The 56,728-nt window shown below is 69.0% G+C and carries 51 protein-coding genes and 3 pseudogenes (1 of these 54 cut by a window edge); 24 read left to right on the forward strand and 30 right to left on the reverse strand.

The window, feature by feature from the left end; translation table 11 throughout:
• Nucleotides 1-513: 513 nt before the first annotated feature.
• Entirely contained in the window at nt 514-1,575 is a 1,062-nt protein-coding gene (locus BY998_RS17795; protein WP_110352949.1) for a tyrosine-type recombinase/integrase, read from the reverse strand.
• Nucleotides 1,576-1,760: 185 nt separating this feature from the next.
• Here BY998_RS17795 and BY998_RS17800 point away from each other — a divergent pair, with 185 nt between their 5' ends.
• Nucleotides 1,761-2,009: an AbrB/MazE/SpoVT family DNA-binding domain-containing protein gene (locus tag BY998_RS17800; protein ID WP_110353009.1), complete on the forward strand. Its 249-nt coding sequence runs from the start codon at nt 1,761-1,763 to the stop codon at nt 2,007-2,009.
• Nucleotides 2,010-2,013: 4 nt separating this feature from the next.
• Nucleotides 2,014-2,406, forward strand: a complete 393-nt coding sequence (locus tag BY998_RS17805) for a type II toxin-antitoxin system VapC family toxin (RefSeq protein WP_110352950.1) — start codon at nt 2,014-2,016, stop codon at nt 2,404-2,406.
• 340 nt (nt 2,407-2,746) lie between these two features.
• Here the strand turns inward: BY998_RS17805 and BY998_RS17815 are convergent, their stop codons facing one another.
• Both BY998_RS17815 and BY998_RS17820 read right to left on the reverse strand, forming a co-directional pair.
• Entirely contained in the window at nt 2,747-3,640 is an 894-nt protein-coding gene (locus BY998_RS17815) for a LysR family transcriptional regulator (protein WP_110352952.1), read from the reverse strand.
• The gene (locus BY998_RS17820) at nt 3,641-4,501 is read right to left on the reverse strand and encodes a LysR family transcriptional regulator (RefSeq protein ID WP_280952920.1); all 861 of its coding nucleotides are present in this window, start codon (nt 4,499-4,501) and stop codon (nt 3,641-3,643) included.
• A gap of 5 nt (nt 4,502-4,506) precedes the next feature.
• On the opposite strand from BY998_RS17820, the pseudogene BY998_RS17825 reads away from it, so the two are divergent.
• Nucleotides 4,507-7,134, forward strand: a pseudogene (locus BY998_RS17825) (efflux RND transporter permease subunit); the annotation flags it as partial.
• Between the two features lie 488 nt (nt 7,135-7,622).
• Here BY998_RS17825 and repC (BY998_RS17835) read toward each other — a convergent pair.
• From repC (BY998_RS17835) to repA, 3 genes are all read right to left on the reverse strand, one after another.
• Nucleotides 7,623-8,903, reverse strand: coding sequence for a plasmid replication protein RepC (repC, locus tag BY998_RS17835; RefSeq protein ID WP_348629224.1), 1,281 nt, complete (start codon nt 8,901-8,903; stop codon nt 7,623-7,625).
• A gap of 191 nt (nt 8,904-9,094) precedes the next feature.
• Entirely contained in the window at nt 9,095-10,144 is a 1,050-nt protein-coding gene (repB, locus tag BY998_RS17840) for a plasmid partitioning protein RepB (protein ID WP_348629225.1), read from the reverse strand.
• Nucleotides 10,129-11,289, reverse strand: coding sequence for a plasmid partitioning protein RepA (repA, locus tag BY998_RS17845; protein ID WP_181425553.1), 1,161 nt, complete (start codon nt 11,287-11,289; stop codon nt 10,129-10,131). Before repA ends, repB begins: the two co-directional genes overlap by 16 nt.
• 785 nt (nt 11,290-12,074) lie before the next feature.
• On the opposite strand from repA, the gene serA reads away from it, so the two are divergent.
• Both serA and BY998_RS17855 read left to right on the forward strand, forming a co-directional pair.
• A complete protein-coding gene (gene serA / locus BY998_RS17850) occupies nt 12,075-13,325 on the forward strand; it encodes a phosphoglycerate dehydrogenase (protein WP_110352955.1) in 1,251 nt (416 codons plus the stop codon).
• 17 nt (nt 13,326-13,342) lie between these two features.
• The gene (locus BY998_RS17855) at nt 13,343-14,740 is read left to right on the forward strand and encodes an FAD-binding oxidoreductase (protein ID WP_110352956.1); all 1,398 of its coding nucleotides are present in this window, start codon (nt 13,343-13,345) and stop codon (nt 14,738-14,740) included.
• A gap of 494 nt (nt 14,741-15,234) precedes the next feature.
• Here BY998_RS17855 and BY998_RS17860 read toward each other — a convergent pair.
• From BY998_RS17860 to BY998_RS17870, 3 genes and pseudogenes are all read right to left on the reverse strand, one after another.
• Nucleotides 15,235-15,387: pseudogene (locus tag BY998_RS17860) on the reverse strand (integrase core domain-containing protein); the annotation flags it as partial.
• Between the two features lie 38 nt (nt 15,388-15,425).
• A complete protein-coding gene (dinB, locus tag BY998_RS17865; RefSeq protein ID WP_245421635.1) occupies nt 15,426-16,493 on the reverse strand; it encodes a DNA polymerase IV in 1,068 nt (355 codons plus the stop codon).
• A gap of 229 nt (nt 16,494-16,722) precedes the next feature.
• On the reverse strand, nt 16,723-17,019 hold the full coding sequence (locus BY998_RS17870; protein ID WP_146221796.1) for a hypothetical protein: 297 nt from the start codon (nt 17,017-17,019) through the stop codon (nt 16,723-16,725).
• A 122-nt stretch (nt 17,020-17,141) separates the two neighbouring features.
• Between BY998_RS17870 and BY998_RS17875 the strand changes: the two are divergent.
• Nucleotides 17,142-18,474, forward strand: a pseudogene (locus BY998_RS17875) (amino acid permease).
• A gap of 89 nt (nt 18,475-18,563) precedes the next feature.
• Here BY998_RS17875 and BY998_RS17880 read toward each other — a convergent pair.
• Both BY998_RS17880 and BY998_RS17885 read right to left on the reverse strand, forming a co-directional pair.
• Nucleotides 18,564-19,286, reverse strand: a complete 723-nt coding sequence (locus tag BY998_RS17880; protein WP_245421636.1) for an SAM-dependent methyltransferase — start codon at nt 19,284-19,286, stop codon at nt 18,564-18,566.
• A gap of 142 nt (nt 19,287-19,428) precedes the next feature.
• Entirely contained in the window at nt 19,429-20,082 is a 654-nt protein-coding gene (locus tag BY998_RS17885; RefSeq protein ID WP_110352959.1) for a methyltransferase domain-containing protein, read from the reverse strand.
• 366 nt (nt 20,083-20,448) lie between these two features.
• On the opposite strand from BY998_RS17885, the gene BY998_RS17890 reads away from it, so the two are divergent.
• On the forward strand, nt 20,449-22,233 hold the full coding sequence (locus BY998_RS17890; RefSeq protein WP_348629226.1) for an ABC transporter ATP-binding protein: 1,785 nt from the start codon (nt 20,449-20,451) through the stop codon (nt 22,231-22,233).
• Nucleotides 22,234-22,476: 243 nt separating this feature from the next.
• On the opposite strand, the gene BY998_RS24465 is transcribed toward BY998_RS17890, so the two are convergent.
• Together BY998_RS24465 and BY998_RS17895 are read right to left on the reverse strand one after the other, a co-directional pair.
• Nucleotides 22,477-22,620 (reverse strand): hypothetical protein, encoded by a 144-nt coding sequence (locus BY998_RS24465; protein WP_181425554.1) that lies wholly within the window; start codon nt 22,618-22,620, stop codon nt 22,477-22,479.
• A 403-nt stretch (nt 22,621-23,023) separates the two neighbouring features.
• Nucleotides 23,024-23,536: a DUF892 family protein gene (locus BY998_RS17895; protein WP_110352961.1), complete on the reverse strand. Its 513-nt coding sequence runs from the start codon at nt 23,534-23,536 to the stop codon at nt 23,024-23,026.
• Nucleotides 23,537-23,791: 255 nt separating this feature from the next.
• On the opposite strand from BY998_RS17895, the gene BY998_RS17900 reads away from it, so the two are divergent.
• From BY998_RS17900 to BY998_RS17915, 4 genes are all read left to right on the forward strand, one after another.
• The gene (locus BY998_RS17900; protein ID WP_110352962.1) at nt 23,792-24,094 is read left to right on the forward strand and encodes a hypothetical protein; all 303 of its coding nucleotides are present in this window, start codon (nt 23,792-23,794) and stop codon (nt 24,092-24,094) included.
• Between the two features lie 25 nt (nt 24,095-24,119).
• Nucleotides 24,120-25,187: a phosphoesterase gene (locus BY998_RS17905; RefSeq protein WP_110352963.1), complete on the forward strand. Its 1,068-nt coding sequence runs from the start codon at nt 24,120-24,122 to the stop codon at nt 25,185-25,187.
• On the forward strand, nt 25,184-25,870 hold the full coding sequence (locus BY998_RS17910; RefSeq protein ID WP_245421637.1) for an SDR family NAD(P)-dependent oxidoreductase: 687 nt from the start codon (nt 25,184-25,186) through the stop codon (nt 25,868-25,870). The genes BY998_RS17905 and BY998_RS17910 overlap by 4 nt, the downstream gene beginning before the upstream one ends.
• An 86-nt stretch (nt 25,871-25,956) precedes the next feature.
• On the forward strand, nt 25,957-26,211 hold the full coding sequence (locus BY998_RS17915; protein ID WP_181425555.1) for a hypothetical protein: 255 nt from the start codon (nt 25,957-25,959) through the stop codon (nt 26,209-26,211).
• 10 nt (nt 26,212-26,221) lie between these two features.
• Here BY998_RS17915 and BY998_RS17920 read toward each other — a convergent pair whose 3' ends face one another.
• Both BY998_RS17920 and BY998_RS17925 read right to left on the reverse strand, forming a co-directional pair.
• Nucleotides 26,222-26,878: a hypothetical protein gene (locus tag BY998_RS17920; RefSeq protein WP_110352964.1), complete on the reverse strand. Its 657-nt coding sequence runs from the start codon at nt 26,876-26,878 to the stop codon at nt 26,222-26,224.
• A complete protein-coding gene (locus BY998_RS17925) occupies nt 26,866-27,510 on the reverse strand; it encodes a hypothetical protein (protein ID WP_110352965.1) in 645 nt (214 codons plus the stop codon). Before BY998_RS17925 ends, BY998_RS17920 begins: the two co-directional genes overlap by 13 nt.
• A 68-nt stretch (nt 27,511-27,578) precedes the next feature.
• On the opposite strand from BY998_RS17925, the gene BY998_RS17930 reads away from it, so the two are divergent.
• Nucleotides 27,579-28,604, forward strand: a complete 1,026-nt coding sequence (locus tag BY998_RS17930; RefSeq protein WP_245421638.1) for a hypothetical protein — start codon at nt 27,579-27,581, stop codon at nt 28,602-28,604.
• Nucleotides 28,605-28,674: 70 nt separating this feature from the next.
• Here the strand turns inward: BY998_RS17930 and BY998_RS17935 are convergent, their stop codons facing one another.
• A complete protein-coding gene (locus tag BY998_RS17935) occupies nt 28,675-29,847 on the reverse strand; it encodes a glycosyltransferase family 4 protein (RefSeq protein ID WP_110352966.1) in 1,173 nt (390 codons plus the stop codon).
• Nucleotides 29,847-30,887, reverse strand: a complete 1,041-nt coding sequence (locus BY998_RS17940) for a glycosyltransferase family 4 protein (RefSeq protein ID WP_110352967.1) — start codon at nt 30,885-30,887, stop codon at nt 29,847-29,849. Before BY998_RS17940 ends, BY998_RS17935 begins: the two co-directional genes overlap by 1 nt.
• Before the next feature lie 58 nt (nt 30,888-30,945).
• On the opposite strand from BY998_RS17940, the gene BY998_RS17945 reads away from it, so the two are divergent.
• From BY998_RS17945 to BY998_RS17990, 10 genes are all read left to right on the forward strand, one after another.
• Nucleotides 30,946-33,012 carry an HAD-IIB family hydrolase gene (locus BY998_RS17945; RefSeq protein ID WP_110352968.1) on the forward strand — a complete coding sequence of 689 codons (2,067 nt, stop codon included), beginning with the start codon at nt 30,946-30,948 and terminating at the stop codon, nt 33,010-33,012.
• Nucleotides 33,009-33,872: a galactosyltransferase-related protein gene (locus BY998_RS17950; RefSeq protein WP_245421640.1), complete on the forward strand. Its 864-nt coding sequence runs from the start codon at nt 33,009-33,011 to the stop codon at nt 33,870-33,872. The genes BY998_RS17945 and BY998_RS17950 overlap by 4 nt, the downstream gene beginning before the upstream one ends.
• A 13-nt stretch (nt 33,873-33,885) precedes the next feature.
• On the forward strand, nt 33,886-35,031 hold the full coding sequence (locus BY998_RS17955; protein WP_110352969.1) for a glycosyltransferase: 1,146 nt from the start codon (nt 33,886-33,888) through the stop codon (nt 35,029-35,031).
• A 31-nt stretch (nt 35,032-35,062) separates the two neighbouring features.
• Nucleotides 35,063-35,986 (forward strand): galactosyltransferase-related protein, encoded by a 924-nt coding sequence (locus BY998_RS17960; protein WP_110352970.1) that lies wholly within the window; start codon nt 35,063-35,065, stop codon nt 35,984-35,986.
• Entirely contained in the window at nt 35,983-37,038 is a 1,056-nt protein-coding gene (locus BY998_RS17965) for a glycosyltransferase (protein WP_110352971.1), read from the forward strand. The genes BY998_RS17960 and BY998_RS17965 overlap by 4 nt, the downstream gene beginning before the upstream one ends.
• A gap of 38 nt (nt 37,039-37,076) precedes the next feature.
• Nucleotides 37,077-37,778, forward strand: coding sequence for a class I SAM-dependent methyltransferase (locus tag BY998_RS17970; protein WP_110352972.1), 702 nt, complete (start codon nt 37,077-37,079; stop codon nt 37,776-37,778).
• 118 nt (nt 37,779-37,896) lie between these two features.
• On the forward strand, nt 37,897-38,697 hold the full coding sequence (locus tag BY998_RS17975) for a DJ-1/PfpI family protein (RefSeq protein WP_181425556.1): 801 nt from the start codon (nt 37,897-37,899) through the stop codon (nt 38,695-38,697).
• Nucleotides 38,698-39,267: 570 nt separating this feature from the next.
• Complete coding sequence (locus tag BY998_RS17980; RefSeq protein WP_110352974.1) at nt 39,268-39,759, forward strand: hypothetical protein; 492 nt, start codon at nt 39,268-39,270, stop codon at nt 39,757-39,759.
• 193 nt (nt 39,760-39,952) lie between these two features.
• Nucleotides 39,953-40,153 carry a hypothetical protein gene (locus BY998_RS17985; protein ID WP_110352975.1) on the forward strand — a complete coding sequence of 67 codons (201 nt, stop codon included), beginning with the start codon at nt 39,953-39,955 and terminating at the stop codon, nt 40,151-40,153.
• 257 nt (nt 40,154-40,410) lie between these two features.
• Nucleotides 40,411-41,583 carry a YncE family protein gene (locus BY998_RS17990; RefSeq protein WP_245421641.1) on the forward strand — a complete coding sequence of 391 codons (1,173 nt, stop codon included), beginning with the start codon at nt 40,411-40,413 and terminating at the stop codon, nt 41,581-41,583.
• 34 nt (nt 41,584-41,617) lie between these two features.
• Here the strand turns inward: BY998_RS17990 and soxA are convergent, their stop codons facing one another.
• From soxA to BY998_RS18040, 10 genes are all read right to left on the reverse strand, one after another.
• Nucleotides 41,618-42,409 (reverse strand): sulfur oxidation c-type cytochrome SoxA, encoded by a 792-nt coding sequence (gene soxA / locus BY998_RS17995; protein ID WP_110352976.1) that lies wholly within the window; start codon nt 42,407-42,409, stop codon nt 41,618-41,620.
• 8 nt (nt 42,410-42,417) lie between these two features.
• Nucleotides 42,418-42,738: a thiosulfate oxidation carrier complex protein SoxZ gene (locus BY998_RS18000; RefSeq protein WP_110352977.1), complete on the reverse strand. Its 321-nt coding sequence runs from the start codon at nt 42,736-42,738 to the stop codon at nt 42,418-42,420.
• Between the two features lie 5 nt (nt 42,739-42,743).
• Nucleotides 42,744-43,211 (reverse strand): SoxY-related AACIE arm protein, encoded by a 468-nt coding sequence (locus tag BY998_RS18005; RefSeq protein WP_110352978.1) that lies wholly within the window; start codon nt 43,209-43,211, stop codon nt 42,744-42,746.
• A gap of 10 nt (nt 43,212-43,221) precedes the next feature.
• Complete coding sequence (gene soxX, locus BY998_RS18010; protein ID WP_245421644.1) at nt 43,222-43,656, reverse strand: sulfur oxidation c-type cytochrome SoxX; 435 nt, start codon at nt 43,654-43,656, stop codon at nt 43,222-43,224.
• 35 nt (nt 43,657-43,691) lie between these two features.
• Nucleotides 43,692-44,954: an NAD(P)/FAD-dependent oxidoreductase gene (locus BY998_RS18015; RefSeq protein ID WP_110352980.1), complete on the reverse strand. Its 1,263-nt coding sequence runs from the start codon at nt 44,952-44,954 to the stop codon at nt 43,692-43,694.
• On the reverse strand, nt 44,954-45,247 hold the full coding sequence (locus tag BY998_RS18020; RefSeq protein ID WP_110352981.1) for a cytochrome C: 294 nt from the start codon (nt 45,245-45,247) through the stop codon (nt 44,954-44,956). Before BY998_RS18020 ends, BY998_RS18015 begins: the two co-directional genes overlap by 1 nt.
• The gene (locus BY998_RS18025) at nt 45,244-47,433 is read right to left on the reverse strand and encodes a molybdopterin cofactor-binding domain-containing protein (RefSeq protein ID WP_110352982.1); all 2,190 of its coding nucleotides are present in this window, start codon (nt 47,431-47,433) and stop codon (nt 45,244-45,246) included. Before BY998_RS18025 ends, BY998_RS18020 begins: the two co-directional genes overlap by 4 nt.
• An 11-nt stretch (nt 47,434-47,444) precedes the next feature.
• Nucleotides 47,445-47,906 carry a (2Fe-2S)-binding protein gene (locus tag BY998_RS18030; protein ID WP_110352983.1) on the reverse strand — a complete coding sequence of 154 codons (462 nt, stop codon included), beginning with the start codon at nt 47,904-47,906 and terminating at the stop codon, nt 47,445-47,447.
• Between the two features lie 457 nt (nt 47,907-48,363).
• On the reverse strand, nt 48,364-49,497 hold the full coding sequence (repC, locus tag BY998_RS18035; RefSeq protein ID WP_110352984.1) for a replication initiation protein RepC: 1,134 nt from the start codon (nt 49,495-49,497) through the stop codon (nt 48,364-48,366).
• 177 nt (nt 49,498-49,674) lie between these two features.
• Nucleotides 49,675-49,905, reverse strand: coding sequence for a hypothetical protein (locus tag BY998_RS18040; RefSeq protein ID WP_110352985.1), 231 nt, complete (start codon nt 49,903-49,905; stop codon nt 49,675-49,677).
• A gap of 93 nt (nt 49,906-49,998) precedes the next feature.
• Here BY998_RS18040 and BY998_RS24815 point away from each other — a divergent pair, with 93 nt between their 5' ends.
• Nucleotides 49,999-50,328 (forward strand): type II toxin-antitoxin system VapC family toxin, encoded by a 330-nt coding sequence (locus tag BY998_RS24815; RefSeq protein ID WP_245421642.1) that lies wholly within the window; start codon nt 49,999-50,001, stop codon nt 50,326-50,328.
• A 281-nt stretch (nt 50,329-50,609) separates the two neighbouring features.
• A complete protein-coding gene (locus BY998_RS18050; protein ID WP_110352986.1) occupies nt 50,610-53,324 on the forward strand; it encodes an excinuclease ABC subunit UvrA in 2,715 nt (904 codons plus the stop codon).
• 150 nt (nt 53,325-53,474) lie between these two features.
• On the opposite strand, the gene atzF is transcribed toward BY998_RS18050, so the two are convergent.
• The 3 genes in view from atzF to BY998_RS18065 are tightly spaced (at most 20 nt apart) and all read right to left on the reverse strand, a layout consistent with a single transcriptional unit that may run on beyond the window.
• Nucleotides 53,475-55,325, reverse strand: a complete 1,851-nt coding sequence (gene atzF, locus BY998_RS18055) for an allophanate hydrolase (protein WP_110352987.1) — start codon at nt 55,323-55,325, stop codon at nt 53,475-53,477.
• 20 nt (nt 55,326-55,345) lie between these two features.
• A complete protein-coding gene (locus BY998_RS18060; protein ID WP_110352988.1) occupies nt 55,346-56,176 on the reverse strand; it encodes an alpha/beta hydrolase in 831 nt (276 codons plus the stop codon).
• Nucleotides 56,176-56,728, reverse strand: partial view of an ABC transporter ATP-binding protein gene (locus BY998_RS18065; protein WP_110352989.1) — the 3' portion only. Its footprint extends 227 nt past the window's final position; only the last 553 of its 780 coding nucleotides appear in the window; its start codon lies beyond the right edge, outside the window — the gene reads right to left on this strand; it ends in the stop codon at nt 56,176-56,178. Before BY998_RS18065 ends, BY998_RS18060 begins: the two co-directional genes overlap by 1 nt.

The raw sequence follows: 56,728 nt of genomic DNA on the forward strand, positions 1-56,728 counted from the left end.
GGTCTCTCGGGTTCGAGGTTGGTCGTCGCAACCCGACCCTACCCGGCAACCGCCGATGACCACCCCTCAGCTACACCACCATCCGGGACACGACCTGGTTGTTAAATTCAAGGGTTGTTGACCTCTCTTACGAACTGACTGGCCAACTATCGCAACGGCCGCGCTGTGGTGGCGATTCCGCAATGAGGTTACTGGCAATACTTCTTCAGCCTGGAGGGCGCAAACATATCTTCGTCAGCTAAAATTTATACTAGTCAAATTGAAAACTTAGAATGGAGACTACCCGTCGAAATCGATTAACAACAGACGAGCGCTTGGCTCTTATCAGTCGATTTTCGGCGCATTGCTCGCGTCCGACGTCACGTCCAGGACCCGCATCTCGCGCTCTATCGGGGGCGCCCTGTGGAAGGCGATGGAGGTGCGCACATCGAACGCGCGGGACTAGGCTCTACCAAGTGGGAAGTTGAATTAGGGATGTAGTGATCGCGCGCGAATCATCATCAACCGTCGTTCTCATGCGCGGTTTTGCAATGTCGCCAACTTTCGAGCCGCGCCGCGCTGAGCTCTGAGACGCTCACCATAGCGGGCGGGCATCGCTGGCGTCTTCCACGAGCCGGCCTGCATCACCTCAAGCAACTCGAACCCCGCCGCGAACATGTCCTGCGTCGCTCCGACCCGGGTCGAATGCCCGGAGGGCAGCCGCGTCAACTTTAGCCCGGCGGCGGTGGCAAGATCACGAAACACTCGCGCTACCTCCCCTCCCCCGAGCGCCGTGGCCCCGATTTGCCCGCCCTTGGTCAGCGGCCGGAACAGCGGCCCGCTCTCCAGCCGCGCGGCCCCGAGCCAGGCGTCGATATGCTCCATGGTATCGGGCGCGAGGTACTTGATCGCCCCCTCCCCCTCTTGGTCGGCTTTCGAGCGCCGCACCAGCACGGTGCCGGAGCCGTCGGCACCCTTGTGCAGATCCCCTATATATAAAGAGACGAGTTCCGAGCGGCGCAGCAGCGTGTCGTAGGCCACCGCGACCAGCGCCGCGTTGCGCAGCGCGATCAGCGGCACCTCGCGTTTCGCCTCCGTGACGCGCCGATGCAGCCGCCCGGCCGTCTTCACCTCCAGCATGCGCTCAATGCTGCCCCGATTGAGCGGCTCGGCCTGCTTCTGGCGCCGGCCCTTGCTTCGGTTCATCCGCTTCACGGCCAATCGCACGATCTCGTCGGCGCAGGGGTTCTGTAGACCGGCGGCGCGGTGCAGTGCGGCGATCGACGAGCGGTACCGTTCGACCGTGGCGCGCGCCTTCGTCTCGGCTTGCGCGTCGATGAAAGCGGCCACCGTCTCGGGCGTCGCCGGCAGCATCGCCCTCCCCGCTTGCCCACACCAGGCGGCGAAGATGCGGCTGTCGGCGGCGAGCGCGCGGACCGTGTTGTCGGCGAACGCGCCGCGCGCGGCGCGGGCGTGCTCCTCCAAGCGCTTAATTAGGAGGTCGAGACCGGGCGGCAGCGCGGCGGCGAACGGAACCGGCGGCGCGAATGGATCGCGAGCCGGCTCGGATGCTGAATCGATAGCGTCAAGCTCCATGGCAGGAGCTTAGCCGTCTAAACCCTAACGATCCACAAATTTCCTGCGATAGCTTCTATTATCGTCGCCAATCTGGAAGGCGGTGCGGGGTGACGGTTTTCGGCCGCCCGTACCAAACTGCCTTATTGGTAATATCATGTGGTTTGGGTATGGTTTGGAAAACTCGGACGGTAATGGGGAAGATCATGGAGTCACGTTCCAGCAAGATTGTCGATGGCGGCAAGGTCGTCATTCCTGCCAAGTTCCGGCGTGAGCTCGGCATCGAGGTGGGTGATACCGTTGTCATGGAAGTGGTCGACGGCGAGCTTCGGATTCGGTCACGCGATGCGGCCATTGCAGAAATTCAGAAACTCGCCCGCAGCTTTGTTCCGGAGGGCGTGAGTGTGGTCGATGAGCTGATTTCCGACCGGCGCGCAGAAGCCGCCAAGGAGTGACGCCATGGCCGTGAGATACGCCCTGGACGCTTCAGCCCTCTTATGCCTGATCAATCAGGAGGAGGGTCAGGAGCGCGTGCGTGCGGCGCTGGCCGAGTCGGTCATTTCGGCCGTCAACTACTCAGAGGTGATCGCCAAGCTTGTGGAGCGCGGAGGTGCGGTTGCTGCGGTCAGCCGGGCGCTGGAGCATCTGCACCTCACGATGGTCGACTTCGATCGCGCGTCGGCCATTGAGACCGGTGCGCTCCGGCCGGCCACGCGCTCGGCCGGGCTCTCGTTCGGGGACCGGTCCTGCCTCGCGCTGGCGAAGGCACACGGCCTGATAGCCCTGACGGCGGATCAGGCTTGGGCGCGTCTGGACGATGATCTTGGTGTCACGGTCGAGCTCGTGCGCTGAACCAGGAGCCGGCGCTGCTTGATCGGCGAATGCCGCCAATCAACAATGAGAAGCAAGGGAGCTTTGGCGGACGAGCCTTCGGCGGCGGCAACGCCACGCCGATGACCTATCGCAGCCCGGCCAGAAGCCGCCGGTTCGTGGTGGTGGCCGCCGGTTGCAGCCTGCTGCCCACCCGCGGCCTCGGCCCCAAGCTCGTCGCCATCGCTCCCTCACGCTGATCGCCGGCTCGCAGCGGCGGGAGGTGGCAGGCTTCCGCTCGCCACCGGTCTCCGCACCGGGTTCGCCGCCTTCGCCTTCCCGAGCGGATCCCGCATCCGTCACCATAGCCGAACTGACCCGGTCAAACCCGGTAGCGCAATGCCTCGACCAGCAGAGAAAGGGCCGGCGAGCTCTGCCGGTGGCACGGATAGTAGAGGTGATACCCCGGCCGCGGTGGGCTCCACTCGGCCAGAACATGGACGAGATCCCGGCTCTCGAGGTGTGCCTGGACCCGGTCCTCGGGCAGGAAGGCGATGCCGAACCCGTCGAGGGTCGCGCGCAGGATCAGCCCGAGGGTATTAAACACGACCTGGCCCCCGACACGCACCTGGATCTCGCGCCCGTCACGCCCGAACTTCCAGGCGTCGAGGCCGCTGTGGTCGGGCAGGCGCAGGTTGATGCAGCGATGGCCCGCGAGATCCTCCGGCCGCTGCGGCTCGGGATAACGGGCGAAGTAGCCGGGCGCGCCGACGGCAGCCATGCGCAGGGCCGGGCCGATGGGAACCGTGAGCATCTCCTTGGCAACGAGGCCGCCCAGTTGCACGCCCGCGTCGAAGCGCGCGGCAAGCCCGTTGGTCGGGCCGTTCTGCACGACGACTTCCACCGCGATATCCGGATGGTTCGGCAGGACGCCGCACAGGATCGGCCACAACACGGTGTCGGCCGCGTGCTCGTCGGCGACGATCCGCACGCTTCCGGCCGGCTTGTCGCGCATCTCCTCCACGCTCGCGAGGCCCGCCTCGATCCGCTCCAGCCGGAGTTCCACAGCCTTGAGGAGCCGTTCGCCGGCTTCGGTCGGCGACACGCTGCGGGTGGTGCGCGCCAGCAACCGGACACCCAGACGAGTCTCGAGGCGACGAACGGTCTGACTCAACGCGGGCTGCGAGACGCCGAGTTGCGCGGCGGCCCGGGTGAAGTTGCCGGTGCGCGCGACGGCCACGAAGGCGACCATGGCGTTCAGGCTCTCACGCAGCATCTAGAAGCCTTGCTCGTGATGACGAAGGGCGTCGAGCAGGATCGTGAAGGCTGATGTCGGCTGGCGCCGGCTCGGATAGTACAGGTGATAGCCGGGGAACGGCTCGCACCACTCCTCGAGCACCCGCACCAGCCGCCCGTCCGCCAGATCCGCGAGGACCTCCTGCTCGGGCAGGTAGGCCAGACCGCGGCCTGCCAGGGTCGCATGCCGGATGATGTGCAGGCTGGTCAGTGCGAGTTGCCCCCCGACCTGCACCGCGACCTCCTCGCCGTTCCGTTCAAACTCCCATGGGAAAAGGTCGCCGCGAGAGGCGCGGGCGAGGTTGATGCATTGATGGCCGACCAAGTCCTCCGGCCGCTGCGGCGCTGACCGTTCGGCAAAGTAGGCAGGCGGCCCGACGACGGCCATGCGCATCGGTGGCGCGATGCAGACCGCGATCATGTCCCTTTCGACATACTCGCCGACGCGGATGCCCGCATCGAAACGCTCGGCTACGATGTCGGTGCGGGCGTCGGAGGTGACCACCTCGACGTGGATGTCGGGGTAGTCCGGCAACAATCGTTGCAGGACCGGCCACAGCACCGTTTCGACCGCATGCACGGGCGCGGTGATCCGGACCTTTCCGGCCGGCCGGTGTCGCAACTCGGCCAAGGCAAGGAGTTCCGCGTCGAGTTCATCGAACTGCGGACCAACCGCATTCAGCAGCCGCTCGCCGGCCGCCGTTGTCGACAAGTTGCGGGTTGAACGGTTCAGCAGGCGCAGGCCGAGCCGTGCCTCGAGGTTGTTCACCGCGTGGCTCAGCGCTGACTGCGTCATGTTCAGCCGCTTGGCAGCGCGGGTGAAGCTGCCTTCCTGCGCCACGGTTCTGGCTCGATCCGCAGCGGGTCGCCGAGCACGGCCTGTCGGCGGGCGACGTGGTGCGTGAAATCCAGGCGCAGAACGTGGAAGCCGCCGCCGGCGTCATCGGCGCCTCGCCCGCGGTGCCAGGACTCGACTTGCAACTCTCGCTCAATGCCGAGGGGCGCCTGACGAGCGAGGAGCAGTTCGGCGACATCGTCGTCAAGACCGGCGAGAACGGCGAAATCACCCGGTTGCGCGACATCGCCCGGATCGAACTCGGCGCCTCGGACTATGCGCTGCGCTCGCTCCTCGACAACAAGTCGGCGGTGGCGATCCCGATCTCGCAATCGCCCGGCTCGAACGCGATCCGCATCTCCGACGAGGTCCGCCGGACCATGGCCGAGATCAAGCGCACCATGCCGGAGGGGATCGATTATCAGATCGTCTACGACCCGACGCAGTTCGTGCGTGCCTCGATCGAGGCGGTGATCCACACCCTGCTCGAAGCCATCGCCCTCGTCGTCCTCGTGGTGATCCTGTTCCTGCAGACGTGGCGGGCCTCGATCATCCCGCTGCTGGCCGTGCCGGTCTCCATCGTCGGCACCTTCGCGGTGATGCACGCCTTCGGTTTCTCCATCAACGCGCTGAGCCTGTTCGGGCTCGTGCTCGCCATCGGCATCGTCGTGGACGACGCCATCGTCGTGGTCGAGAACGTCGAGCGAAACATCGAGGCCGGGCTGTCGCCGCGGGACGCCAGCTATCAGGCGATGCGCGAGGTCTCAGGGCCGATCATCGCCATCGCGCTGGTGCTGGTGGCGGTGTTCGTGCCGCTCGCCTTCATCAGCGGGCTGACCGGCCAGTTCTACAAGCAGTTCGCGCTGACCATCGCGATCTCGACAGTGATCTCGGCGATCAACTCGCTGACCCTCTCGCCTGCCCTCTCGGCGCTGCTCCTGCGCGGGCATCACGCCCCGAAGGACCGGCTGACCCGCGTCCTCGACACCCTGCTCGGCTGGTTCTTCCGCCGCTTCAACCGCGCCTTCGGCCGGGCCTCGGACGGCTACGGACGCGGCGTGCGCGGGGTCATCTCGCGTAAAGGCGCCATGATGGTGCTCTACCTCGCACTCGTCGGCGTGACCGTGGTGCTGTTCCAGCGGATTCCCGGCGGCTTCGTGCCGGGCCAGGACAAGCAGTACCTCGTCGGCTTCGCGCAACTGCCCGACGGCGCCACCCTCGACCGGACCGAGGAGGTGATCCGCCGGATGAGCGAGATCGCCCTGAAGGAGCCCGGCGTCGAGAGCGCGGTCGCCTTCCCCGGCCTCTCGATCAACGGCTTCACCAACTCGTCGAATTCGGGGATCGTGTTCTCGACGCTGAAGCCCTTCGAGGAACGGAAAGGTAAGGGGCTCGACGGCGCGTCGATCGCAATGTCGCTCAACAAGAAGTACGCGGGCATCCCCGAGGCCTTCATCGCGATGTTCCCGCCCCCGCCCGTCAACGGGCTCGGCACCATCGGCGGCTTCAAGCTGCAGATCGAGGACCGCGCCGGCCTCGGCTACGAGGCTTTGAACGACGCGACCAAGGCATTCATGGCCAAGGCGGCGCAGGCGCCGGAGCTGGCCGGGCTGTTCTCCAGCTTCCAGATGAACGTGCCGCAGCTCTTCGCCGACATCGACCGCACCAAGGCGCGCCAGCTGCGCATCCCGGTCACCGACGTGTTCGACACGCTGCAGATCTATCTCGGCTCGCTCTACGTCAACGACTTCAACCGGTTCGGCCGCACCTACTCGGTGCGCGTCCAGGCCGACGCGCCGTTCCGCGCCCGCCAGGACGACATCGGCCAGCTGAAGGTGCGTGCCGGATCGGGCGAGATGGTGCCGCTCGCAGCCCTCTTGCAGGTACGCCAGACCGCGGGCCCGGAGCGGGCCATGCGCTACAACGGCTTCCTGTCCGCCGACATCAACGCGGGCGCCGCCCCCGGCTTCTCATCGGGCCAAGCGCAGGCGGCCGCCGCGCGCATCGCCGCCGAGACGCTGCCGCACGGCTTCGCCTTCGAGTGGACGGATCTGACCTATCAGGAGTTCATCGCCGGCAATTCCGGCGTGTGGGTTTTCCCGCTGGCACTGCTGCTCGTCTTCCTCGTGCTGGCCGCGCAATACGAGAGCCTCGCCCTGCCGCTCGCGATCCTGCTGATCGTGCCGATGGGTCTGCTCGCGGCGATGTTCGGGGTCTGGCTGTCGGCAGGCGACAACAACGTCTTTACCCAGATCGGCCTGATCGTGCTGGTCGGCCTCTCGGCCAAGAACGCGATCCTGATCGTGGAATTCGCCCGCGAGCTGGAATTCACCGGCCGCTCGCCCGTCCAGGCCGCGATCGAGGCGAGCCGCCTACGGCTTCGCCCGATCCTGATGACCTCCATGGCCTTCATCATGGGCGTGCTGCCGCTCGTCACCGCCACTGGGGCGGGTGCGGAAATGCGCAGTGCCATGGGAGTCGCGGTGTTCTCCGGCATGATCGGGGTGACCGCTTTCGGCTTGTTCCTGACGCCGATCTTCTACGTGCTGCTGCGCCGCCTCTCGGGCAACCGGCCGCTCAAGAAGCATGGCGCAAACGAATCGGTTTCTGGCCGCGACAACATCGGGCAAGCCGCATGACCCATCGTGCTCCGTGTTCTGAGCTATGCATGTCAAAATCCAGCTGTTGAACGCAGCGCTTCGCGGGAGCCATCCGCTCGGCGCCCGCAGCCCACTCAAGGCTGCCGAAGTTGTCCGTGAAGACGATGTCGCCAGTCATGAACTCAGGCGCCAAGACCCAATCGATGTAAGCCGCGTGCAGCCGTGCTACCGTTCCGGGTGCCGTGAGTGCTGCCATCCAACGGATCGAGGTCGTAAAACCGCTCCCACACCGTGCTGCTGCCTGCCGGCGCAAGGTCATCGAAGCAACCTCCACCACCCACTCACGCGGATCCTGGCTCTAGGTCGATCCACGCATCCCTCTGCGTCCAGAGCAAGTAGTGAGTCGTTCCGACACGGGCACGTGAACCTCACTCATGGAGGCGACCGAGCCACGATCTGCTTGAACTTCGTCCGAGCTCCGGCTGAGCGTGGCATCCGTGTGGCCCAGACCAGCCTCTCGCGCTTCTTCAAGCACCACGGCATCTCGCGAAAGCATGAAGCTTGGCGCGGTTCAGAGCTTGCAGGACGGGGCCAAGACTGAACTCCCCTCGCCTCTTTCGCTCCACCAGGGCGCGCAGGTAGCCGCCCGGTGACGTGATCTGCTCGGCGCGCTGCAAAATCGCAGCGACCGTCACCGCCGCCGCCTCTTCGCCCATCACCTCGCGGGCCTCGTCCCAGGCATGCGCGCTGATCCCAAGCATGGATCGGACGAGACTGACGGTATCGACGAGTTCCCGCCAAGAGCCGATATTGCCCCGGGCGTATTCCCGGATGTCGGGGCAAGCGTCGAGCACGAGACCGAGCGGGTAGGTGGTGCGGGTCGGTAAATCCTCGGTGATGCTCCCCTGCCCTGCCCTAGCGATCATTGCCGGCACGCGGCTTACCGGCTCGGGCACTGCAATTGCCTTCCCTGCATTACCGGAGGCTTGTTCGGAACTAAAGGGTTCGGGATTTGAACTTTGATAGTGCCGCTCATTTTGATCGGCACTGCCGCTCGAATTCATGTCTTTCTGATGCGCGAGCAAGAGCTTGCCCGCATCTGCCGCCAATGCCGAGAGGGCCTCTGCAACCCAATCCAGATCCGCGCGAGTGGGCCTAAGGGGCACGGCGCCCAGGATCACGCCGTAGCGGCCTCTCAGCGGTTCTGCGACACTCGACGCGCCCTCCCCCGCCTCCAAGGCCTGAATCAGCTTCACGCAGTCCCGGCGCAGCAGCGTCACGCGCTCGCGGGCCACGCGCAGGGCCACTGCCTCGGCGCGCATCGTCTCGGCGATCCGGGCGAACTCGGCCGCACGCGCAACAAGCGGGGCGAGGTCGAAGCCGTAGGCCTGCGCGACCCGGCCGCTCGGCCCGCGCCGGCAGTAGCGCTTCCCGTTCGGGCTGTCGCGGCGGATGACGATACCGGCTTCGACCAGGTAAGCGAGATGGCGTCGGATCGTCGCTTCAGCCATGCCGCGCGTCCGCAGCGAAAGCGCCCGGTTCGACGGGAAAACGACGAGGTCAGGCCCCTCCCCGATCTGCAGGGCCGTCTCGGGCAAGAAGGATGCGAGCGCGTCGAGCACGGCAAGGCTCGGCGCCGAGAGGCCGAGCGGCGAGCGCGCTTCGGTGATGTCGCGGAGCACGGTCCATTTCCGGACGGTGGTCTCGCGCGGGCAGCCGTCCGCGTTCGCCTGTGCACGCACCTGCGCAGGCGTCAGCGATCGCCGCCCGAAGGGCGTCGTGATGTGGAGCATGCTCTGGTCGAGCACCGGGCCAAGATCAGGCGTTCGCCGTCACGCAATCATGCGCGGTCGGCGGCTTTCAGCCTTGCGATGTGCCGGGAGATGTGATTCTCTGAATCTGCCAGGACTACAGAGAGGGTCTGCCGGGCTTCGGTTCGGTGGGCCCTTTCTTTTTGCGGTGTCCTCGTTTCCTTCCTGTTGGCGGCGGATCGGCGGGGTTAGTCCTTGCTCGCCCGGTAGGCGGCAAGGATTTCGGGAAGCCGGTCGAGGACGTAGTCCGCCAGACCCGGCTCAACGGTTTCGTCGAAGGACAGAGCGACACGATCGGCCGAGCGCTCCACGCGTGCGATCTTGCGGCCCTCGGCATCCTTCCACATCTTCGCCCTCGGCTTGCGCTCAGGCTTCTGCGCCACGGCGGCGTAGACGGCAGCGAAACGCTCGTCCGTGCCTTTCGCTTGGAACGCAGGATCGCCCACCAGCGCGGTGAGCACGCGTCGATCGGCACTCTGCACCCGCTCTGCGAGATCGCGCCAGCGCGGGCGCCCTGCGGCCGGGGCAGGGCCGATCGCGGCCAGCACGTCCTCGGGCACGGTCTTCGCCACTGAGATCAGCGAAGAGAGATCCCCCTTCCCGACGCCCATGGCGGACGTGATCGTCTCACGCGGGAAGCCGTGCTGCTCCAGTCGGAGCGCGAAAAAGGCTCGTTCGATGAAGCTGAGATCGCGCCGCTCAAGGTTCTCCTTGCCCTGCGCGACGACGAGTTCAGCATCGGTCAGCGGTCGGATCACGGCGCGCACGGGACGCTCCAGAATCCGCGCGGCGCGCGTACGCCGACGCCCATATGCGATCTGGTAGCGACCCTCTGCGGTCGGGTGCGGGCGCACGAGAACAGGCACCTGCTGCCCGCTCTCGCGCACACTCTCTACCAACATCGTGAGGCTCGGATCGTTGGCGTCCGCCACCCGGTCCGCGATGAACGAGTCATCGATCAGAGCGGTGTCGAGTTCCACGACCGAAACGCCCGTCTGTAGTGCCGCCGCGGCATCGGCTTGTGCTGCGAGTCCGCGCAGCGTGCTGCTCATTGCGCCGATCGCGCCGCTGCGCTGCCGCTCTACCGGTGGGGCCGGGGACTGGTTTGCAGCTGCAAACTCCGCCTTTGGGGCAGTGGGGTTTGCAGCTGCAAACTCCCCCTCCCCCGCTGACTTCGGATCGGGCCGCCGCCCGAAGAGCGCGTCGAGGTTCGTCTTTCGGCTCATGCCCGGCCCCATGCGCCACGGATCAGACCGTCGATCTCGCCATTGACGGCCTCCAGCGCCTCGATCGCCCGGTCGTAGGTCGAGCGGGTCATGCCCTCCCGGGCAATTTCGTAGAGGGTCTGTTTCGACAGGCCCGCATCCGAGACCGCTGACGACTTCACCATGGGGGCGGTGAGCACCGCGTCCTCGAAAAGGGTGCGCAGCATCCCGACGATGCGGGTCTGCGGACCGTCCTGGGGCTCGTACCGGGTGACGAGGTAGCGCAGCCAGTCGTACTGCAGCTGGCCCCCGTGCTCCGCTACGACGCCAAGCAGATCCTCGGTCATGGCGAGGAACTGATTCATGGAGGCGACGTCGAGCATTTGCGGATGCACGGTGATGAGCAAGCCCGTGGCCGCGCAAAGTGCCGAGAGCGTGAGATAGCCGAGTTGCGGCGGGCAATCGATCACGACGGCATCGTAGCGGTCTGAGACCGATTCGATCGCCTGGGCGACCCGGTCGAAGAACAGCGGCTCGCCCGGCCGGCGCCGGCCTAGCGCGCGCGGCGTCTCGTGCTCGAACTCCATCAGTTCGAGGTTCGCCGGCACGAGGTCGAGGCCTGTGAAGTAGGTGGGCCGGATGATGTCCGCGAGCTGGCAGCGCGCGCCGTCGTAGCGGATCGCGCCGTAGAGCGTCTCGTTCTCGCCAACCTCCAGTTCGGGCTGGACTCCGAACAGCGCCGAGAGGCTGGCCTGCGGATCGAGATCGAGCGCGAGCACGCGGTAGCCGCGCAGCACCAAGCCCTGGGCTGTGTGGGCGGTCGTCGTGGTCTTGCCGGAGCCGCCCTTGAAGTTGGCAATGGCGACGACTTGGAGGTGATCACCCTCGCCCCTGTGCGGCAGGTAGCGGCGACCGCCTCTGGTGTTCTCGTCGAGGTAGGCACGCAACCCGTGGATGTCCGCGAGGCTGTAGGAGCGACGCCCGTTGGGTGAGACTTCCGGCTGAGGTCCAAGCCCCTCGGCCGCGAGTTGCTGGACGCGGGAGACCGTCACGCCGATGATGCGCGCGACCTCGGTCGAGGTGAAACGGCGCAGGGTCTTGGCCGAGCTCGGCGGGAATAGGCCCGACGAGATCGCCTGAAGCTGCTCGCGCAGGACCGCCGCGTGCGCTCCGATCATTGTAGCAGGTGCAACCGGTGCAGGGCGCTCAGCGTGCTGGGCCACGTTGTGATGGTTCATCCTCTCGGGCCTTGCTTGCAGAAAAATCGTCAGAATGACTAACAAACTGCAACTGATCCCGTTCAAGACCGATTCGCAAGCGTAAGTCGAGTCTGGCGCAAGCTTGGCGCAAGCGTGGTTCGGATTGCTGGTGGAGGTATCCGCCGCAGGGGAGGGGACTTGCGTGCAACCCCGATCGACGGAGCTTCGCACAATGGGCCCTGCGGATCATGGCGGCTTTTACAGATCGGCGCCGGCCTGAATCACCGGCAGAGTCCGACCACGGCAGTGGTTCGGGCCTGCAGGCTCGGTGAAGTGCGGTCGCGCCGCCGACCCCGCCTCGTATCTTAGGGCCGTCGCCATGTTGGGCGTCGAGCCGGCGGCCGGCGCCGCGCCAGCGTGCTGGCCGCAGTGCAGCGGAGGAGGGCAGGGGGCCGGGTTCGTTGTCCAGCGAGGAGCCACCCTCACAGCAGCAGGAGAGGCACTCGAGACCCCGGCGTTGGGCTCAGCCGAGCCAAGGCGAAGTCATCCCCGGTCGGATAAACACATCTGCTGAGGCCACAGGACCGGGGTTCGTTCACGGGGCGCAAGGACTGGGAGGCGCGCCCTGGCCAACCGGCTCGGCTCTCCGAGTGAACGGCGTCACGAATCGCGCCGATCGTCGCCAAAGATGGGACGCCAACGATTGCCGCATCGCAACATTCGTATATGGCGGGCGCTCCACGATAACAGGCGCAGGTGAAACCATGCCGGGCACGGACAGCTTCACGCTCCAGGACCAGGTCAACATCGTCCTGGCCGAAAACATCGCGCCTTCGGCGGTGGAGGTTCTCGCCCGGGCCGGTATCCACGACGTACGGCGCCTGCCGCGCGCCGTGGGTTCGGCGGATGCCGAAGCGCTGGCCGGCGTGCACGTCCTCGGCATCCGCTCGCGCACCCAGGTCACAACCGGCCTGCTGGACGCCGCCCCCGCCCTCGTGGCGGTCGGCTGCTTCAGCGTCGGCACCAACCAAGTCGATCTCAACGCGGCACGCGCCCGCGGCATCCCGGTCTTCAATGCGCCCTTCTCCAACACCCGCAGCGTCGCCGAGTTGACCATCGGCGAGATCGTGATGCTGCTGCGCCGCATCACACCCCGCTCCGCCTCGGCGCATGAGGGCGGCTGGGACAAGTCAGCAGAAAATTCCTACGAGGTCCGCGGCAAGACGTTGGGCATCGTCGGCTACGGCAATATCGGCGCGCAGCTCTCGAACCTCGCCGAGGCGATGGGCATGCGGGTGATCTTCTTCGATCTCACCGACCGGCTGCGCCACGGCAACACCGAGCCCGCCGACAGCCTCGACGCGCTGCTGGCTGCCAGCGACGTGGTGAGCCTGCATGTGCCGGAGACCCCACTGACCCACGGGCTCATGAACGCCGAGCGCATCGGTAAGATGAAGCCCGGCGCCTACCTCATCAACAACAGCCGCGGCACCGTGGTCGATCTCGACGCGCTCGCCGCCGCCCTGAAGGAGGGACGACTGAGGGGTGCCGCGGTCGATGTGTTCCCCGTCGAGCCGCGCTCCAACGACGAGCGCTTCGTCTCCCCGCTCCAGGGTATCCCGAACGTGATCCTCACGCCGCATATCGGCGGCTCGACCGAGGAGGCGCAGGACCGGATCGGCTCCGAGGTGGCGCGCAAGCTCGTGGACTACGTCGAGACCGGCTCGACGCTGGGCGCCGTCAACTTCCCGCAGGTGCAGATCCCGCCGCGCCTCGGCGGCGTGCGCTTCCTGCACGTGCATCGGAACGTTCCTGGCGTACTCGGCCACGTCAATCAGGCCTTCGCCCGGCGCGGCGTCAACATCGCCTCGCAGTACCTTCAGACCGAGGGCGAGTTGGGCTACGTGGTGGTGGAGGCCGACGCCGCCCCCGCCGACCGCGCCGGCATCCTCGCCGAGTTGGACGCCATCGACGGGACGGTGCGCACCCGCCTGATCCAGGCCCGGATCGCCTGAAGGATCCTTTGCAAGCCATGAGCGCGACCGGCCTGCCGTCCGACCTCCTCGCCCGGCTCGAGGCCCAGCTGGGCCCGGGCGGCCTGCTGACGGAGGAGGCCGATTGCGCTTCCTTCGGCATCGACTGGCGCCGCCTCTTCCCCGGTCGGCCCGCCGCCGTGGCGCGGCCGGCCCGCACGGAGCAGGTCGCCGCGGTGGTGAGCCTGTGCCGCGAGGCCGGCATCGCGCTGGTGCCCCAGGGCGGGCATACCGGGCTCGCGGGCGGGGCCACGCCCGACGCCTCGGGCCGCCAGATCGTGCTCTCCCTGGCGCGGATGAACACAATCCGCGCGGTCGATCCGGTCGGCCTTACGATGGAGGCCGAGGCGGGCTGCGTCGTCCAGGCTGCACAGGCCGCAGCGGAGGCCGCCGGGCGGCTGTTTCCGGTGAGCTACGCCGCCGAAGGCTCCGCCATGGTCGGGGGCATGATCGCCACCAATTCCGGCGGCATCAACGTGCTGCGCTACGGGATGACCCGCAACCTCGTGCTCGGTCTCGAGGTCGTGCTTGCCGACGGCAGCGTGGTGAATGGCCTGCGCGCCCTGCGCAAGGACAATGCCGGCTACGACTGGAAGCAGCTCTTCATCGGCAGCGAGGGAACGCTCGGCATCGTCACCGCGGCGGTGCTGCGCCTCGTGCCCCGGCCGCGCCACACCGAGACCGCCCTGCTGGCCGTGTCCGACCCGGAGGCGGCCCTCCGCGTTCTGGCCGCTGCCCAGGACGGGCTCGGCGACACGATCCAGGCCTTCGAGCTGATCTCTCGCTGCTCCTTCCACCTCCTGGAGCGCTACGCCGGGATGGCAAGCCCGCTGCCCGCTTCCCCCTGGTGCATCCTGCTCGAAGCGGGATCGAGTCTGTCGGGCCTGCGCGACGCGGTCGAAGCTACGCTGGGCGAAGTGCTGGAGCGGGGCGATGCCCTCGACGGCGTGCTCGCCGAATCGAAGGCGCAGGCCGGCGGCCTCTGGTCCTTGCGCGAGCGCATCACCGAGTGCGAGGCGCACCAGGGCAGATCGGTCAAGCACGATGTCTCGGTGCCGATCCCGGCGATCCCCGCCTTCCTGGAGGCTGCCGACCGAGCCCTAGGTGAGGGCGCGCCCGGCACCGTCCCGAACGTGTTCGGCCACATGGGCGACGGCAACCTGCATTACAACGTGCTGGTCGGGCCCGAGCACGACGGCGCCGCGATCAACCGTCTGGTGCACGACGTGGTTGCGCAGTTCGAGGGAAGCATCTCCGCCGAACACGGCATCGGCCAGTATCGCGTCGACGAGCTGGCCCGCCGACGCCGGCCCGAGGAGATGGCATTGGCCCATCGCCTGAAACGAGCGCTCGACCCGGAGGGATTGCTCAACCCGGGCAAGGTCCTGCGAGGCTGATCCTGCTACGGTAACAATTCTCTGGACCGCCCACGTGATGGCGAGCCGGCCCTGCGGATCGGCGGCGCGCAGCGTTCGCCAGAGCGGGCCGTCGGAGCCATCCATCGCCAGGATCCGTATCGGATCGTGTCGCTTGCTAGGTGGGCACGAGCTGTCGAGCAGGGGAGGGGGGTGGAAATCACGCTGTGGTCGTCTTGGCTCGGCCCGCTCGCGGCTCGAAGCGACGGACCGCGAGGGGCTGCGTGCCGGCGCCCTGTGCCAAGCGCACGATCACGGCGAGATCCGCACCCGAGCGTCCCAATCTCGACTTGGTGCACGGAGCGGCCGACATTGCCGTCCTGCAGGCCGTGGCCGAAGGAGGTGTAGAACCTTTCCTGGGCACTATCAGTTGGCTAAGCCGCTGAGCCGCAAAATCAATAGGCAAAAACAGAGATTTAGGACTACGGGGTGGTACAAACGGGTGGTACATGACCTTGCCCCCTGTTTGCCCCCGTTTATAACCAGACTCCGTTCTGGTTCTGGTCCTGTTTGGACCGGGTTGCAAACGCGTTCGGGGTGAGCCCACCAAGACTCGTGTCGGGGCGACAGGTGTTGTAGTCGATCCGCCACGCCTCAATGATGGTCCGGGCCGCTGGCAGGCTGCGCCATCGTGGTCAGTGCCGTTAGGTGCAGCGATTGATCTTCGTCACAAAGAAAGATCAAGCTGCCGTGATTCGGCATCACCGGACCTCGCCTGCAGCGATGAGAGCGCCGCACCGATCAGCCGCACGCTCCGACGCAAGGGAAACGTCTCGCGCAGCAAGCCGAGGCTGACCTCCTCCAGCGTCGCCCGGTCCGCCAACGCAACCGGCAGGGAGCGCGCCCGAGTGATCTGGGCGAAGTCCGAGAATTTCAGCTTCAGCGTGACGGTGCGGGCCGCCACCGCCTTCGCCGTCGCCACCGCCCACACCTTGTCGAGGCATGGCTGCAGACGATCGGCCAACACCGCGTACTCGCTCGTGTCGTCGGTGAATGTCGTCTCCGCGCCGATTGACTTGCGCTCGCGGTGTGCGCGAACCGGCCGGTCGTCGATCGCCCGCGCTACCCGGTGATAGTACTCGCCCGCACTGCCGAACGAGGCTCGCAATTCGTCGAGGGAGCGTGCCTTGAGATCGGCACCGGTCAGGATGCCCAGGCGCCGCATCTTCGCCTCGGTCGCCGGTCCGACGCCGCGAAACTGGCCGATGGGCAGCGCTTCGACGAAGCCTGGGCCCATCGCCGGCGTGATGACGAACAGCGCGTCAGGCTTCCTGTGATCGGAGGCGACCTTCGCCAGAAACTTGTTGTAGGAGACGCCCGCTGAAGCAACCAGCCCAGTTCGGGCGAGGATCGTGGCGCGGATTTCTCTCGCGACCTCGGTTGCAGTCGGCAGACCCTTCAGGTTTTCGGTGACGTCGAGATACGCCTCGTCGAGCGCCACCGGTTCGATGATGGGCGTGTGCTCCTCTAACACGGTGCGGATGTCGGACGAGACGGTCTTGTAAGCCTCGAAGCGCGGGCGCACGAACACAAGATCGGGGCAGAGCCGGCGCGCGGTGGCCGAGGGCATGGCCGAGCGTACACCGAAGCGCCGGGCTTCGTAGCTTGCCGCCATCACAACGCCGCGCTCGCGCGAGCCGCCCACCGCCAGCGGCCGACCGCGCAAGCTCGGGTCGTCGCGCTGCTCGACGGAGGCGTAGAACGCGTCCATGTCGATGTGGATGATCTTGCGCATCGGCGTCGACCTGAACTCGCATCCCCGGCAGGCCATCCACACGCAGCGTCAACCGCCTCTTTGTTCATCTTTTGTTCTTGAACGGACAGGCACAGTCAAGAGATTGCCGAGCTTTCCCCACGGCAATCGAGCCACTCGAGATGGGGGTTGCGCCCGCTCCTGATCGACGAAGGCGTAGCGCCCCGCGACCGTGACGGTGCGTGACGCATGTTAGGCCGGTGAACGTTTCTCAGCAGTCGTTGCTGTTCTGCCCCTCGACGCGCTGACCCGGCTTGAGCGTGCCCTCGCCATCCTTGGGCACGCTGGTCGAGCCTTGGTTCAGGGCTCCGACCGTTCCGGGGGATTCGCCCTTAGCGCCGGGCGTGACCTTTTCGGTCGAGCCGCCCTGCACGTTGGAACTTGTATCGCCTGTCTTCGGGCCCTGGGTGCTGGTCGTGGTGCCAGTCGCGCAAGGCGCAGCCATGGCGCCGCCGCTGGCGACGATCATGAGCGCCGCGGCGCCGGATAGCATTGAGAGTTTCGACATAAAGGCTGCCTCCTCGTTGTACCATCGAAGCCGCCCCGGAGATCGAGAGTTCCGACGAACCTCGCTTCCTGCCAATAGGCCGCATCTCGACGCGCGGCTGGTGCGGGCCAGATGTAAATCACATGCTCGAAAACGCTGCCGCCGGAACGTCAACGAAAGTCTCGACCCTGGCGGCGACCGCGATCGTGGTATCCGACATGATCGGCGTCGGCGTTTTCACCAGCCTCGGGTTTCAGGTCACGGACATTCGATCCGGCTTCGCGTTACTTCTGCTGTGGCTCATCGGAGGTGTCGTCGCCTTGTGTGGGGCGTTCTGCTACGCGGAACTTGCCACGATGTTTCCCCGATCGAGCGGCGAGTACAACTTCCTCACACGCCTGTACGGCCCGGCGGTCGGGTTCATGGCGGGGTGGCTCTCGGCCACGGTCGGTTTTGCCGCCCCGGTGGCGCTCGCGGCGATGGCGTTCGGGCAATACGCCAAGGCGGTTCTACCCGGCGCGCCGCCGCTCTTGCTCGGGCTGGCGGTGATCTGGGTCGTCACGGTCGTCCACATGCGCGGCGCGCGCCAAAGCAGCGTTTTTCAGATCGGGTTGACGCTTCTCAAGCTCGCCCTGATCGTCGCTTTCATCACGGTCGGCTTTGCGCGGGGGGGGCGATCAACCGATCCATTTCACCCCCGTCGGGTTCGATGCCGGGCAGATCTTCGGCGCCAGCTTCGCCATCAGCCTCGTGTTCGTGATGTACGCCTACACGGGCTGGAACGCGGCGACTTACATCGTCGGCGAGATCGACGATCCGAAACGCAGCCTGCCGCGAGCGCTCTTCGTTGGGACGAGCCTTGTGGTCGTGCTCTACGTCGCGTTAAACGCTGTATTCCTCTACACCACACCCATCGCGGAACTCGCCGGACAGGTCGATGTCGCCCTGATCTCCGGCCGTCACGTCTTCGGCGAGGAGGGTGGTCGCCTCGTCGGCGCCCTGATCTGCGCCGGGCTGATTCCAACGATCAGTGCGATGATGTGGATCGGCCCGCGGGTGACGGTGGCAATGGGCGAGGACCTGCCGCTGCTGCGCCCGTTCGCTCACCGCTCTCGCATCGGCGTACCCACCCCCGCGATCCTGCTGCAAGGCGGGGTCGCCACCCTTCTGCTTCTCACCCAGAGCTTCGAGGCCGTGCTGGAGTTTATCCAGTTCAGCCTGACCCTATGCTCCTTCCTGGCCGTGCTCGGCTTGATCAAGCTGCGCATCACGCAACCCGACCTGCCGCGGCCCTGCCGAGCCTGGGGCTACCCGGTGACGCCGCTGATCTTTCTGTCCGTCACGTTGCTCATGATGGCTCATGTCGTTGCCGTCCGGCCATTCCAGTCGCTCGCAGGCTGTGGCCTGATGCTGGCTGGCCTCTTCCTCTATGTCGGAGCGACGGCGTGGGAACGGCGAAAGGAGGGGCCCAGTTAAGCTGCCGTTCCAATCCACGAGGTTTGCTGCGCTGACCCTATGGCAGCATCCCAAGTTTTAGATAAGTACTGTCGCAGGATATCGTAGGCCTAAGCCTTGGTCGCGCGCAGCACGTCGAGTCGATACTCGGCCGTTCGCGATTGCTTGAACACCCGCGCGAAATCACGGGCGCCTTCGATGAAGCCCTCGGCGGCATCGTCGCCCGAGAGCGGGTAGTGGGTGACGCCGAGCCAGTGAACCAGCACGATATCGGCCTCGGGCAGGATCGCACCTCTGACGCGCGCAACGAGGCGCGCGAGATCGGCGCGGTCGAGATAGTACGCCACCTCGGAGATCAGGATCAGATCGAACTGCCCTTCCGGCCAAGTGCCTGGGACCGCAGCCAGTTGGAACTGTGCGTTCGGGCAATCGGCGCACCGTTCGCGTGCGGCGTCCAACACGGACGGCACCACATCGAGCCCGAGCAGCGCGTCGCAGCGGGGGCAGAGCTGGTGGGTGAATACCCCGATTGAGCAGCCCACTTCGAGGGCGGACGTGTAGTGGGGTCGCGGCAGGGCCGCGAGCGTCGCCGTGTACTTGTCCCGCTCGTACGGGCTCGTGGCGAAGCGCCAGGGATCGGCCTCGGTGGCGTACATGCCCTTGAAGTATTCGGTATCGAGGCTCTTCGTTCGACGGCCCGTCGGAGCGTCGGTGGGCTTGCCGGCGTTTGTCTCCAACCCTGCGGCTCCCTCGATCCCGAACGTGATGCAGGCGGCAGCGACACCTCCGGACTGAAGTATAAGTCGACGCGACATGGGCATGCGGTCACGCACGATCACCTCGGGGTGCCAGGAGCCGTAGGGGTGGGAAACCAAAGTAGGTCGCAGCTGTTCCGAGCCGCTGCGGCGACGGACAGGTGAACCCCGGTCGCGATGGCGTGATGCGTGTTTGATCGTTCCCGAGCCGAATGGCCCGTTATTCCGGTGCGCGCCAGCCGACCGCAGCCGTCATCGGATCGCTCGGGCCACCATCCGGGATCAGGACCCGTGTTTCGGTTCGCGCAAAACCTGCGCGTCGCAGATACAGATCGAGGAGCTGCGCGTGCCCCGTCGCGTCGAGAGCAGTCCAGATCGCGACGGCCTTGGTCGGGAAGCAGCGGTTCGAGAAGCTGACGATGACCGGCGATCCGGGGCGGAGCACGCGCACAACCTCGGCCAGCACCGTCACCGGTTGCTGGAGGTATTGCACCGACACACAGATCAGCGCCGCGTCGACGCTCGCGCTCTCGATAGGGAGATGCGGGTTGGCATTCAGATCCTGCACGAAGCCTCGTGTCAGCCGTGGGTTGGCGTCGAGTTCGCGCTGGTTCAAGCCATGGCCGATCACCGCCGCGAAAGCTTTCTCCGGGGGAAGGTGGCTGACCCAACTCGACATCATGTCGAGGATGATACCGCCCGAGGGGAGGAGTTCGTCGTACAGGCGCGTCACCGCGGCGATGGCCGGCTCATCGATATGCGTGACGAAGCGCGGCACCCTGTAGAAGCGCGAATCGGGCGTGGAGTCGTGTTTCGTGAACGCCTCGGCTGGCAGCTCGGGCAGTTCGGGCGAGGAGATCCGGGTTGCAGACACGCTCAGAACCTACCGTTGAAGCAGCCGATGATGGTGCGCCAACAGATGCGCGGCCGACCTGGTTCGCGGTGGCGCGCCGAGCCTGATGCCGCAGCTTCAGTGCCGATCCAGTGAGGCTGCGGAGATCGGCCCGCACGGGGACGGTCGACGCCGTCGAGAGCGGGCAGCCGCCGGATCGCGGGCGCCATCGTGTCGCGTGTCGTCACCGCCCCGGAACGCGTGGCAATCCCGTACGAGACGTGTTCGTTGTCCTTCGACACAACAGGGAACGCCGAGCGGCGCGCAGTGCGTTTGTTTCCATCATCCACCGCCCGGCTTCGCAGCGCAGCCGCGGCACGAATCGGTCCATTCCGGCACCTCCCGGCCTTGTTCCGCCTCGCCTGGGCGACGAGCCGCACCCTGACGCTCGCCAGTATCGGTTTGCGCCTTGCCCGCGTGGCCATCCCTGCCCTGATGCTCTATGTCGCCAAGCTCGTCGTCGACACGGTCGTGGCCGGGCAAGCCGGTGCCGCCCCGTCGGCGAGTGTGTCGGACTGGCTTGCCACTCCGCTGCTGCGCCGGGTCGGCCTGCTGATCGGGGCTGAACTCGCGCTGGCGCTCGCCTCAGACCTGCTCGGGCGCGCGACTAGCCTTGTCGACGGCGTGCTGGCCGAGATGACCGGCAACGCCACCACGCTCCGGCTGATGGCACACGCCGCCACCCTCGATCTCGCCCAGTTCGAGGACCCCGCGGTGCAGGACGGGCTGGAGCGTGCCCGGCGTCAGGTCGCATGGCGCGCCAACCCGATGGGCCAGCTGCTCGGCCAACTTCAGGATGGGCTCACAGCCCTCTCACTGGTTCTGACCGTGGTCGCGTTCCTGCCCTGGCTCGTCGTCCTGCTCGTACTCGCCTTGATCCCGGCCTTCCTGAACGAACTCCACTTCAACCGCCAGGGCTACCGCCTCGCCTACCAGCGCTCGCCGGACCGGCGCGAGGGCGACTACATGCGCCAGCTCGGAGCCGGTGCCGAGAGCGCCAAGGAGATCAAGCTGTTCGGCCTGAGTGGTTACCTCGCCGAACGCTTTCGTCTGCTCGCCGACCGGGCGCTGCGCGAGAACACCCATCTCGCGCGGCGCCGGGCGGTGGCGGGCGGGCTGTTCGCCAGCCTCGGCACGCTTGCCTACTACCTCGCCTACCTCGTGATCGCGCTGCGGACGGCCACCGGCACGCTCACCCTCGGCGACCTCACCTTCCTGAGCGGCGCCTTTCTGCGCCTGCGCGGCCTCGTCGAGGGCTTGCTTCTCGGCCTGTCCCAGCTCTCCGGTCAGGCGCAGTACCTCGACGACCTGTTTGGGTTCCTCGCACTCGCGCCGCGGCTCAACACACCTGAGCATCCCGCCCCGTTCCCGACGCCGATCCGCGACGGCTTCGTGTTCGAGGCGGTAGGTTACCGCTATCCCGGTGCCGAGCGTTGGGCAGTGCGTGATCTCTCGCTCACGATTCGAGCCGGCGAGGTCCTGGCGCTGGTGGGCGAGAATGGCAGCGGCAAGACCACGATCGTCAAGCTGCTGGCGCGGCTCTACGACCCGACCGAGGGGCGCATCCTACTCGATGGGCGGGACCTGCGCGACTACGACCCCGACGTCCTGCGCACGCGCATCGGCGTGATCTTCCAGGACTTCGTCCGCTTCGATCTCACGGCGGGCGAGAACATCGCGGTCGGGCGCATCACGGCGCTGACGGATACGGTCCGCATCGAAGGCGCGGCGGGCTGCGCGCTCGCCGACACCGTGGTGGCGCGGCTGCCGGCGGGCTACGGCCAGCGGCTGGGCCGGCGCTTCGAGGACGGGGTCGACCTGTCCGGGGGCGAGTGGCAGAAGCTCGCCATCGCCCGCGCCTACATGCGCGAGTCCGAGGTGCTGGTCCTGGACGAGCCGACCGCGGCGCTCGACGCCCGCGCGGAGGCAGAGGTGTTCGACCGCCTCCGCGCTCTCGCGCTCGGGCGCACTGCGCTCCTCATCTCGCATCGCTTCTCAAGCGTGCGCCGCGCCAACCGCATCGTCGTGCTCGGAAACGGCCAGGTGCAGGAGGCCGGTACGCATGAGGAGCTGGTCTGCAACGGCGGTCGCTACGCCGAGCTGTTCGAGCTGCAGGCAGCGGCATACCGATAGGCAGCAGCCTGCCGCAGAAACTTCGCCGTTGACCGAAACCCCCTCGCTGCCGGTGAGCTCAAAGTAAGTGGATATTTGCCTCCGTAACCCCGTTCAATTCTGCGACGACACCAAAAGGTAGCCTACCTGCCATTGAATGTCCGGTTTCTGGCGGTGCGTTGAAGCCTGCTTATGGCGCACAGCCGAACCAGTTGAGCGCGAACTCCTGACCCAATCGGGACCCTCGGAGCGTCCGGTTTCGGACTACACGGCGGTGGGCAACAACTTCGACACAGCGGCGACGATCTGCTGGAATGCAATCGGCTTCTGCAAACGCGCGGCGCCGTCGACTTCCGCTGGAATGACCTCCCCTTCGTATCCCGTGGTGAAGTCGAAAGGGGTACCCATTCCTTCAGCGTCTCCGCGAGCTTGAGCGCGAACACTGCGCCGAGATTGATGTCGAGTACGGTCGCGTTGGGCCGATCTCCCAGAGTCTTGGTTTGTCGGTCCAAAAGATCCCGGTGCGACCGGTAAATGCCAAACTTGCCTCAACCGAGCTGGGCTGCCCCGAAAACCCGGAGTGCGGCATCGCCAGCCGGGCCCGTGACTTCCGGCGAAACCCAGGACTCCGGAGATGCCCGGATGGAGACACCGTCGTCATCAGTCAGATGCCAGCGGGAGCGCTCGTGGTGATCTGGACAGGTCTCGACAGTGACGGCGATGGGGCGGGATCGTCCATGGTCTGCGCTCTCGGCGTGCGGCCTCAAACTGAAGGGGCGGCCCGCGGCGGGCCGCCCCCCGGGAGCGGTCGTCAGCTGTCGGCCTTCGCTCCGCTAAGCGTCAGGTCAAGATAGGTCTTGGTGACCGGCTCGATCAGCGCGGCGATCTCCTCTGCGGCCTTCGTCTCCTCATCGACCGCGGCACGGAAGAAGGCGATCTGATCGGTCTTGCCAGCCCGCTCGGCGATCACCGCGAGCGAGCGATAGGCGGCGACCTGATCGTACTGGTAGGCGTAGCCCGCGTAGAGGTTCTTCAGCGTCTCGTCCTGCGCGGTGGCGTGGACAGCCGCGCCGATGGAGCCGGCCACGCTCGTGACGGTTTCTTTGAGCGTCGAGCGGCTCTCACCGATCGCCTCCAGCGCCGTGTCGAGGCGATCGATCTGCACTTTCGTGGTCTCGACATGGCGGCGCAGGACGGCCGCGTAGTCAGGGTAGCGTTCGAGGCCGGAGAGCTGACGCTCCATCTGCTCAAGGCCCTGCTTCTCAAGGGCGCGCGTATTGCGAAGAGCACCCGCGTAGATCGTGCCGATGTCGGTCGTGGCCATGCTGTCGTCGCTCCGAATATTTTTGCGATCCGGCGGCCAACCCAGGTGAAATACGGCTGTTTCCCACCCTTCGCTGCGACGGAAGCGCCCTGCCGAGCCTCGCCCTTCGACACCGGCCGCTCTCGTCCGACGGGATAGATACGGCGCGGCGCAGGCCGCGGCGGAGCCTCCATGCGTCAAGTGGCGCCGCAACCCAGCCGCAGGGGCGCCGGTTGCCGCCCGATATCGACAACGTCATCGTCGGAGGCACATCGCATGTCTGAGACCAGCTACAGCCGATCCGCCAAGGCCCAGAAGGCCGAAGAGGTGCAGGCCGCCGGCAGCGCCAAGGCTGGGGCCGGCCATCCGGACGTCACCGAAGGCGGCCCGGCCCCATCTCCGACCGAGGGCAAGGGGCATCCGAAGCCCGCAGCCTCCACCGCCGACACCGACGGCTCGCCCGAGACCGGCACGTCGTCGGCCACCGCCGGCAAGGCCGAGAAGCTGGCCGCCGCCGAGAACGCGTCCCTGACCAAGGATCAGCACGGCCGCGGGCGGCGCAAGGCGGAGGAGGCGTGAGCCGGGTCGTCCGGGGCGGTCTCGCGTGAGCACGCTCGCCGCGCATGGGGCCGCCTTCACTGAAGCCGTCTCCGGCTTCGGTCCGGGCGCCCCCGTCATCCTCTGTCACGACGATGCCGACGGGCTGTCGGCGGGTGCCCTCCTGTGGCGGGCGCTGGCCCGGGCCGGCCATGAACCCGGGGCGGTTCGGGTGATCGGGCGCGGCGAATCGGCGTGGTCACCGGCGATCCGCGACGAACTCGCCGCGCTCGCCCCCGCGGGCCTCGTCGTGGCCGATATCGGCGTACAGGCCGGCACCATCCTGCCGGGCGTGCCGACGGTGCTCGTCGATCACCACGTGCCGCGCTCCTGGCCCGAAGCCTCCGAGGCTACCGTGATCAGCGGCCATGCCGACGTGCCGATCCCGACCTCCAGCCTGCTGGCTCACGCCTGCGCCACAGCGCTCGGGGCGGCGGACGACATCGCATGGCTCGCCGGCATCGGCCTCGTCGGCGATCTCGGCGAGCGGGCGGCGAGCGCCGACTTCCCCGAGACTATGGGCCCGCTGCGCAAGGCGCACACCGCCAAGGCGCTGCGCGAGGCGGTCAGCCTCGTCAACGCGCCGCGCCGCTCGGCCTCGGGCGATGCTGGGCCGGCACTGCGGATGCTGCTGCGGGCGGACGGGCCCCGTGACATCGTCGCCGGCACGGATCCGGACGCGGCGGCGCTGCACGCCGCCCGGGCGGAGGTGAAGGCGGCGCTCGCGGTCGCCCGCGCCGTTCCACCGCTCTTTGCCGGTCCGGTCGCCCTGATCCGCTGCGACTCGCCCTGCCAAATCCATCCACTCGTCGCGCAATCGTGGACGCACCGCCTGCGGCGACAGGTGGTGATCGGCGCCAATGCGGGTTTCCGTGCCGGCTACGTCCACTTCGCGGCGCGCAGTCTCGGCGTCCCGGACCTGATCGGCTTCCTGGAGGAGCACGCACCGCCGCTCGGGCCGGACGATCAATTCGCACAGGGGCACCGCCGCGCCACCGGCGGTCAGGTGCGGGTCGAGACCTGGAACCGGTTTGCCGCGCAGCTCGGCTTCGGGCCGGAGGCGCAGATCTCGTGAGGCGCCGCTCACTGATCGTCGGGGCCTCGCGCGGGCTCGGTCTCGGGCTGGCGGCGCGGTTCCTGGCCCGCGGCTGGGACGTCACCGCCACGGTGCGGCGGCCCTCGCCGGCACTGGCCGACCTCGCCGCCGCCGGTCCCCTGCGGATCGAGGCCGGCATCGACATCGACGACGATGGAGCGGTCGCCGATCTCCGCGCGCGGCTGGCGCAGGCGCCGGATTTCGACCTCGTCTTCGTCGTGGCCGGCATCGCCACGCAGGCCGGCACGCCCGCCTCCCTCCTGCCGCGGGAGGTCGTCGGCGCGGTGTTCCAGACCAACGCCGTGAGCCCGATCCGCTTCGCCGAGGCGTTCCATCGCCGGGTGGCGCCGGGCGGGCTGATCGTGCTGATGACCTCGAAGCTCGGCTCGGTCTCGCTGAACCGCGGCGGCGGCTGGAGCAGCTACCGGGCGAGCAAGGCGGCGCTCAACACCCTCGCGCGCTCCTTCGCCAGCCAGCACAAGGGAGCGGATTGGGGCGTCGTGCTCATGCATCCGGGCTGGGTGCGCACCGATCTCGGCGGACGGCGCGCCACCCTCGACGTCGAGACCAGCGTGCGCGGCATGGTCGCCGTTCTGGAATCCCGCCTCGGCCAGCGCGGCTGCGTCTACCTCGACCATGGCGGGGAGACGGTGCCATGGTGAGGGGACGCGCCGATTCTGGGCTCGCTCCGGAGCGGCTGCGGCATCGGCGCCTGCGAACCCGAGCGAGATCCACAGGTTGATCGCGCATGAGCGCATCCGAGCCGACCGCAGCTTCCTTCGACACCGCCGAGGTGGTTGCTGCGCGCCGCCGCGAGCTGGCGGTCGAGCACATCCTGTTCGGCGCCCTGCGCCATCTCGCCGGCCGCCATCCCGAAATGCTGGACGAACTCGAAGCCAGCCTGCCTCATCTCTGGGATCGATCGGAGGGCACGGCGCGCGACGACGAGGCGGTGCGTGAGATCGCCCGACGATTCATCAAGAGCTTGCGAGCCGAGGCCTGACCCGCCGGCGTTAGGTGTCAGTCCAGGCCGCGTAGACCGATCCACGGGCGGTGTCGGGCTTGGATTCACCGATGAAGATCACGACCGGGCCGTGGGCGTCGCGCCGGGGATCGTAGAAATCGAGCAAGCCCGGCGCGATGGTCTGGAAGAAGCGAGGGCGCAGGCCGTCGCGGCGGAGCAGGTGGTCGATCACCACCTGATCGCCGTGCACGGCGTTCGGCACCGGGCCGCAGGAGCCCGCCGACATCCAGCCCTCGGGCTCGGCCGCGAAGCGGGCGTAAAGCCCGGCGAGGGCATCGCCGTTCCAGCGCAGCAGGGCGCTGGAGAGGCGGCCCTTGTGGAAGTAGTCCTCCATCGCCGCGAGGCCGGGCTCGGCCATGGGGGCGGCCAAGGCGTCGGCGGGGCCGGTGAAGACGGTGTCGAGATCGCACAGCAGCGTTGTGCCGTCCGTGAGGCCGGGGCGGAACGCCTCCATCTTCGCCCACCAGGCCGGCCAATCGTGGCGCAGGGGCACGCGCTCGACGCCCGGAACAGTGAGCGGAAGATCGGTAAGGCAGAGGATGCGCGTGAAGGCCGACGCGTGGCGGCGCACGCCGAGGGCGAGCCGTTCGACCCACGTCACGTCGTAGCGACCGCCGCCCTTCAGCACCGTGATCAACGTGGGCATGAGGCACTTTCGAGGGGGTGGAGGTGCAGGCGTCCGGCCGCTTCTTGTTCCGCGAACCACGCGCGCTCGGCCGCCCAGGGGTGGCCGGGCCAGCCGTCGAAGCCGAAGCCGTAGGCCTGGATCGGGGCGGCCCCGTGCGAGCGCGCGCGCAGGAGCGCCAGCGTCACAAGGAAGCCGGTGCTCGGGTTCGGACGGCTTTGCGTGCGGGGCGCGAGCAGGATGCGCGCCCGCTCATGCAGCGTCTCCGGCAGGATGTGGACCGGGCGGCCCGTCGGGCGTAGCAGGGCCAGGGCCTCGCGGGTCCAGCAGATCGGCTCGGGGCGGTTGTGCTCGTCCGGCAGCATCGGGAAGGGCAGGATGAAGGCCCGCGACGCCCGGACCACCGGGCGCCTCAGGAAATGCCGATCCTCCAGCCATTCGCGCATCTGGCCGCCGCGGTTGACCAGGGCGAGATGCGTGACGCGGGAGCCGGTGGCGGCACCGAAACCCGCGGCATTGTTGAAGCGCACGACGTACTCCGCCGCATCGATTGCCGCCGCGCCGGTCCCCGGTGCGTTGCCGACGACGGCCAGCGACGCGGTCGCCGCGGCATTGGCCGGTTCCGATCGGACGAAAGGGATGTCGGGGGGCACGGGTGTCGGGGGCTCGGTGAGATCGTGCGGGGAACCGCCAAGGTCGGGCGCCGGTTCGATGCATCCGGATGCACGCGGCGCCGCAGGGGACACCGTTCGACGTGACGACCATGCGCCGGTGCTTCGTCTGCGCGGCCGACATGCTGAGCCCGAGCGAGCGGCACCTGACCTTTTCGGACGGGCGTCGGCGCGCCTTCGCGCTCGCCTGCGGTTCCTGCGGCGTCCTGCTCGACGGGCAAGCGGACGCCGCCAGCTGCCGCGCGCATCTCAGGGACGCGCTGGCCGGGGAGACCTTCGCGTCCGACGAACAAGCGCCCTACGGGCTCGACCTCTACACGCTGCGCATCGCCGCGACTGGGCAAGGCCGCGGCATCCGCCCGCTCGACGCGGCGGATCGGGCGGCTCTGCTGCATCCGCATGCGGAGCGGGCCGCGCGGGCCGCGTTGTACGACTTCGACCGTGCGGGGACGCCGCCCGTCTCCCTCGGCCTGCTGTGCCGCCCGTTCGAACTCGACGGGGTGCTGGCCGGTCTGTCGGCGCAGGCGGGTTGGAGCGACGACGTGGCGATCCTGCTCGATGCCGCGGCGGCCCCGCCGCGGGCGGTGGCGGTCGCGGGGTTCGCCGAGGGTGCGGTGCGGGTGGCGGCCCGGCCGCTCTCGGGCGACTTCGCCGCGCAGCGCAACGCGCTGCAGCGGCTCGCCCGGTACCCGTGGATGCTGCAGCTCGATGCCGACGAGAGCCTCGCGCCCGCTGCGGGCCGGGTGCTGCCCGCGCTGGCGGCGATGGCCGAGGCCGGCGCGGTCCGCTCGATCGGGCTAGCACGGCGCAATCGCGTCGACGGCATCCTCGCCGACATCTTCCCGGACGTGCAGTACCGGCTCAACCACCGCGACGTGGCCTATGCCGGCCGGGTGCACGAACGGCCGCAACCGGCGGGCGGCTGGCGCGAGAGTTTCATCACGCTCCATGGCGCGATCGAGCATCATCTGAGCCGTGCCCATGTCGAGGCCCGGTCGCGCCGCTACGAGGCCATCGATCCCGGCCGAGGCCGCCTGGAGGAAACGGAGGCCTTGCTCCGTCCCTACCGCGACTGAAGGTGTCGGATCCCAAAGGTCGAGACCTTTGGTGGGTCCAGGGCAAAGCCTGGCGGTTCAGCAAAGACGATCATCTCCTTCTCGCTGCCTCATACAGCGCCAGGGTCTCCCGCCCGAGCCTCGCCCGGTCGAAGCGCCCGGCCGCCGCCAACGCGCGGGCGCTGTAGGCGCGGCGCAGGGCGGGATCGACGAGAAGCGGGCGCAGGGCGTCGGCCAGCGCCGGACCGGTGGCAGCGTCCGCAAGCGGTCCCGCTCCGGGCGCGCCGACGAAGACGCGGGCGCTCGCATCCTCGGCGCAGGCGACCACCGGCCGGCCGTAGGCCATGGCCTCCTGATACACGAGGCCGAAGCTCTCGTAGCGCGAGGGGGCCAGCACGGCGTGAGCCTCGGCATAGGCCTGCGCCAAAGCCGCCGCGTCGATCCGGCCGCGGGCGCGGATGCGCTGACGCGCGGCCTCGGACAGGTCCGCCGGCAGGTCGTCCGGCGATACGCCGACGAGGTCGAGCCGGAACGGCGGCAGCGCGCCCCGCGCCTGCTCCTCGGCCAGGATCGCGACCGCGGCCAGGATCGCGTCGAAGCCTTTTCGCAATTCCGCCCTGCCGACGAAGAGCAGGTGCAGAGGCGTGTCCGTGTCCGGGTAGGCGGCGGCGCGGGCACTTCGAGCAATCTCCGGCGGCAGGCTGAGGCCAATCACGGCGGAGGGCTGCCGTCCGGTGAGGTGATAGGCCTGCACGATCACCGCCTCGTGCGCGGCGGTGTTGGCGATGAGACCGGCGCTGCCCCTGGCCTGTCGCCGCTCCAGCGCGTCGGCGGCGCGGCCGTCGAGGCGGTCGCGCAGGCTCGCCTCGCCCCCGCGGGTGAAGGCGGCGGGCGTCGAGCTTCGCGTCACGAGCGGCAGGTCGCGCCGGCCGGCGAGCAGCACGGCGGGCGCGTACCAGTTCGTTGCCTCGACCACGTCGAAGGGCGCCTGCGCATGGGCGGCCAGGACCGCCCGGCGGAAGGCTGCGGGCGCCGCGAGATGCCCGAGCGCCCCCCACAGGCGCAGGCGCGCCAGCCCGCCACCGGGCGGCAGCGCAAGGCCTTCGACCGTGACGCCGCCGGCCCGCGCCCGGCCGGTGCGGTCGAGGGTGAAGACGGTCACGTCGGCGCCGGCCTCGACGAGGCTTTCGGCGATCTCGCGGGCCGCGGTCGAGAGACCGCTCGGGGCCGGCGGGTAATCCCAGGCGAGCAGCGCGACGCGCATCAGGCGGCGAGAAGACGCTGGTAGATCGCAAGGTAGTCGCGGGCCATGCGCTCGGACGTGAAGCGCGCCTCGAAGCGGCGACGCACCTGCGAGCGGTCGAGCCCGTCGATCCGGGCCAGCGCCGCGATTGCCTCGTCCTCCGAGGCGACGACGAAGCCCGTCACCCCGTCCTCGACGATCTCGGGCACCGAGCCGCTGTTCCAGGCGATCACCGGGGTGCCGTGGGCCATCGCCTCGATCATCACGAGGCCGAAGGGTTCGGGCCAGTCGATCGGGAACAGCAGCGCGCGGGCCCCGCCGAGCAGGTCGCTCTTCGCGCGATCGTCCACGGGGCCGAGATAGGTGGCGTCGGATCCCAGCAGTGGGCGCACCCTGCGCTCGAAATAATCCGGGTTGCCGACATCGATCGTGCCGCCGAGCCGGATCGGGAGCCCGGCGGCGCGGGCGACGCGGATCGCCACGTCCGGCCGCTTCTGGTCGGTCATCCGGCCGACGAAGGCGACGTGCGCGCCCGCTTCGCAGGACAGCGCGTAGCGGTCCCCCGCGAGGCCGTGATGGACGACGCCCGCCCGGTTGGCCCGCGGGATGCCGGCCTCCTGCGCGGCCGAGATCGCCGCCACCGGCAGGTCGGGAAAGCCGGCGAAGAACAGCGCACGGTCGAGTTCGTCCACGCGCCAATGCACCGTGGTGAGGCTGTGGCGCCGACGTGCCCCGAGCAGGGGCGCATGAGCGAACTCGCCGTGGGCATGGACGATGTCGAACGCGTCGAGCCGCAGGCGCAGGGCCTCCAGCTGCAGGGCGTCGAGGGCCGCGGGCACGCCCGGCGCGACCCGGCCGAACCGGTGCTCCAGGCCAGCCAGACTGGGATGATCCCCGACGCGGGGGAGGGGGGTCACGCTGTCGCAGGAAGCGAACAGCGTCACATCGACGCCGAGCTTTTGTAAGGCAACGGACAGATCGTGGACGATCCGCTCAGTGCCGCCGTGATGTCGCGGCGGAACAGGAAAGATATTCGGAGCGACCTGGGCAACGCGCAGCAATAATTCCACCTACATATGATGTGACCCCTGCAGGACGATCCGGTCCATAGACCTTCCTATGTTCGTCCTACACGTCGCCCTCCAGGGCTGCCTGCGCGGCAGCGACGTCGTCTACGGACTAACAGCCGATACCGGCGGCCATATCCGCTACCTGCTCGATCTGGTCGGCGCCTCGGCGCGGGATGAGGCCGTCACGCGGATCGTGGTGGCCACGCGCCTGTTCCACGGGGCGCCGGGCCCCGATTACGCCGTGCCCGAAGAGCGGATCGCCGACAAGGTCGCGCTGTTGCGGCTCGCCAGCGCGTCGCCGGGCTACCGCTCGAAGGAGGAGATGCACGGCGAGGTCGAGAGCTACGCCGAAAACCTCGTTGCCTGGATCGGGCGCCAGCCGCACCGCCCTGACATCGTCCACGCGCATTACGCGGAGGCCGCCGCGGTGGCGGCAATCGTGGAGGACAGGCTCGGCATCCCGTTCGTGTTCACGGCCCATTCCCTCGGCCGGGTGAAGGCGGCGATGCTCGGCGAGGCCGCGCTCCGCCCCGATCTGGCGCGCCGGATCGCCACCGAGGAGGCGGCGCTGACGCGTGCCGCCCTCGTGGTCGCCTCCTCGCGCGACGAGGCCGAGGTGCAGTACGGCGGCTACGACGCCTACGATCCCGGCCGGGTGCGCGTCCTGCCGCCGGGCAGCGACCTCGCCCGCTTCGCCACGAGCCGCCCGCATCCGCGGGTCGACGCCGCGATCGACCGTTTCCTGAGCGATCCGGGCAAGCCGGCTCTGCTCGCGCTCGCCCGGCCGGTGGCGCGCAAGAACCTCGCGGCGCTGGTGCGGGCGTACGGCGAGAGCCCGGAGCTACAGGCCCACGCCAACCTCGTGATCGTCGCGGGCACGCGCGAGGACATCGACGCGCTCGACGGCGACATGGCCGCGACCATGCGCGACCTCCTCGTCCTGATCGACCGCTACGATCTCTACGGGCGGGTGGCCTACCCCAAGACGCACCGCCCCGACGACGTGCCGGCGATCTACGCCTATGCCCGCGAGCGGGGCGGGCTGTTCGTCAACCCGGCCCTCAACGAGCCGTTCGGCCTGACCCTGCTCGAAGCCTCCGCCGCCGGCCTGCCACTGGTCGCCACCGACAGCGGCGGCCCGAACGACATCGTCGAGACCTGCGGCAACGGCCTGCTCGTCGATCCCCGCGCGCCCGCCTCGATCGCGGCGGCCTGCCTGCACATCCTCACCGACGAAGCCTTCCGCGCGGCCTGCGTCGCGGGCGGGGCGCGGGCGGCGGCCGCCTACGACTGGGACCGGCACGCCGCGCGCTACCACGCCCTGCTCGCCGCCCTGCTCGCCCGCGAGCCGCCGCTGTGCAGCCCGCGCCAGCTCCTGATCTGCGACATCGACAACACCCTGGTCGGCTGCTCGTCCGCGCTCGCGACCTTCCGGCGCTGGCGCAGCCGGCAGACCGGGCTCGCCTTCGGGGTCGCCACCGGCCGCTCGTTCCACAGCGCCATGGCGGTGTTGGAGCAGCAGGACAGCCCGCGCCCGCAGGTGATGATCACCTCGGTCGGCTCGGAGATCTACCATCTCGACGCCACCGGCGTGACCTACACGGCCGACGCCGCGTGGCGCGCGGCGGTCTCGTCTGGCTGGGACCGGGAAGGGATCGACGCGGCGCTCGGTCGGCTCGACGGGCTCGTGCCGCAGGGGCCGCTGGAGCAGCGGTCGCACAAGCTCAGCTTCTTCGGCGACGGGGAGACCGCGCAGCAGGTGCGCGAGCGCCTGCGCGCGGCGGGCCTCACCGCGAACGTGATCCACAGCCACGGCCGCTACCTCGACGTGCTGCCCGCTACGGCGTCAAAAGGCTCGGCGGTCGATCACGTCCGCAGCCTCTACGGTCTGCCCGAGCGGGCGGTGTTCGTGGCCGGCGATTCCGGCAACGACGTCGAGATGCTGCGTGATCGCGCCCAGGCGATCATCGTCGCCAACTACTCCGACGGGCTAGCCAGCCACGCGGCGCTCGCGCATTCCTACGTCGCCCGCGCCTCGCATGCCCGCGGCATCATCGAGGGCGTGCTGCATTTCCGCCGGGCGGTGGCCTATGCGGCGCCGGCCACCACCGCGTGACCGGCTCCGACGTCCCGGTGAGCGTGCTCACCCTGGTCCGCGGCCGGGCCGACCGCCTGCGCCACCTGATGCGCGGCCTCGCCCGCCAGAGCGTAGCCCCATGCGAACTTGTGATCGCCTGGATGCAGCCGGAGCGCGCGCTCAACCTACCCGATCCCGGCTTCCCCGTGCGCCATCTCCACGTGCCCGGCGAGCCGATGCCGCTCGCCGCCGCGCGCAACCGGGCCGCCGAGGCGGCGTCCGGCGATCTTTTGGTTTTTCTCGACGTGGACTGCATCCCGTCGCCGACCCTGGTCGCCGCCTATGCCGATGCAGCCCGAACTGAACGCGGCCTGTTCCTCGGCGAAGTCCTCTACCTGCCGCCCGGCGTCACCGACCCGGCGGCGCTCGACCGGCTCGGCCGCGTCCATCCGGCCCGGCCCCCGGTGCCCGAGGCAGGGCTGCGGCGTGAGTCCGATGCCGGCCAGCTCTGGGGCCTGTCCTTCGCCCTGCCACGAGAAGCGTGGCGGGCAGTCGGCGGCATGGACGAGGGTTACGTCGGCTACGGCGGCGAGGAGACCGATCTGGCCGCCCGGCTCGCAGAATCGGGGCTGCCGACCTTCTGGGTCGCGGGCGCGCGGGCCTACCACCAGCACCACCCGGTCCACGTCCCCCCGCTCCAGCACTTCTCCGCGATCCTAGCCAACGCAGCCCGCTTCCACGCACGGCACGGGCGCTGGTGCATGACCTATTGGCTCGGACAGTTTTCCGCCGCCGGCCTCATCGCCTGGGACGAGGCCGCCCCGGCGATCCGGCTGCTGCGCCATCCCGAACCGCCCGAGATCGCCGCCGCCCTGCGGCCCGACGCCCTCTTTTCCTGACGACGGCGAGACCATGAAGAAACCCATCGCGTTCTTCGTCCACCACCAGGGCCGCGGCCACGCCCACCGCACCATAGCGGTGGCCGCCGAATTCGCCCGCGACCGCCCGGTCTCGGTGCTGACCGCCGGCCCGCACCTGTTCGACGGATTCTCCCGCGACATCGAGCTCGTGACGCTGCCCAACATGATCGGCGCCGCGGTGCCGACGCCGCGCCTCTACGCCGAGCCGACGCCCCCGGTGATGCATTGCGTGCCGCTGGGCCTGTCCGAGATGCGCCGGACCATGCGGGCGATCCTCGACCATCTCGATGCCCGCGAGGTCGGGCTGTTCGTGGTCGACGTCTCTGCCGAGATCGCGCTGCTCGCCCGCATCGCCAGCGTTCCCGCGGTACAGATCCGCATGCACGGCGACCGGGGCGACATCGGCCATATCGGCGCCTACGAGGCCTGCGTCGGCATGCTCGCCCCCTTCGACGAGCGGCTGGAGCAGGACGACTACCCGGCGCATCTGCGGCAAAAGACGTTCTACAGCGGCGGGCTGTGCACCAGCGTCGATCGCGTACCCGAGCGGGCCGAGGCGCGCGCTCGGCTCGGCCTCAATCCGGACCGCGAGATCGTCGTCGCGGTGACCGGAGGCGGCGGCAGCGGCACGCCCTACGCGCCGCTGACGGTGGCGGCCCGCGCCGCGCCCGACGCCCTGTGGCTGACGCTAGGGCCGACCCACCGCGAGGGCCACGAGACCGACTTTTCGAATCTCCGCGAACTCGGCTGGGTGCCGTCCGTGACCGATTACCTCGCGGCCGCCGACATCGTGGTGGCGTCCGCGGGCGACAACACCGTGCACGAGGTCGCGCGCGTCGGCGGGCGCCTGGTCGTCATGCCCGAATGGCGCTATTTCGGTGAGCAGACCCGCAAGGCCGAGGCGCTGGTGCGTCTCGGGGCCGCGGTCCAGGCCCCGCACTGGCCCGGCGACCTCCAGGGCTGGCGCGATCTGCTGGCCCGCGCCCGCGGCCTCGACAGCGGCATCCTGCGCGGCCTCTACGCCCCGGATGCGGCGGCGCGTGCCGCCGGCTGGCTCGAAGGGCTAACCGACGAGCTGTGGCTGGACGCGCCCGCCCAGGATGCGCCCGCCCCCCTGCGCGTTGTCGCGACAAACTGAACGAACCGTCCCCGCTATCGCCGGAGCCCGCATGCCCACCGTTTCCGTCGTCACACTGGCCAAGGGGCGGCCTGCGCACCTGCGCAACGTCCTGCGCGGGCTGGAGCGCCAAACGCAAAAGCCCGCCGAGTTCGTCGTCGCGGTGATGCAGGACGCGCCCTACGACCTGCCCGAGGTCGGCTTCCCGGTGCGCCAGCTTCTCGTACCCGGCACCGAACTGCCGCTCGCCGCCGCGCGCAACCGCGGCGTCGCGGCCTCCTCCGGCGATGGGATCGCCTTCCTCGACGTGGATTGCATTCCCACACCCGGCTTCGTGGCGGAATATGCGCAAGGCCTGTCGGAGCTCGACGGCCTGCTGATGGGCGAGGTGCTGCATCTGCCCGAGCATGCGACGCTCGGCGCGTGGGACTTTCCCGACCTCGCGCGGGTCGCCGAGAAGCATTCCGACCGGCGCGGGCCGCCGGCCTCCGGCATCGAGATCTGCAACGACTACCGCTGCTTCTGGTCGCTCAACTTCGCAATTTTACGGGCGACGTTCGAGGCGGTCGGCGGTTTCGACGAGCGCTACACGGGCTACGGCGGCGAGGACACTGATTTCGGCAAGATGATCGACCGGCGCGGTATCCCGATCGCCTGGATGAAGGGGGCGCTCGCCTATCACCAGTACCACCCGCACCACATGCCGCCGATCCACCACCTCGACAGCGTGGTGCGCAACGCCGAATTGTTCGAGGCCAAGTGGGGCTACCGCACGATGGGCCACTGGCTCTACGCCTTCAAGGTGATGGGTCTGATCGACGACACGCCCGACCGGCCGATCCGCATCCTGCGCTGGCCCGACGCCGCCGACCTCGCGCTCACCGGCCAGCAGAGCCACCAGCCCTACACAAATTCGGCCTCGGTCATCCGCGCTCTCGAGGCGCGGGCCCGCGAGGCTGAGGCCGAGCCGGCGTGAGGATCGCCCTCCTCGCCCACCTGCGCCACCCGATCGCCCCGCCCTTCGCCGGCGGGCTGGAGGCCTATACATGGCACCTCGCGGATGGGCTGACGGCGCGCGGCCACGCCGTCACGCTGTTTGCCGCCGGCGACAGCGACCGGCGCTTCACCCTCGACCCGGTGATCCCGGTGCATCACGAGGCAAGCTTTCCGGGAATGGAGCATCGCGGCGACGCGGGGCTGAAGGCCCATGTCAATGCCGGCTATACGGCAGCCCTCGACCGCATTGCTGCGGGTGGCTTCGACATGCTGCACAACAATAGCCTGAGCCGCCTGCCGCTGGAGCGTCGCCGCACGGCTTGCGTCCCGACGGTGACCTCGCTGCACGTGCCGGCCTACGATGCGCTGCGCTGGTTCGTGCACGACAGCTTGCGCCCCAGCCACCACATCACCGCGACCTCGCAGGCCCACGCGCGCGGCTGGTGGCCGGACGGCGTGCCGCCCGAGGTGGCGTTACTCCACAACGGCATCGACCCCGCCGCGTGGCCGTTCCGCGAGACGGGCGACGGCAGCGCCGTCTGGTGCGGGCGGATCGCGCGGGTGAAGGGCCCGCACCACGCCATCGCGGCGGCCCGGCGGGTCGGCCTGCCGCTGACCCTGTTCGGCCCGATCGAGGAGCCGGATTACTGGCAGGCCGAGGTCGCCCCAGGTCTCGGCGGCCCGATCCGCTACGGCGGCCATTGCGACGGCGCGGCGCTCGCTCACGAACTCGGCCGCGCCTCCGTCTTCCTTTTCACGCCGTGCTGGGACGAGCCGTTCGGGCTCGTCGCCGTCGAGGCGATGGCCTGCGGCCTGCCGGTGGCCGGGTTCGCCATGGGCGCGGCCGAGGAAGTCGTCGGCGAGGCCGGATGCCTCGTGTCCTGCGGAGACGCGGCGGCCCTCGCGGAGGCGGTCGGCGCGGCGCTGGCGATCCCGCGCGCGGTGCCGCGGGCGCGCGTCCTGCGCCTGTTCACCCGCGAGCGGTGGCTCGACCACTGCGAGGCGCTCTACGCGCAGGCCCGCGCCGGCTGAGCCCCATGCCTGCCCCGCAACCACTATAGTCGAGAAAAATGACCCGTCAGGACCTCATCGCCGCCCTGTGGCACGGCCGCGACCCCTTCGCCGAACTGCCCGAGACGTTGCGCCCCCTCGACCTCCAGGGTTGGCGCAGCCAGCACCCTTATCTCGACGAGGCAGTGGAGCAGTTCCGCCCGAGTGTGGTCGTGGAGATCGGTACGTGGAAGGGCGCGAGTGCGCTTCATCTCGCCAGCGCCATGGCCGAGCGCGATGTGGCCGGCACCGTCATCGCCGTCGATACCTGGCTAGGCGCCGTCGATCACTGGGCGGACGCAAGCCTGTTCTCGGAACTCGCCACCGAGCACGGGTTCCCGAGCCTCTACCGCACCTTCCTGGCCAACGTCCTGCGCGAGGGGCAGGCCGAGCGGGTGATCCCACTGCCGCTCGATTCGGTGAACGCCGCCGCGCTGATGCGCCAGCGCGGCGTCACCGCCGACGTGATCCACCTCGATGCTGGGCACGAAGAAGCCTCGGTCGCCGCCGACCTCCGGGCATGGTGGCCCGTGCTGCGGCCCGGCGGATTGTTCATCGCCGACGACTACGACAGCCTCGGCGGCAGGTTCCCCGGGGTCACCCGTGCGGTCGATGCCTTCTGCATCAAGTTCGGCGTGCGGGGACCTTGGTCTTTTCAGGGCAAGTGCAAGTTCATCAAGTCCGGCGATCACAGTGACACTCATGGGGCACGTAGCCAGTGAGCCACCTGCGATGAGGGCCGGCAGGAATGGCACTTGAGAGGCGGCTCTCAGAGCATGACTTGAGGTCTGCTGTTGGCGCTATTCGGACAGGAAAACCGTAACTTGGGGACCGACAGCTATGGCGAACCGGCGTGAGATCGGAGCAGCTGCGGTCGCCGCTGCGGCACTCCTGGCGGCTCGATCGTCACAGGCGCTTGACGCATCCAGGCCGATCGTGACGGCGCCGCCAGTTCGCATCGCCATGCTGCTCTATCCCGGTATGACGGCTCTTGATGTGGTCGGCCCACAAGGTCTGCTGGCAGGACTCGCTCCTGACACCCTCGACCTCGTCGCTCAGACGGTCGGACCAATCCCAAGTGACACCGGCCTCAGCCTGATTGCCACGACGAGCTTCGCCGACTGTCCTACCGATCTAGATGTGCTTTTCGTGCCGGGCGGCGATGGCACAGCCGCTCAAATGCTTGACGCCGCCACGCTGGCCTTTCTGCGGGATCGGGCCAGCCGGGCGCGCTGGGTGACGAGCGTCTGTACCGGATCACTGATCCTCGGAGCGGCCGGACTCTTGAGGGGCTATCGCGCGACCTCGCACTGGTGTGTGCGTGACACCGTCCTGCCGCTCCTCGGGGCGATCCCGGTTGATAATCGGGTCGTCTTCGACGGCAACCGGGTGACCGCCGCCGGCGTCTCGGCAGGGCTCGACTTTGCGCTGGCACTCGCTGCCCGCCTGCGCGACGAGGATTATGCACGAACGGCACAGCTCGTCGCCGAATATGCGCCCAAGCCACCGTTCGAGGCGGGCAGTCCGGCTGCTGCAGGATCGACCATCACCCAGAGGGCGAATGCCATCCTCGACACTCTTGCGACTGAAGCGCGAAAAGCCGCTGCCACGACGCATTGGCCTGCTTCTAGTGACGACTGATCATTGCTGTCTACCGCATTCAGCTTCTGCGGCTTAAAGTATTAATTAGCGAGTGATTTGCTTCCTAGCGACGGATGAATTCTGCCTCGACGATGGCAAGGACGGTGGTACAAGCGTTGCCGAAGCGTCCAGCCTAAGTGTCTGTTTTTGCCAATGTTTGCCAGGAGAGTAGGCAACCTCTCGTTGGGCTCAATCAGCCGCACGGGCAAAGTCCGGGACGGGATGCCGGCGCCGAGATTGCCGCCGAGAATCAGTGCGTCGACCGGGGGCCAGTCAGCGACCTGACTGGCCTGCGAGGCGACGTGCACGAAGGCTCGCGACGGAGCAGCAGTCTCACCTCGTCGGCCGGGCAGGGGAGGGCCCTGTCGCCGCCGATGCCGGCGGCCGAGATCGGAGCGATCCTGATGCGGGAGGGGCTGGCACTAGCCTGCGGGCCCGGCCGGAGAGCGTGGGGAGGAAGCGGATCACTGTGCCAGCCGGATCGGCGCTGCGCCTCAGCGGCCGAATTTTGCGGGGAGTGGATGCTGGGGGGATTCCTTGTTCCTGCCGCCGTGCTAGCGTGGCCGGACCGTGCCGATCCGCCCCGAACACCGTCACTTCTACCCAATCGATTGGCCCCAGCTTTCCGCGGCGATCCGCTTCGGCCGCGCGGCCGGACGCTGTGAGGCGTGTGGCCGCCCCCACGGGCGCGTCATCGCCTGCGTCGATGGAGGAGCGTGGTACGATGCGGAAGCCAGCCTGTGGCGTGACGATCGCGGCCGGCTGATGCCGCAGCTTCTGAAGGCCGTCTTCGATGCGAGGGACGGCCTCTGGCGCACCGGCAGCGGCAAGCGGGTGCGCAACGGTCCCGATCTGCGCACGGCGCGACTGACCCTGCCGATCCTGGCGACCTGTCATCGCAAGCACGACACCAGCCTCAACGGAGGCCGCGATCTCGCGGCTTGGTGCCAGCGCTGCCACCTGCTGCACGACCGGCCTGAGCACCTGCGACGGCGCCGGATGACCTACCTGCGCCGTCGGGCACTCGGTGACCTTTTCCTTGGCCCCTACCCATCCCTTTAGACGAGAAGAAAGTTGCGATCCTCGGTGCGGGCCGCGCGATCCAGCGCGCGGTAGACGCCCGTAAGCAAGCTCCCAAGCGAGTGCGTCGCGGATGAGGGAACTCCACCGTAGCCCAATCGTTGAACCCGCAAATTGGATCTGTTCTAATTCGCAACAGAGCGGCGCAGCCGCCAACCAGTTCAGGAGCATCCCCATGGCGAATGCCAAGTGCGAGAGCTGCAAGTTCTTCGACGAGCACAAAGTCAACGGCGCGGCAGCGCAGAACGACGAGGGCCTGTGCCGCTTCAACCCGCCCGTGAATCAGCCCGGTCCCGATGCGCATGGTCTCTGGCCGGTGGTCGGCTCGACCGATTGGTGCGGGCACTTCACTCCGGAGATGACCGCGGCCGAATAAGACGCCGCAACGCGCGATCACCGAGAGGCCGGCCGAAGGGCTGGCCTTTTTCGTGGGTGGCACTCACCCGGACAAGCGGTCGCGCACGGTCCGGATTTCCGCTGGTTCGAAGCGCGCACGCCGCGCTATCTCTGGACTGTCGGCTCGCATGGTCGAAGGCTCATGGCCGACACTGTGTTGGGCCTGGTACCCGGATGTTCAAATCTTCGCCGATGGGATCTGCCCAACCGATCGGTGCGCGACCGATCGAGGGATACATGCGGATCAATGCTCGCTGGAGCGTCGGCTTCCTCGCGCTCGCCCTGCTGACGGCTTGTGAAAGTCGGGCGGCGGAGCGTCCCTCCCTCATCGTCGGCCTCGACGGTAAAACCTTCTTCCGGCCCGAGGGCTCGGTGAACGGGCCGAACGGCAGCGACGGGCTCGCCGTCGTCGATCTCTCGGACCCGGCCCGACCGCGCCTCGCCCACGTCTTGAGGCTCGACACCTCCGTCTACGGGCCGCCGACCAATCTGCAGATCACGCCGGACGGCCGCCTCGGCCTCGTCACCAGCCCCGTGACCATGCGCCAGGAGGGCGAGAACTGGTGGGCGCAGGCGGATGACCGCCTGCACGTCGTCGATCTCGCGTCCGAGCCGCCCGTCCTGATCGAGACGATCCGCGTCGGCCGGCAGCCATCCGGTCTCGCGATCGCCAGGGCCGGCGACATCGCGCTGGTGGCCAACCGCGAGGGGCGTAGCGTCTCGGTCCTGGCGATCCGAGACCGGAGCGTGCGGGTGTTGGCCGAGGTCGATGTCGGGGCCGAGGCCGCTGCGGTGGCCATCGCACCGGACGGGCGGCGTGCCTACGTCGCCAAGAACAAGGCCGGCACGGTCGGCGTGCTCCTCTACGCCGACGGGCAGTGGCGCCACGACCCCGCCCTCGACATGCCGGTCGGGCCCGGCACCTACGGCTTGGAGGTGACGCCGGACGGCGCCTTCGCCGTCGCCGGCAACAGCGGCTCCGCGCCGAGCGACGGCCGGGGCGACACCGTTGCGCTGATCCGGGCCGGGACGGCGCGACCGGTGGTGCTCGATCGTCTCGAGGTCGGCGACACCGCCGAGACCTTGGCGATCAGCCCCGACGGGCGCCGCGCGGCCATTGCGCTGGTGAAGGGCTCGGCCGCGCCGCAGGCGAGCCCGGCCTACACGCCGGGCAGCGCCGCCGTGCTGGTGGAGATCCGGCCCGAGGGGCACCTGCGTTACCTCGGCGAGGCACCGGCCGGGGCCGTGGTTCAAGGCATCGCCTTCGATCCCAGCGGCACCTACGTCTATATCGGCAATTACTCGGACCGCAGCCTCGGCGTGTACCGGATCGAGGGTGATGCCATCCGGGATACGGGCTTCCGCCTCGCGCTGCCGGGCCAGCCCGCCTCCCTGCGCGGCCGTCCCTGAAGGGAGCCGGTCTCGCTTCGTTCGAGCTGCGCGATCAGGGACGCACGGCCGGCGTCTCCACCGGCAGAGGGGCGGCCCGCGTTGCGAGATAGGCCTCGAGCGCGACGTATTCCGGCGCTCCGTAGCCGAAGGGCTCGGCCCGCATGCCGGTGAGGCAGTTGCGCAGGCGCCGCTGCAGCGAGCCCATCCCCTGCCATTCGAGGCGGTAGAGCGGATAGCCGGTCGGCTGCCCCTGCGGGATCGCGGCCGCGCCAAGGCGGCGGCCCCAGTTTTCGTCGTGGCAGATCGCGCAGGAGAGGCCGAGTTGGCCCATCCGCGCCTCGAACAGCGCGCGCCCCTCCGCCCGCGCGGGCGCGAGCCGGGCATCCTCGGGCGGCGCGATCCGCTGGCCGCGGGATTGCGTGGCGACGAAGGCCGTCAACGCCAGCAGGTCGGGGCTCTCGTAGGCGAGCGGGTCCGCGCCCTGATGCGTGCGGCGGCAGGCGTTGATCCGTCCCTGCAGATCGATCGGCCGTGCGGTCCGCGCATCCCAGGCCGGGTAGCGCGCCGCCACGCCGCGCATGCTGGACGAGGCCTCGCCATGGCAGCCGGCACAGGCCGGGCGGCTGGAGCTCGGCGGTTTCGTCCAGAGTTCGGCCCCGTCCACGACCGCGAGCATGCCGGGATTGGCGTCGTCGTCCCGCTGCATGGTCTGGATCTCGGCGCTCATCTGATCGAAGCCAGAGCGCCGGTCGGCCGGCGCGATCGGCTCCGCCCCGGCCACGGCACCGGTGAGCAACAGGGCTGCGAGGGCGACCGGCAGCGGCAAGCCCGGATGGCGGGGCATGGCGGGGCTCAGGCCACCGTGATCGCCGCGGATTCGGTCTGGTCGAAGCCGTCGTCGCCGCGCCAAGTGAAGCTGAAGCGGCCGCTCGCCGTCGCGACCCAGGTGAAGGTCAGGTACGGGTTGGCGGCCGAGGCCGGGAACAGCTCCGCGCGAAAAATCTCCTCATCCTCGAAGCGGCAGACGAACTCCGTGACGATGTTGCGCGGCAGGATGCGCCCGTCGGCGCCGGGGCGGAAGCCCGTCTCCATCGGGTGCGAGATCAGGGTCTTGATCGTGATCACCTCGCCGGGCTTGGCGGTCTTGGGCAGATTGATCAGGGTCCGAGCCATCCGGATCAGCCCTCCAGGCAGGCGGCGAGCGTGACGATCGCGTCCGCGCTCGCGGACCAGTAGGTGCCGTCGCTCATCTCGGCGATCGCAGTGATGCGCTGCGTGTCGGCGAGCCGGATGCGCGTCGCGACCTGGGCACGGCCGGCCCCTGGCCGCAGATGCACGGTCACGACGTTCGGCTGCGGATTCTTCTCGTTGAACACGCCGATGCGGCGCACGTGGTCCTCGGCCGTCATCGGGCTCTCGACGGAGATGGCGAGCGGCACGGTGTTGCCGTTCTCCACGAGCGGAGGCAGGTCGAGGCTGACCCGACCCGGCCGGATCGGGTTGTCGCCCGCGAAGCGGCGGATTGCGGATTCCGTTGTCTCGCTGCGCGGCTGCGCCGCCGCGGCCGGCCGCAGCGCGACAGCCAGCACGGTTCCGGCCGCGCCCGCGAGAACCCGGCGTCGATCGATCGAGTCCGAGCGTCCCATCGTTACCCTCTCATGGCCTCCCCTCGGGCTCGCGCAGGGTCGCCAGGAAGGCGACGACGTCCTCGATCTCAGCCGCGCTCAGGATCGGACGCCCCTGCCACACCCGGCCCACGCGGGTGAGCCCGGTCAGGCTGTAATAGGATGGCATGATGGTGTCCGGGTTCAACGCTCGCCCGTCCACCAGCCGCAGGCGCAGCTGCGCCGGGCTCCGGCGGGTGCCGATGCCCGCGAGATCCGGGGCGAGATTGCCCTGGAAGCGCTCCTCCGGGAAGGGCCCCCCATGGCAGAGCAGGCAGAGGCCGCGGGTGCGGTCGGTCACGATCGCCCGGCCGCGATTTGGATCGCCCGACGCGCCGGTCAGGGAGGCGGGGATCGCGTCGCCGACGATCGTGAAGGACACCACCCCCTCCTCGGCTCGCGCCGTGGCGAGTGCGAGCGCCAGCACGGCCGGGACGAAGCGCGCGGCCCGGCGGCCTCGCCTCACCCGAACACGTCCCGGGTGATCGTCCGGTACCAGCTCTCGGCATAGGCCGCCTCCTGCTGACGCACCGCGTCCGGCGCGTCGAGGGGGCTGATGCCGCCGGCGCCCGGCACGTCCGCGAGCAGCCCGTCGGTCGGGCGGAAGACGCCCGCGACCGAGATGCCGTAGCCCGGCGCCACGAGGCTCCAGCAGGTGTTGATGAGAAGCGGGCTCTCGGGCTCCCGCCCGGCCAGCAGGTCGATCACCGCCTGTGCGCAGACCTTACCCTGCGCGTTGGCCGAAAAGGCAGATTTCGGCATCGCCCCGGCGATGGCCGCGTCGCCGATCACGTGGATGCCCGGCACGAGGCGCGACTCGAAGGTCGCCGGATCGATCGGGCACCAGCCGCTCCGATCGGCGCAGCCGGCCAATGCGGCGATGCGGCCGGCCCGCTGGGGCGGGATGATGCAGGCGACGTCCGCCTTGTACTCGGCGAAGTCGGTGCGCACGATCATCGCGGCCGGATCGACCTCGCTGACCTGCCCGCCCCCGGCAAGCGGCACATGTTCGAGCACGTCCGGGTAGAGCTTTGCCCAGGCCGCCTCGAACAGCCGCTGCTTGGAGAAGGTGTCCTTGGCGTCGAGCAGGATGAGCTTGGCGCGCGGTTTCCGGGTCTTCAGGAAATGGGCGATCAGGCTCGCGCGCTCGTAGGGGCCGGGTGGGCAGCGATAGGGGTTGGCGGGGGCCGAGAGGACCACGGTGCCCCCCTCCGGCATGGCCGCGAGCTGGCGGGCGAGCCGCACGGTCTGCTCCCCCGCCTTCCAGGCATGCGGCATCGCCTCGGCGGCCCCCGCGTCGTAGCCCGGCACGGCGTCGAAGCGCAGCTCGATGCCCGGCGAGAGGATCAGGCGGTCGTAAGCGAGCACCGTCCCGTCGCCGAGGCGCACGCGGCGCGCGGCCGGATCGACCGCTTCGGCGGTCGCGCGAACGAAGCGGAGCCCGGCCCGGCCGAGGGCGTCGTGACGGAACGTCTGTGCCTCGATGCCGCGCAGGCCGATCACGACCGCGTTGCTGCCCGTGCAGGCGACGTAGCGCTCGGACGCCTCGACGAGGGTCACGTCCACGCCGCCGGCAGCGAGGCAACGCGCCGCCGTGGCCCCGCCGAACCCGGCGCCGACGACCACGACGCGCGGGGGCGTGCCACCGAGCGCCGGTCGCGCCAGCGCGACAGCCGCGGCCCCGCCGAGGATCGTGCGGCGGCTCACTGACGGCGTACCCCGCATCACCGCGCCCCCTGCGCCGCGAACCAGGCGGCGATGGCGCGGCTCTCCTGCGCGTCGAAACCCTTGGCGATGCGGTTCATGAGGGTGGCCGGGCGCGTGCCCGACCGGAAGGCGTCGAGCGCCGCCACGATCTCGGCCTCGGACCGCCCCTCCAACCTGCCCATCGCCGCGCCCTCGGCGTGGCAGCCGGTGCAGGAGGAGGCGCCGGGCGGCGGGCGCATCTCGGCCGCGCACGCGCCGGTCCCGAAGACGAGCGCGGCGAGGGCCGCGAGCACCGGCCGCGCCGCCCTCATGCGCGGCGCAGGTCCGCGTCCTTCAGCGGCAGATGGCGCACCCGTTTGCCGGTCGCCGCGAAGACCGCGTTGAGCACGGCGGGCGCCGCCACCGCGATGGTGGGCTCGCCGACGCCGCCCCAGAAGCCGCCGGACGGCATCAGGATGGTCTCGACCACCGGCATCGCGTCCATCCGCATCACCGGGTAGCTGTCGAAGTTGGTCTGCTCGATCCGCCCGTCCTTCACCGTGCAGGCGCCGTAGAGCGCCGCCGACAGGCCGTAGACGAAGGAGCCCGCGACCTGCGCGTCGATCTGCTGCGGATTCACGGCGTGGCCCGGGTCTGTCGCCGCCACGATGCGGTGGATCTTCAGCTCGCCCGCCTCGGAGACCGAAACCTCGGCCGCGCCCGCCACGTAGCTGCCGAAGCCCATCGTCTGGCAGAGGCCGCGGTGGACGCCCTCCGGCGGTTTGCTGTCCCAGCCGATCTTGTCCGCCACCGCCTGCAGCACCGCGCGGTGCTTGGGGTGGTTTCCCATCAGCTTCAGCCGGAAGGCCAGCGGATCCTGGCCGGCCGCATGGGCCAGCTCGTCCATGAAGCATTCGAGATAGATGGCGTTCGGGTTCAGGTTCACGCCCCGCCAGAAGCCCGGCAGGATGTGCGGGTTGCGCATGGCGTGGTCGATGAGGATGTTCGGGATCGTGTAGCCGATCGCCGCTTCCGGCCCACCCGGGTTGAGCCCCTGGAAGGTGACGGGGTCACGGCCTTCGACCATGCGCTGGGGCGCCACCGAGGCCAGGATCGACTGGCCGGAGATGCGCATGTGCAGGCCGGTCAGATTGCCGTCCTGGTCCAGCGCGGCGCGCAGGCGGCACTGCGTGACCGGATGGTACCGGCCGTGGATCATGTCCTCCTCGCGGGTCCAGATCAGCTTGACCGGCGTGCCGGGCATCTCTTTGGCGATCTGCACCGCCTGGCGCAGCCAGTCGTGCGTGGCGCCGCGGCGCCCGAAGCCGCCGCCGAGATGGATCTTGTGGACCTCGCAGGCCGTGGCCGGCAGGCCGGAGGCCTCGGCGGTGGCGGCGAGCGCGGCCTCGCCGTTCTGCGTGGGCGCCCAGACCTCGCAGCGTTCCGCCGTCCAGAGCGCGGTCGCGTTCATCGGCTCCATCGTGGCGTGGTTCTGGAAGGGCACGCCGTAGACGGCCTCCACCACCTTGGCGGCGCCCTTCAGCGCCCCCGCCACGTCGCCGGACTTGTTGCCGACGAAGGCTTCCCCCGCGTCCAATCCCTCGCGCAGGGTCGCCGCGATGGTCTCGCTGGAGACTTTCCCGTTCGGGCCCTCGTCCCAGACGACCGGCAGCGCGTCGAGGGCGGTCTTGGCGCGCCAGAACGTGTCGGCCACCACCACGACCGCGCTGTCGCCGAGCTGCAGCACGCGCTTGACGCCGGGCATGCCCGACACGGCCGCGGCGTCGAAGGACTTCACGCTGCCGCCGGTGACCGGGCAGTCGCGGATCGCGGCGTTGAGCAGGCCGGGGAGCGTCAGGTCGATGCCGTAGACCTGGGAGCCGTCGAGCTTGGGCAGCGTGTCGAGGCGTTTCAGCGGCTTGCCGGCCAGGGTCCAGTCCTTCGGATCCTTGAGCACCACCTCCTTCGGCGGCTCGATCGTCGCGGCCTCCGCGGCGACTGCCCCATAGGTGGTCTTGCGGCCGGACGGGCCGTGCGTGATCACGCCCCGCTCGGTGCGACACTCGCCGGCCGGCACGCCCCAGCCCTTGGCGGCGGCGGCGACCAGCGTCGTGCGGGCGGCAGCGCCCCCCTTGCGCACGTATTCGTGCGACTCGCGGATGCCGCGGCTGCCGCCGGTCGAGTAGTCGCCCCAGATGCGCTTGCGGGCGAGGTTCTGGCCCGGACTCGGATACTCGGTGGTGACGCGGGCCCAGTCGCAGTCGAGCTCTTCGGCGACGAGTTGCGCGAGGCCGGTGAGCGTGCCCTGGCCCATTTCCGAGCGGGCGATGCGGATCACCACGGTCTCGTCCGGTTTCACGACGACCCAGGCATTGATCTCGGGCACGGCTGCCGCCGCCTCCGGTGTCGCGGCCCGAGCCGGCGCGAGGCCCGGGATGTGGAAGCCGAGGCTGAAGAGACCGGCGCCGGCCAGCACGGCGCGGCGCGAGGGGCGGGAGATTTCACGATCGCTGCGCATCGGTCTTCCCCTCAGCCGGACTGACCGCGCTCGGCGGCGAGCTTGATGCCCGCCAGCACGCGGTTGTAGGTGCCGCAGCGGCAGATATTGGTGATCTCGGCGCGGATCTGCTCCTCGCTCGGGCGCGGGTTCTGCGCCAGCAGGGCCGCCGAGGCCATGATCATCCCCGGCTGGCAGAAGCCGCATTGCGGGACGTCGAGCTCGGCCCAAGCCTTCTGGACCGGGTGATCGGCGCCGGGGGCCAGCCCTTCGATCGTGACGATCTTCTGCCCCGGCCCGACCGCGGAGAGCGGCATCGAGCAGGCGCGCACCGCCGCGCCGTCGATATGCACGGTGCAGGCGCCGCACTGCGCAATGCCGCAGCCGTACTTGGTGCCGGTGAGGCCGACCTGCTCGCGGAGCACCCAGAGGAGCGGTGTGTCCGCTTCGGCATCCACCTCGCGCACGACGCCGTTGACGTTCAGACGCGCCATGGCATTCCTCTCCTTGGAACGGTCCTAAGGCATACGGTATCCCTCGGATGCCAGGACATCACAAGGGGCGGGTGCTGACAGCGCCCGGACGGAGGCGAGGCCTGCTCGAGGGTGAAGCGGCAGCGTCGCGACAGCGGGCATCGAAAATGGCGTCGGTTGGCTCCCGCATCGGAGTGGATCGTCGGGTTTGCCGGCTTCGACGCCTGTCTGAGGACGAAGCGTTGGACCGACCCCCGCAAGCCGAGAGGGGAGGGGGCATCTCGGATTCGGGACGCCGACCAGATGGTTCGATTCCACGCAGGCTCGCGTTCCAACCGGCGGCATCCTGACCCGCCATGACAACGAAGGGATGCAGAAGGTCAAAGGCGACCTCTCGTGCCTGCCGTCACTGACGGGCCTCGTTCGCTCACATATCCGGCGCTGGATCTTGAAGGCCGTCGTTCAGCGTGATTTCGCATCACGTCATCCTCTGACGACGCATCGCCAGCAATTCTGCAGCCACGCTGTACCGTCCCTCGGCAGATAGGCGCACCAAGTGCCGGAAGTAGCCGCCTGGATTTCGGATCTCGGATTTTCGCCGGCCGGTGACCTCGTCATCGTGCAACTGGGCAACTAGGACAACCAATGCTCCCGCCGTGAGTGCCCCCAGAGCTTCGCAGGCTTCGGACCAAGCACTCGGGTGAGCTCCGATCGAGCCACGCAATGAGCGCCCAGCATCGATCAGGTCCGGTTCGGTCTGGATGTCGAATCCCAATTCACGAGCAACAGGGCAGGCAGCAGCAACGAGGTCAGGTCGAAGCGCCGCGCCGCCCCCAGCACTTCTCGAAGAGCCTTTGTTACAAGACTCACTAGGGGGCTCGTTGTTTGTTTCTAAGTGGCTGCACGAATTGCCGGCACAGCCGGCTTTATAAAAGCGTTCTTCAGCTTTTTCCCGCAAATCCATCCACTGGGTCACGACGAGGCTAGGGTCGTCCGAGGCGCGGGACCGCTTGGGGGAGGATTGTTCCAACGAATCTCGGGCAAGGATCAAATCCGAGATCGGGACTTCAGGATGGTGCGTGGCGAGCCCCTGGAGCGCTTCGGAAACCGCCCGTCGACACACGGTCAAAATGTCGAACGAACGACGCCTTTGCTCAACCTCGGCTTTCAAAAGGCGCAGCCTCTCGGCCCACTCGCCTGCGCGTGCAACGACTGGCGTGAGATCGAATCCATAGGCATCGACGACTGTCCCGTCGGGTGCGCGGATCGCGAAGCGCTTCCCGTTGGCAGAGTCCTTGGGTGTGATCAGTTCCAGCCCTACGAGATCCCGTAAAGCGTAGCGGAGCGCCCGCTCGGAAAGCCCGGTCTTCTCGGACAAACGCTCATTCGAGGGCCAAACCAGTAGGCGGCTCCAGGGCTGTTCTCCCCATACCGCGACCAATGCCTCGAGCACCTGGCGCAGGGACGGGCGCAGGCGCAGTGCCTTGGCTGCATCGCGGGCGTGACCCGCAAGCTCGCGTCGGGAGATCGCACGCCCTTCTTCGAGCGCACGTCTCCGGCCGGCGAGGGCGGCGCGCGTCAGCGGCCGTCCACCGGAATGAACCTTTTCCACCTTCGATCCTCCTTGCGGAGGCAAAGCGGGATCGTTCGCCCGCGAGGGCGTCATTGACGATGGAGGGGAGGGGGGCTAGAAGAGGGGTGCGAATCGATCCTCTAGCTGTCTCCTCGGCATCTAATGTGATCCAAGGGCTCCGAAGCTTGCCGGCTTCGGGGCCCTTTTGCTTTGCCGCTACGACATCGTCTTCTCCTTGGCGAAGGCAGACATCAGCGCCCACTCGATAGCCGCAGCGCGGCTCTTGAACCGCCCTATCTCGACCTGCTCATCGAGAAGGTTTCGGGTTGAACCAGACAGCCACACGTTCTGCTGCACCATGCCCTTTTGCCGAAGGGCATCGCGTCGCTTCGCTTGCCGACGTTGAGCGCCAGCCGTGAGTTCTGCCAGCCGTTCCTCTGCGGTCATCGGGTCACGTCCGAATCTGCCTACGTGACTAGACTCGTGGTCCGATTCTCCGGAGCGTGTCCATAGGGATTCGTTAAATCGGCTCGGACTACGATGGCCGCCGAACTCGGTTCCGTGTGGACAGACGCTATTCACAGCGTTGAAGACAACAATCTTTCCAGTTCAGCCCTTAGCCTAAGCATCGACAGGGCGTCGAAGGCCGATCGACCGCCCGCACCACCTCCGAGTGAGGACGACGCGTCGCATCCTGGACGCGCTGACGCATCCATCGACACCTCCGCCGTCGTGGCCATCCTGGCCGATGAGCCCGAGGCGGCAGCCTTCCTCGCCTGCATCGAGGCCACCGATCGCTACGAAGCTGGGCCGCATGTCCGCTTGGAAGCAACGAACAATCTCGCTCGCATCCATGGCCGTCCGATCTAACGACGCGTGCCGGGATCCAGAGACGCATCCGCCGGTCGCTCATCTCCGATCCCTGGTGGACGGCGACCGGCTACGATAGGCCGCCACGCCTTCGCCGGTCATGCCACGCGCAGGGAGTCGTGCTCTGGCTTGGCGCCGTCCAAGAGAAGTACGACCCGCAAGGCGGAACGTGAGCGTCGGCCTTCGCCATGGTCCCGCAGAGGTAGCTTCCGCGGTCCTGAACCTATAGTCGGCGCGGAAGCGTTCGACGTTCCCTGAGGGATACGTCGAGAGGGATCCCTATGGACCAGCAGAACCCGAGAGAACTGGTCAGGATTGCTCGGGCAGGCGCGGGACGACCGGGCTACGTCACGGTCAAGGGCGCCAGGGAGCACAACCTGCGCGACGTTGACGTGGAGGTGCCGCGCGACGCCCTCGTGGTGTTCACGGGTGTCTCGGGCTCCGGCAAGTCCTCGCTCGCCTTCGGTACGCTCTACGCGGAGGCCCAGAGGCGCTACTTCGAGTCGGTCGCACCCTACGCGCGGCGGATGATCGATCAGGTCGGGGTGCCCGATGTCGATTCCATCGAGGGGCTTCCCCCGGCGGTCGCCCTCCAGCAGCAGCGCGGAACGCCCAGCGCACGCTCCTCGGTCGGCAGCGTCACCACCCTGTCGAGCCTCGTGCGGATGATGTACTCGCGCGCCGGCACTTATCCGCCGGGCCAGCCGATGCTCTACGCGGAGGACTTCTCGCCCAACACGCCCCAGGGCGCCTGCCCGTCCTGCGGTGGGCTCGGACGGGTCTATCAGGCGACGGAAGCATCGATGGTGCCCGATCCCTCGCTGACGATCCGCGAGCGCGCCGTCGCGGCCTGGCCGCAGGCCTGGGGTGGCCAGAACCTGCGGGACATCCTGGTGAGCCGGGGTGTCGATGTCGACACGCCATGGAAGGATCTGCCGAGAGCGCTCAGGGACTGGATCCTGTTCACGGACGACCAGCCGCAGGAGCCGGTCTATGCCGGGCTCTCCCCGGCGCAGACGCGGCTGGCCCGCTCGCGCCGCATGGAGCCGAGCTACATGGGCACGTTCACGAGCGCCCGCCGCCACGTGCTCGGCACCTTCACCAACTCGCAGAGCGCCCTCATGCGCCGACGGGCGGCGCGTTACCTCGTGAGCGAGGATTGCCCGGTCTGCCAGGGCAAGCGCCTCAAGCCCGAGGCACTCTCGGTCACCTTCGCGGGTCTGGATATCGGCGAGCTGTCGCGCATGCCGCTCGCCGACTTGGCCGCAGCAATGCGGCCGGCCGCCGAGGACCGGCTGTCCCACGAGGCCGACGGCACCTCACGAGACACCCTCGACCGCGACATGGGACGGCGGGACCGCGCCCGGCGCGCCGCCTCCGGGGCATCGGCCCATGCGGGCGCACCGGACGTGCGCGCGACGCCGAACCTCTCCATCGAGAAGCGGCTCGCCGCCCAGCGCCTCGCCGCCGACCTCATCGACCGGATCGGGACGCTCACGGGACTGGGCCTTGGCTACCTGTCGCTTGACCGGGTGACCACGACGCTGTCGTCGGGCGAGCTGCAGCGCCTGCGCCTCGCCACCCAGCTCCGCTCGCAACTCTTCGGCGTCGCCTACGTGCTCGACGAACCCACGGCGGGTCTGCACCCAGCCGACGGCGATGCCATGCACGACGCGCTCGCCGGGCTGCTCGCCTCGGGCAATTCGTTGTTCGTCGTCGAGCACGACATCGGCACGATGCGCCGCGCCGACTGGCTGGTCGATGTCGGTCCGGCCGCGGGCGAACACGGCGGCACCGTGCTCTACAGCGGGCCGCCGGAGGGGCTGCGCGAGGTGGAGGCGTCGTGCACGCGCCTTCACCTGTTCGGGCTCGCCGAACCGCCCCGGCGCCCGCGTCGCGAGCCTTCGGGATGGCTGCACCTGGAGGGCATCGTCCGCAACAACCTGCGCGGGGTCTCGACCTCGTTCCCGCTGGGCTGTCTCACCGCGGTGACGGGCATCTCAGGCTCCGGCAAGTCGAGCCTCGTTGCCCAAGCCCTGCTGGAACTCGTCGGCGACCGTCTTGGGCGGCCCATCGATACCGACGACGAGCCGGAGGATCCGCTCGATGACGGGCCGGGCCCGACCGAGGGGCGCATCGTCGGCGGCATGGAAGGGATCCGGCGTCTGGTGAAGGTCGATCAGAAGCCGATCGGGCGCACGCCCCGCTCGAATCTCGCAACCTATACCGGCTTGTTCGACGCCGTCCGCAAGCTGTTCGCCGCCACGCCCGAGGCGCGCCGCCGCCGCTACGACGCCGGCCGCTTCTCCTTCAACGTCGCGAAAGGCCGCTGTCCGGCCTGCGAAGGCGAGGGCTTCGTCAGCGTCGAACTCCTGTTCATGCCGAGCGTCTACGCACCCTGCCCGACCTGCCACGGCACCCGCTACGCGCCCGAGACGCTGGAGGTGGCCTGGAACGGGCTGACCATCGCGGATGTGCTCGGGCTCACCGTCGAGCGCGCCTGCGACGCCTTCACGGACGAACCATCCGTGCTGCGACCGCTGGCCGTGCTGCGGGATCTAGGGCTCGGCTACCTGCGCCTGGGCCAGCCGGCGACCGAACTCTCCGGTGGGGAGGCCCAGCGCATCAAGCTCGCGACCGAGTTGCAGCGGGGCCAGCGCGGGGGCACGCTCTACGTCCTCGACGAGCCGACGACCGGGTTGCACCCGACCGATGTGGACCGCCTCATGCATCAACTCAACGACTTGGTCGATGTGGGCAACGCGGTCATCATGGTCGAGCACGACATGCGCGTCGTCGCGGGGGCCGATCACGTCATCGATGTGGGACCCGGCGCCGGAAACCTCGGTGGCACGATCGTCGCCGCCGGCCGTCCCGAGGTGGTGGCTGGGACGCGGGCGAGCCGCACGGCACGGTATCTGCGCGAAGAGCTTGATGCCTACAGGGACCAAGAGCTCACGAACGCGGAATCGCTATCGACCGCGAGAAGAGGTTGAGCCGTTGCCGCTCAAGGCCCGGACGGGGCGCGAAAGAGGTTCCCCGGTCGTTCGCGGGGAAATGTGAAACGCCGAGGTCGAGGGCAGATCGACGCGCCTCCTTCACGACGGCCAGCACAGGCGTACTGAATTGGGGCGAGCGCACGAACGCTATGCGACGTGGAGCGCCCGGTGTTCGAACGCGGCGGTGTGGTTCGCTCCGTCGCTCTGCGCGGCAAGGTAGCGTCGCCAACCGCCGTATTCGGTAATATCCGTCCCCGAGCCGATCCCCTCGGCCTCGACCAGAAATCCCTTGGGATGGGTGCCGTCGGCAAGGCGAAGCGTGCCGATGCCGAGAGGGGCCGGGATGGCGGCCACGAAGCGGCCAAAGGCGGCCGGCGACAGGGCCCAGACTTCGGCCGCGATGGCCGCGCCAGCGCCGGCCGCGACGCGCAGCAGGCCCGGCCGCAGGGGCGGACCGCCGGGCAGTGCGTAGAGCCGGTAATCAGCCTGCGTCTCGACTGCCCGTAGGAAGCGTGCACCGAGGCCGGTCAGCTCGCGGTTGAGCGGCAGTCCCGAGAGATGCGCGCCGATCACCACGAGTTCGATTTCGTCCGGGCCCGCAATGGCCGGCCCCGTCTCCGGCATCGGCACCGGCTCCCCGCTCGTGCCGATCGGGACGCCGGCCGCCGCGTGAAGGCGGCCGCCCAAGGCGGCGAGGAGCCCGTCGCGGCCCCGCGGCGCGATCAGTGTGAGGCCCGTCGGCAGGCCGTCGGCGCGGAAGCGGCCCGGCACGGCGAGTGCGCAGAGATCGAGCAGGTTGACGAAGTTCGTGTAGGTCCCGAGCGCGCTGTTGGATCCGATCGGGTCGGCTTCGATCTCGGCGCAGGTAACCGGCCGCGGGTAGGTCGGCACCACCAGCACGTCGATGTGCTCCCACAGGGCGTCGGCGGCCCGGCGCAGCTCCGCCAGCCGGTAGAGGCCGGCGAAGGCGTCGGCGGCCGTAAAGCCCGTAGCCCGGCCGATCACCGCGCGGGTGGTCGGATGCAGCGCTTGCGGTGACGTCTCGATGAGCGGGCGGATCGCCTGATAGCGCTCGGCGACCCAGGGGCCGTCGTAGAGGAGCGCAGCGGTGGCGAACATCGGCGCGAGATCGACCGTCCGGGCCGGGCCGGTGAGGGCGGTGAGGTCGTCGAGTCCCGCCGCGAAGGCGGTCTCCGACAGGGGATCGCCGCCGAAGCGGAGGCTTTCGGCATCCGGCATGCCGACGCGCAGGCCCGGCGGCAGCCCGGGGGGCTGGGTCGGCACGGGTAGGTCGCGCGAGTAGGGATCGGCCGCATCAAATCCCGCCATGATTCGGAAGACCCGGTCGGCATCCGCGACCGTGCCGGCGAAGACCGAAACGGTGTCGAGCGTGCGGCAGGCCGGCAGCAGGCCCCGGCTCGACACGGACCCGAGCGAGGGCTTCAGCCCGACGATGTTGTTGAGGCCGGCCGGGACCCGACCGGAGCCCGCCGTGTCGGTACCGAGTGCGAAGGCGACGAGCCCGTGCGCCACCGCGACCGCCGAGCCACTGCTCGACCCCCCGGGCACGAGGTCCGCGTTCAGGGCATTGCGCGGGGCCGGATGGGGCGTGCGAAGGCCGACGAGGCCGGTGGCGAACTGGTCGAGATTGGTCTTGCCGATCAGGATCGCGCCCGCGGCGAGCAGGCGCGCGACGGAGGGTGCGGTCTGCGACGGCACGAAGGCGAAGTCCGGGCAGGCTGCGGTGGTCGGCAGACCGGCGACGTCGAGGTTGTCCTTCACCGCGAAGGGCACGCCCCAGAGCGGTTTTTTGGTCGGGTCGAACGGCCCGAGGACCGCTGCGGCGGCGAACGTCTCAGCCTCGGGCAGCAGGGTGAGGAAGATGCCCGGGTCATCAATGGCAGCGAGCCGCCGGTAGGTCTCGGTCAGGACCTCTCGCGGGTCGAGGCCGCTGGCATAGGCCGCATGCAGGGCGGAAATCGTCGGGAAGGGAGGCACGGTCGGTCCTCGTCAGCGTGTCACTGGCCCGCGAGGCGGGCGGCTTCTCGGGCGATGCGCCCGTCCGATGCGGCCAGGGCGTCGAGCACTCGGAAATGGTCGGCCCCCGGCACGGCGTGGAGGTCGCCGCCGAGGCCCAGCGCCCGGCGGGCAGCGTGGTAATCTTCGGATTGGCGGCGCAGCTCGGGCAGTTCGGACCCGCCATAGATCACCGAGACGGGCGGCCCACCCGGGGCGAGTCGGCGGATGGGCGAGAGTTCGGCCACCTCGGCTTGCGTGAGGTGCAGCGCGTCGTCCAGCGCGGTGCCGGCGATCGGCTCGAGATCGAAGATGCCGCTTACCGCCAGGACGGCGTCGGCCGCATTGGCCGCAAGCGTCGTCATGAGCGCCGCGAGATGGCCGCCGGCCGACCAGCCCGCGACGACGAGGCGTGCCGCCCCGGTCTCCCGCCGCAGCAGCTGGAGCGCCGCCCCGACCTCCTCGGAAATCCGGGTGAGGCCAGCCTCCGGCGCCAGGGTGTAGCCAACCAGCGCCACGTCGAGGCCGAGGGCGAGCGGCCCCTCGGCCATGCAGGTGAAATCCTCGCGGGCGTTGCGCTGCCAGTAGCCGCCATGGACGAAGGCAAGGCAGGGCGCCCCCGCCGGGCCGCAACGATAGAGATCGACGGCCTGCCGCGGACCGGGGCCGTAGGCCAAGGTCCGTCCCGCCTTGCCCTCGCGGAAGGCGGCGCTGCGGGTGCGCCAGCCCGCCAAGAGGGCGGCGCTGTCCCGGACCGCCCCGGAATTGTCGTAGGCCCGAGTGAGCGCGGCGCGATCGAGGCCGCGCCAAGCCACGGCGTCGGTCGCAGCCATCAGGCAGCCTTCGGCGCGTGGTGGCTGTGGAGCTGGGCCGACAGCATGCGGCGCAGGTCGTTGAAGGCGGGGCTCGACACGTCCCGGCGCCGGGGCAGGTCGACGGTGTGCACGGCCTCGATCCGGCCCGGCCCCGGCGACATCATCACGATCCGGTCGGCGAGAAAGATCGCCTCCTCGATGGCGTGGGTGACGAACAGCACGGTCAGCCCGGTCCGGGCCCAGAGGTCGAGGAGCTCGTCCTGGAGGCGCTCGCGGGTCATGGCGTCGAGCGCGCCGAACGGCTCGTCCATGAGGACCATCTCGGCCTCGTTGGCGAGCACGCGGGCGATGGCCACGCGCTGCTTCATGCCGCCCGATAGCTGGTGCGGATAGGCGTCGGCGAAGCGGCCGAGCCCCACCAGATCGATGTAGCGGCGCGCGGTGTCACGGACCTCCGCCGCGGGGCGGCCCCGCGATTTCGGGCCGAAGCCGATATTGTCGCGCACGGACAGCCAAGGGAACAGACCGTAATCCTGGAAGACCATGCCGCGGCTCGGAGCGGGGCCGGCG

The sequence above is a fragment of the Methylobacterium sp. B4 genome (genome assembly GCF_003201865.1).
GTDB lineage: Bacteria > Pseudomonadota > Alphaproteobacteria > Rhizobiales > Beijerinckiaceae > Methylobacterium.

What these genes read in the sequence shown, in the direction of transcription:
- BY998_RS17920 (WP_110352964.1), bottom strand. Translation starts at nt 26,878, where the DNA reads ATGCCCACGTTGATCACGGTGCTGAAGGGCGGCGGTCGCTACGACGTG.
- BY998_RS18025 (WP_110352982.1), bottom strand. Translation starts at nt 47,433, where the DNA reads ATGCGCAGCGATCGTGAAATCTCCCGCCCCTCGCGCCGCGCCGTGCTG.
- BY998_RS17895 (WP_110352961.1), bottom strand. Translation starts at nt 23,536, where the DNA reads ATGGCCACGACCGACATCGGCACGATCTACGCGGGTGCTCTTCGCAAT.
- BY998_RS18030 (WP_110352983.1), bottom strand. Translation starts at nt 47,906, where the DNA reads ATGGCGCGTCTGAACGTCAACGGCGTCGTGCGCGAGGTGGATGCCGAA.
- BY998_RS18020 (WP_110352981.1), bottom strand. Translation starts at nt 45,247, where the DNA reads ATGAGGGCGGCGCGGCCGGTGCTCGCGGCCCTCGCCGCGCTCGTCTTC.
- BY998_RS17795 (WP_110352949.1), bottom strand. Translation starts at nt 1,575, where the DNA reads ATGGAGCTTGACGCTATCGATTCAGCATCCGAGCCGGCTCGCGATCCA.
- BY998_RS17970 (WP_110352972.1), top strand. Translation starts at nt 37,077, where the DNA reads ATGACCCGTCAGGACCTCATCGCCGCCCTGTGGCACGGCCGCGACCCC.
- BY998_RS24815 (WP_245421642.1), top strand. Translation starts at nt 49,999, where the DNA reads ATGGCCGCCGAACTCGGTTCCGTGTGGACAGACGCTATTCACAGCGTT.
- BY998_RS18000 (WP_110352977.1), bottom strand. Translation starts at nt 42,738, where the DNA reads ATGGCTCGGACCCTGATCAATCTGCCCAAGACCGCCAAGCCCGGCGAG.
- BY998_RS17985 (WP_110352975.1), top strand. Translation starts at nt 39,953, where the DNA reads ATGGCGAATGCCAAGTGCGAGAGCTGCAAGTTCTTCGACGAGCACAAA.
- BY998_RS18060 (WP_110352988.1), bottom strand. Translation starts at nt 56,176, where the DNA reads ATGGCTGCGACCGACGCCGTGGCTTGGCGCGGCCTCGATCGCGCCGCG.
- BY998_RS18050 (WP_110352986.1), top strand. Translation starts at nt 50,610, where the DNA reads ATGGACCAGCAGAACCCGAGAGAACTGGTCAGGATTGCTCGGGCAGGC.
- BY998_RS17935 (WP_110352966.1), bottom strand. Translation starts at nt 29,847, where the DNA reads ATGCGCGTCGCGCTGCTCGCCTGGGATTACCCGCCGGCCCCGAGCGGT.
- BY998_RS18005 (WP_110352978.1), bottom strand. Translation starts at nt 43,211, where the DNA reads ATGGGACGCTCGGACTCGATCGATCGACGCCGGGTTCTCGCGGGCGCG.
- BY998_RS17900 (WP_110352962.1), top strand. Translation starts at nt 23,792, where the DNA reads ATGTCTGAGACCAGCTACAGCCGATCCGCCAAGGCCCAGAAGGCCGAA.
- BY998_RS17815 (WP_110352952.1), bottom strand. Translation starts at nt 3,640, where the DNA reads ATGCTGCGTGAGAGCCTGAACGCCATGGTCGCCTTCGTGGCCGTCGCG.
- BY998_RS17805 (WP_110352950.1), top strand. Translation starts at nt 2,014, where the DNA reads ATGGCCGTGAGATACGCCCTGGACGCTTCAGCCCTCTTATGCCTGATC.
- BY998_RS17960 (WP_110352970.1), top strand. Translation starts at nt 35,063, where the DNA reads ATGCCCACCGTTTCCGTCGTCACACTGGCCAAGGGGCGGCCTGCGCAC.
- BY998_RS18040 (WP_110352985.1), bottom strand. Translation starts at nt 49,905, where the DNA reads ATGACCGCAGAGGAACGGCTGGCAGAACTCACGGCTGGCGCTCAACGT.
- dinB (WP_245421635.1), bottom strand. Translation starts at nt 16,493, where the DNA reads ATGCGCAAGATCATCCACATCGACATGGACGCGTTCTACGCCTCCGTC.
- BY998_RS17990 (WP_245421641.1), top strand. Translation starts at nt 40,411, where the DNA reads ATGCGGATCAATGCTCGCTGGAGCGTCGGCTTCCTCGCGCTCGCCCTG.
- BY998_RS17975 (WP_181425556.1), top strand. Translation starts at nt 37,897, where the DNA reads ATGGCGAACCGGCGTGAGATCGGAGCAGCTGCGGTCGCCGCTGCGGCA.
- BY998_RS24465 (WP_181425554.1), bottom strand. Translation starts at nt 22,620, where the DNA reads ATGGGTACCCCTTTCGACTTCACCACGGGATACGAAGGGGAGGTCATT.
- BY998_RS17915 (WP_181425555.1), top strand. Translation starts at nt 25,957, where the DNA reads ATGAGCGCATCCGAGCCGACCGCAGCTTCCTTCGACACCGCCGAGGTG.
- soxA (WP_110352976.1), bottom strand. Translation starts at nt 42,409, where the DNA reads ATGCCCCGCCATCCGGGCTTGCCGCTGCCGGTCGCCCTCGCAGCCCTG.
- BY998_RS17870 (WP_146221796.1), bottom strand. Translation starts at nt 17,019, where the DNA reads ATGTCGAAACTCTCAATGCTATCCGGCGCCGCGGCGCTCATGATCGTC.
- repB (WP_348629225.1), bottom strand. Translation starts at nt 10,144, where the DNA reads ATGGGGCCGGGCATGAGCCGAAAGACGAACCTCGACGCGCTCTTCGGG.
- BY998_RS17930 (WP_245421638.1), top strand. Translation starts at nt 27,579, where the DNA reads ATGCACGCGGCGCCGCAGGGGACACCGTTCGACGTGACGACCATGCGC.
- repA (WP_181425553.1), bottom strand. Translation starts at nt 11,289, where the DNA reads ATGATCGGAGCGCACGCGGCGGTCCTGCGCGAGCAGCTTCAGGCGATC.
- BY998_RS17945 (WP_110352968.1), top strand. Translation starts at nt 30,946, where the DNA reads ATGTTCGTCCTACACGTCGCCCTCCAGGGCTGCCTGCGCGGCAGCGAC.
- BY998_RS17855 (WP_110352956.1), top strand. Translation starts at nt 13,343, where the DNA reads ATGAGCGCGACCGGCCTGCCGTCCGACCTCCTCGCCCGGCTCGAGGCC.
- BY998_RS17955 (WP_110352969.1), top strand. Translation starts at nt 33,886, where the DNA reads ATGAAGAAACCCATCGCGTTCTTCGTCCACCACCAGGGCCGCGGCCAC.
- BY998_RS18015 (WP_110352980.1), bottom strand. Translation starts at nt 44,954, where the DNA reads ATGCGGGGTACGCCGTCAGTGAGCCGCCGCACGATCCTCGGCGGGGCC.
- serA (WP_110352955.1), top strand. Translation starts at nt 12,075, where the DNA reads ATGCCGGGCACGGACAGCTTCACGCTCCAGGACCAGGTCAACATCGTC.
- BY998_RS17800 (WP_110353009.1), top strand. Translation starts at nt 1,761, where the DNA reads ATGGAGTCACGTTCCAGCAAGATTGTCGATGGCGGCAAGGTCGTCATT.